This is a genomic window from Synergistes jonesii (assembly GCF_000712295.1).
GTDB lineage: Bacteria > Synergistota > Synergistia > Synergistales > Synergistaceae > Synergistes > Synergistes jonesii.
The window spans coordinates 1-56423 of the sequence record NZ_JMKI01000005.1 but is presented as its reverse complement, the minus strand read 5'-3'; the positions used below and the strand labels follow the sequence as shown (position 1 = coordinate 56423).

56 protein-coding genes, 1 tRNA gene, 1 rRNA gene, 1 pseudogene and 1 riboswitch (1 of these 60 running past the window's edge) are annotated in these 56423 nt (G+C 57.5%); of the genes and pseudogenes, 36 read left to right on the top strand and 23 right to left on the bottom strand.

All coding sequences use genetic code 11. From position 1 onward, the window contains the following. Positions 1-174: the start of a chromate transporter gene (locus EH55_RS01795; protein WP_051682548.1), read on the bottom strand. Its footprint begins 360 nt before the window's first position; 174 of the gene's 534 nt are visible here — the first part of the coding sequence; its start codon is at positions 172-174; its stop codon lies off the left edge, out of view. Positions 175-392: 218 nt separating this feature from the next. Here EH55_RS01795 and EH55_RS01790 point away from each other — a divergent pair, with 218 nt between their 5' ends. The 7 genes from EH55_RS01790 (at position 393) to EH55_RS01755 (ending at position 8549) form a co-directional block, all read left to right on the top strand. Then, positions 393-1127, top strand: a complete 735-nt coding sequence (locus EH55_RS01790; protein ID WP_037974328.1) for a hypothetical protein — start codon at positions 393-395, stop codon at positions 1125-1127. 707 nt (positions 1128-1834) lie between these two features. Further along, complete coding sequence (gene dnaA / locus EH55_RS01780) at positions 1835-3169, top strand: chromosomal replication initiator protein DnaA (protein WP_037974326.1); 1335 nt, start codon at positions 1835-1837, stop codon at positions 3167-3169. Between the two features lie 229 nt (positions 3170-3398). Beyond that, positions 3399-4553: a DNA polymerase III subunit beta gene (dnaN, locus tag EH55_RS01775; protein ID WP_037974325.1), complete on the top strand. Its 1155-nt coding sequence runs from the start codon at positions 3399-3401 to the stop codon at positions 4551-4553. 1 nt (position 4554) lies between these two features. Continuing rightward, complete coding sequence (gene recF, locus EH55_RS01770; protein WP_051682547.1) at positions 4555-5622, top strand: DNA replication/repair protein RecF; 1068 nt, start codon at positions 4555-4557, stop codon at positions 5620-5622. Between the two features lie 20 nt (positions 5623-5642). Next, positions 5643-7523, top strand: a complete 1881-nt coding sequence (mnmG, locus tag EH55_RS01765) for a tRNA uridine-5-carboxymethylaminomethyl(34) synthesis enzyme MnmG (RefSeq protein WP_037974324.1) — start codon at positions 5643-5645, stop codon at positions 7521-7523. After that, positions 7510-8043 carry a hypothetical protein gene (locus tag EH55_RS01760; protein WP_037974323.1) on the top strand — a complete coding sequence of 178 codons (534 nt, stop codon included), beginning with the start codon at positions 7510-7512 and terminating at the stop codon, positions 8041-8043. The genes mnmG and EH55_RS01760 overlap by 14 nt, the downstream gene beginning before the upstream one ends. Before the next feature lie 116 nt (positions 8044-8159). Further along, positions 8160-8549 (top strand): class II SORL domain-containing protein, encoded by a 390-nt coding sequence (locus EH55_RS01755; RefSeq protein ID WP_037974322.1) that lies wholly within the window; start codon positions 8160-8162, stop codon positions 8547-8549. Between the two features lie 706 nt (positions 8550-9255). Here EH55_RS01755 and EH55_RS01745 read toward each other — a convergent pair. Next, positions 9256-9717 carry a flavodoxin gene (locus EH55_RS01745; protein WP_051682546.1) on the bottom strand — a complete coding sequence of 154 codons (462 nt, stop codon included), beginning with the start codon at positions 9715-9717 and terminating at the stop codon, positions 9256-9258. 290 nt (positions 9718-10007) lie between these two features. On the opposite strand from EH55_RS01745, the gene EH55_RS01740 reads away from it, so the two are divergent. The 3 genes from EH55_RS01740 (at position 10008) to EH55_RS01730 (ending at position 12655) form a co-directional block, all read left to right on the top strand. Further along, the gene (locus EH55_RS01740; RefSeq protein ID WP_037974320.1) at positions 10008-10883 is read left to right on the top strand and encodes a sulfite exporter TauE/SafE family protein; all 876 of its coding nucleotides are present in this window, start codon (positions 10008-10010) and stop codon (positions 10881-10883) included. Positions 10884-10917: 34 nt separating this feature from the next. Beyond that, positions 10918-11910: an ornithine cyclodeaminase gene (locus EH55_RS01735; protein WP_037974319.1), complete on the top strand. Its 993-nt coding sequence runs from the start codon at positions 10918-10920 to the stop codon at positions 11908-11910. Between the two features lie 97 nt (positions 11911-12007). After that, positions 12008-12655: a helix-turn-helix transcriptional regulator gene (locus EH55_RS01730; protein WP_037974318.1), complete on the top strand. Its 648-nt coding sequence runs from the start codon at positions 12008-12010 to the stop codon at positions 12653-12655. Positions 12656-12774: 119 nt separating this feature from the next. Here EH55_RS01730 and EH55_RS01725 read toward each other — a convergent pair whose 3' ends face one another. From EH55_RS01725 to EH55_RS01715, 3 genes are all read right to left on the bottom strand, one after another. Beyond that, entirely contained in the window at positions 12775-13122 is a 348-nt protein-coding gene (locus EH55_RS01725; RefSeq protein ID WP_051682545.1) for a cupin domain-containing protein, read from the bottom strand. A gap of 213 nt (positions 13123-13335) precedes the next feature. Continuing rightward, positions 13336-13902 carry a manganese efflux pump MntP gene (locus tag EH55_RS01720; protein ID WP_037974317.1) on the bottom strand — a complete coding sequence of 189 codons (567 nt, stop codon included), beginning with the start codon at positions 13900-13902 and terminating at the stop codon, positions 13336-13338. Continuing rightward, positions 13899-15005, bottom strand: a complete 1107-nt coding sequence (locus tag EH55_RS01715) for an AI-2E family transporter (RefSeq protein ID WP_037974316.1) — start codon at positions 15003-15005, stop codon at positions 13899-13901. The genes EH55_RS01720 and EH55_RS01715 overlap by 4 nt, the downstream gene beginning before the upstream one ends. 79 nt (positions 15006-15084) lie before the next feature. Here EH55_RS01715 and ftsZ point away from each other — a divergent pair, with 79 nt between their 5' ends. From ftsZ to EH55_RS01700, 3 genes are all read left to right on the top strand, one after another. Next, positions 15085-16470 (top strand): cell division protein FtsZ, encoded by a 1386-nt coding sequence (gene ftsZ, locus EH55_RS01710; RefSeq protein ID WP_037974315.1) that lies wholly within the window; start codon positions 15085-15087, stop codon positions 16468-16470. A 214-nt stretch (positions 16471-16684) separates the two neighbouring features. Further along, positions 16685-17185: a putative metallopeptidase gene (locus EH55_RS01705; protein ID WP_037974314.1), complete on the top strand. Its 501-nt coding sequence runs from the start codon at positions 16685-16687 to the stop codon at positions 17183-17185. A 202-nt stretch (positions 17186-17387) separates the two neighbouring features. Then, on the top strand, positions 17388-17981 hold the full coding sequence (locus EH55_RS01700) for a hypothetical protein (protein WP_037974313.1): 594 nt from the start codon (positions 17388-17390) through the stop codon (positions 17979-17981). 388 nt (positions 17982-18369) lie between these two features. Here the strand turns inward: EH55_RS01700 and EH55_RS01695 are convergent, their stop codons facing one another. Genes EH55_RS01695 through EH55_RS01685 form a run of 3 tightly spaced genes read right to left on the bottom strand, consistent with a single transcriptional unit; the run spans position 18370 to position 19920 of the window. Then, entirely contained in the window at positions 18370-18753 is a 384-nt protein-coding gene (locus EH55_RS01695; protein WP_037974312.1) for a hypothetical protein, read from the bottom strand. Between the two features lie 25 nt (positions 18754-18778). Continuing rightward, positions 18779-19435: an IMPACT family protein gene (locus tag EH55_RS01690; protein WP_051682544.1), complete on the bottom strand. Its 657-nt coding sequence runs from the start codon at positions 19433-19435 to the stop codon at positions 18779-18781. Beyond that, entirely contained in the window at positions 19417-19920 is a 504-nt protein-coding gene (locus EH55_RS01685) for an HIT family protein (protein ID WP_037974311.1), read from the bottom strand. Before EH55_RS01685 ends, EH55_RS01690 begins: the two co-directional genes overlap by 19 nt. Before the next feature lie 133 nt (positions 19921-20053). Between EH55_RS01685 and EH55_RS01680 the strand changes: the two genes are divergently transcribed. Next, a complete protein-coding gene (locus EH55_RS01680) occupies positions 20054-20749 on the top strand; it encodes a lipid-binding SYLF domain-containing protein (protein WP_037974310.1) in 696 nt (231 codons plus the stop codon). A 70-nt stretch (positions 20750-20819) separates the two neighbouring features. Here EH55_RS01680 and EH55_RS01675 read toward each other — a convergent pair whose 3' ends face one another. The 7 genes from EH55_RS01675 to EH55_RS01645 form a co-directional block, all read right to left on the bottom strand. Continuing rightward, positions 20820-21578 carry a phosphate ABC transporter ATP-binding protein gene (locus EH55_RS01675; RefSeq protein ID WP_051682543.1) on the bottom strand — a complete coding sequence of 253 codons (759 nt, stop codon included), beginning with the start codon at positions 21576-21578 and terminating at the stop codon, positions 20820-20822. Then, positions 21578-22459 (bottom strand): ABC transporter permease subunit, encoded by an 882-nt coding sequence (locus EH55_RS01670; RefSeq protein ID WP_037974309.1) that lies wholly within the window; start codon positions 22457-22459, stop codon positions 21578-21580. The genes EH55_RS01675 and EH55_RS01670 overlap by 1 nt, the downstream gene beginning before the upstream one ends. Then, a complete protein-coding gene (locus EH55_RS01665; protein WP_037974308.1) occupies positions 22449-23294 on the bottom strand; it encodes a PstC family ABC transporter permease in 846 nt (281 codons plus the stop codon). Before EH55_RS01665 ends, EH55_RS01670 begins: the two co-directional genes overlap by 11 nt. Positions 23295-23347: 53 nt before the next feature. Then, positions 23348-24175: a phosphate ABC transporter substrate-binding protein gene (locus EH55_RS01660; protein ID WP_037974307.1), complete on the bottom strand. Its 828-nt coding sequence runs from the start codon at positions 24173-24175 to the stop codon at positions 23348-23350. A 384-nt stretch (positions 24176-24559) separates the two neighbouring features. Next, a complete protein-coding gene (gene mscL / locus EH55_RS01655) occupies positions 24560-25000 on the bottom strand; it encodes a large conductance mechanosensitive channel protein MscL (RefSeq protein WP_037974306.1) in 441 nt (146 codons plus the stop codon). Between the two features lie 206 nt (positions 25001-25206). Continuing rightward, on the bottom strand, positions 25207-25500 hold the full coding sequence (locus tag EH55_RS01650; protein WP_037974305.1) for a hypothetical protein: 294 nt from the start codon (positions 25498-25500) through the stop codon (positions 25207-25209). A 51-nt stretch (positions 25501-25551) separates the two neighbouring features. After that, the gene (locus EH55_RS01645) at positions 25552-26313 is read right to left on the bottom strand and encodes a GNAT family N-acetyltransferase (RefSeq protein ID WP_037974304.1); all 762 of its coding nucleotides are present in this window, start codon (positions 26311-26313) and stop codon (positions 25552-25554) included. A gap of 99 nt (positions 26314-26412) precedes the next feature. Here EH55_RS01645 and EH55_RS13245 point away from each other — a divergent pair, with 99 nt between their 5' ends. From EH55_RS13245 to EH55_RS01590, 11 genes and pseudogenes are all read left to right on the top strand, one after another. Beyond that, positions 26413-26844: a translation initiation factor gene (locus tag EH55_RS13245; protein WP_051682542.1), complete on the top strand. Its 432-nt coding sequence runs from the start codon at positions 26413-26415 to the stop codon at positions 26842-26844. 396 nt (positions 26845-27240) lie between these two features. Further along, the gene (locus EH55_RS01635; RefSeq protein ID WP_037974303.1) at positions 27241-28095 is read left to right on the top strand and encodes a pyrroline-5-carboxylate reductase family protein; all 855 of its coding nucleotides are present in this window, start codon (positions 27241-27243) and stop codon (positions 28093-28095) included. Positions 28096-28290: 195 nt separating this feature from the next. Beyond that, the gene (locus tag EH55_RS01630; RefSeq protein WP_051682541.1) at positions 28291-29172 is read left to right on the top strand and encodes a DMT family transporter; all 882 of its coding nucleotides are present in this window, start codon (positions 28291-28293) and stop codon (positions 29170-29172) included. 48 nt (positions 29173-29220) lie between these two features. Then, a riboswitch (cobalamin riboswitch) is annotated at positions 29221-29331 on the top strand. Between the two features lie 77 nt (positions 29332-29408). After that, positions 29409-30311 (top strand): ABC transporter substrate-binding protein, encoded by a 903-nt coding sequence (locus EH55_RS01625; RefSeq protein ID WP_051682540.1) that lies wholly within the window; start codon positions 29409-29411, stop codon positions 30309-30311. Continuing rightward, positions 30308-31090, top strand: coding sequence for an ABC transporter ATP-binding protein (locus EH55_RS01620; protein ID WP_070110029.1), 783 nt, complete (start codon positions 30308-30310; stop codon positions 31088-31090). Before EH55_RS01625 ends, EH55_RS01620 begins: the two co-directional genes overlap by 4 nt. Further along, positions 31090-32061, top strand: a complete 972-nt coding sequence (locus EH55_RS01615; RefSeq protein WP_037974302.1) for a FecCD family ABC transporter permease — start codon at positions 31090-31092, stop codon at positions 32059-32061. The genes EH55_RS01620 and EH55_RS01615 overlap by 1 nt, the downstream gene beginning before the upstream one ends. Next, positions 32061-32855: a cobamide remodeling phosphodiesterase CbiR gene (cbiR, locus tag EH55_RS01610; protein WP_037974301.1), complete on the top strand. Its 795-nt coding sequence runs from the start codon at positions 32061-32063 to the stop codon at positions 32853-32855. Before EH55_RS01615 ends, cbiR begins: the two co-directional genes overlap by 1 nt. Beyond that, positions 32848-33477 carry a MotA/TolQ/ExbB proton channel family protein gene (locus EH55_RS01605; protein WP_037974300.1) on the top strand — a complete coding sequence of 210 codons (630 nt, stop codon included), beginning with the start codon at positions 32848-32850 and terminating at the stop codon, positions 33475-33477. The genes cbiR and EH55_RS01605 overlap by 8 nt, the downstream gene beginning before the upstream one ends. Next, entirely contained in the window at positions 33461-33847 is a 387-nt protein-coding gene (locus tag EH55_RS01600; protein ID WP_037974299.1) for an ExbD/TolR family protein, read from the top strand. Before EH55_RS01605 ends, EH55_RS01600 begins: the two co-directional genes overlap by 17 nt. After that, a complete protein-coding gene (locus tag EH55_RS13240) occupies positions 33844-34569 on the top strand; it encodes an energy transducer TonB (protein WP_051682538.1) in 726 nt (241 codons plus the stop codon). The genes EH55_RS01600 and EH55_RS13240 overlap by 4 nt, the downstream gene beginning before the upstream one ends. A 124-nt stretch (positions 34570-34693) precedes the next feature. Next, positions 34694-34905, top strand: a pseudogene (locus EH55_RS01590) (transposase); the annotation flags it as partial. 264 nt (positions 34906-35169) lie between these two features. On the opposite strand, the gene EH55_RS13235 reads toward EH55_RS01590, so the two are convergent. The 5 genes from EH55_RS13235 to EH55_RS01565 form a co-directional block, all read right to left on the bottom strand. After that, positions 35170-36393, bottom strand: coding sequence for a ribonuclease H-like domain-containing protein (locus EH55_RS13235; RefSeq protein ID WP_051682536.1), 1224 nt, complete (start codon positions 36391-36393; stop codon positions 35170-35172). Continuing rightward, a complete protein-coding gene (locus EH55_RS01580; protein WP_051682535.1) occupies positions 36365-37531 on the bottom strand; it encodes a metallophosphoesterase in 1167 nt (388 codons plus the stop codon). Before EH55_RS01580 ends, EH55_RS13235 begins: the two co-directional genes overlap by 29 nt. A 1-nt stretch (position 37532) precedes the next feature. Continuing rightward, entirely contained in the window at positions 37533-39125 is a 1593-nt protein-coding gene (gene cls / locus EH55_RS01575; RefSeq protein ID WP_051682534.1) for a cardiolipin synthase, read from the bottom strand. An 18-nt stretch (positions 39126-39143) separates the two neighbouring features. Next, positions 39144-42026 carry a two-component regulator propeller domain-containing protein gene (locus tag EH55_RS01570; protein ID WP_160170715.1) on the bottom strand — a complete coding sequence of 961 codons (2883 nt, stop codon included), beginning with the start codon at positions 42024-42026 and terminating at the stop codon, positions 39144-39146. A 305-nt stretch (positions 42027-42331) separates the two neighbouring features. Continuing rightward, positions 42332-42820, bottom strand: a complete 489-nt coding sequence (locus EH55_RS01565; protein WP_037974297.1) for a methylated-DNA--[protein]-cysteine S-methyltransferase — start codon at positions 42818-42820, stop codon at positions 42332-42334. Positions 42821-43239: 419 nt separating this feature from the next. On the opposite strand from EH55_RS01565, the gene tuf reads away from it, so the two are divergent. The 7 genes from tuf (at position 43240) to rplA (ending at position 46937) form a co-directional block, all read left to right on the top strand. Beyond that, entirely contained in the window at positions 43240-44430 is a 1191-nt protein-coding gene (gene tuf, locus EH55_RS01560) for an elongation factor Tu (RefSeq protein WP_037974296.1), read from the top strand. A gap of 62 nt (positions 44431-44492) precedes the next feature. Further along, positions 44493-44642: a 50S ribosomal protein L33 gene (gene rpmG, locus EH55_RS01555; protein WP_037974295.1), complete on the top strand. Its 150-nt coding sequence runs from the start codon at positions 44493-44495 to the stop codon at positions 44640-44642. A 21-nt stretch (positions 44643-44663) separates the two neighbouring features. Further along, positions 44664-44741: transfer RNA gene (locus EH55_RS01550), tRNA-Trp, on the top strand. Positions 44742-44816: 75 nt separating this feature from the next. Further along, positions 44817-44999, top strand: coding sequence for a preprotein translocase subunit SecE (gene secE / locus EH55_RS01545; RefSeq protein WP_037974294.1), 183 nt, complete (start codon positions 44817-44819; stop codon positions 44997-44999). A gap of 75 nt (positions 45000-45074) precedes the next feature. After that, positions 45075-45626: a transcription termination/antitermination protein NusG gene (gene nusG, locus EH55_RS01540; protein WP_037974293.1), complete on the top strand. Its 552-nt coding sequence runs from the start codon at positions 45075-45077 to the stop codon at positions 45624-45626. A 95-nt stretch (positions 45627-45721) separates the two neighbouring features. After that, positions 45722-46147: a 50S ribosomal protein L11 gene (gene rplK / locus EH55_RS01535; protein WP_037974292.1), complete on the top strand. Its 426-nt coding sequence runs from the start codon at positions 45722-45724 to the stop codon at positions 46145-46147. A gap of 79 nt (positions 46148-46226) precedes the next feature. Next, a complete protein-coding gene (rplA, locus tag EH55_RS01530) occupies positions 46227-46937 on the top strand; it encodes a 50S ribosomal protein L1 (protein WP_037974291.1) in 711 nt (236 codons plus the stop codon). A gap of 142 nt (positions 46938-47079) precedes the next feature. Here rplA and EH55_RS01525 read toward each other — a convergent pair whose 3' ends face one another. Further along, on the bottom strand, positions 47080-47940 hold the full coding sequence (locus EH55_RS01525) for a bifunctional 5,10-methylenetetrahydrofolate dehydrogenase/5,10-methenyltetrahydrofolate cyclohydrolase (protein ID WP_037974290.1): 861 nt from the start codon (positions 47938-47940) through the stop codon (positions 47080-47082). A 117-nt stretch (positions 47941-48057) separates the two neighbouring features. On the opposite strand from EH55_RS01525, the gene EH55_RS01520 reads away from it, so the two are divergent. From EH55_RS01520 to EH55_RS01510, 3 genes are all read left to right on the top strand, one after another. Continuing rightward, entirely contained in the window at positions 48058-49326 is a 1269-nt protein-coding gene (locus EH55_RS01520; RefSeq protein WP_037974289.1) for a 4Fe-4S dicluster domain-containing protein, read from the top strand. A 139-nt stretch (positions 49327-49465) separates the two neighbouring features. Beyond that, on the top strand, positions 49466-49891 hold the full coding sequence (locus tag EH55_RS01515; protein WP_037974288.1) for a hypothetical protein: 426 nt from the start codon (positions 49466-49468) through the stop codon (positions 49889-49891). Between the two features lie 658 nt (positions 49892-50549). Beyond that, complete coding sequence (locus tag EH55_RS01510; protein WP_037974287.1) at positions 50550-52112, top strand: S-layer homology domain-containing protein; 1563 nt, start codon at positions 50550-50552, stop codon at positions 52110-52112. 76 nt (positions 52113-52188) lie between these two features. On the opposite strand, the gene EH55_RS01505 is transcribed toward EH55_RS01510, so the two are convergent. Continuing rightward, entirely contained in the window at positions 52189-54228 is a 2040-nt protein-coding gene (locus tag EH55_RS01505) for a M13-type metalloendopeptidase (RefSeq protein ID WP_037974286.1), read from the bottom strand. 210 nt (positions 54229-54438) lie between these two features. After that, positions 54439-55128 (bottom strand): DUF554 domain-containing protein, encoded by a 690-nt coding sequence (locus tag EH55_RS01500; RefSeq protein WP_037974368.1) that lies wholly within the window; start codon positions 55126-55128, stop codon positions 54439-54441. Positions 55129-55559: 431 nt separating this feature from the next. Between EH55_RS01500 and EH55_RS01495 the strand changes: the two genes are divergently transcribed. Next, positions 55560-56423: ribosomal RNA gene (locus EH55_RS01495) — 16S ribosomal RNA — on the top strand; the annotation flags it as partial.

Sequence of the window (56423 nt, the reverse complement as noted above, 5' to 3'; positions counted from 1 at the left end):
GGCTATAGGCCCGGGCACCGAGGCGGCAAGGCTCACCATATCCGCGAAGGCCTCGCCGTCGATGTCGCGGCGCTTTTCCTGCTCAAGCTGCACGATGCCGAGTATCACTATGCCGCCGCCGAAAGTAACGGAGCTTATTTTGAAAAAGAAGAGAAAAAGTTCCAGCAGACTCATATTTCAATACCCCGGTTTTTATTGCCTTCGTTCGCTTCCTGTTTAATAAAACGCACAGGCAGACAAATTTTCTTCAACCCCTACCAGATATATCAGTAGTATATCACAACACGCACAAAAAGGGCTGACCGCTCGCACCATATTTTTTATGTTAATATTCTATATCCAAGAACATTAAAGTTGTTCGGCGATATGTACAAAAAAGGGGGGATTTATTTATGAGAGCGTTTAAATTTTTCGCGTCGGCCGTCTGCGCTCTTATATTAGCCGCGACGTGCTGCACCGCGCTTAACGCGGGGACGGCAGAAAACAGCGCCGCGTCTGCGATCGGAAGGCTGCTGATAAACGAGCTGGCGCCGGAAAAAATAGAAGTGGCGGTGTCGGAAGGCGTCGAAAAGGCCTGGGTCAGATGCCGCGGCTCGAAGCTCTCCGGCCTCAGGGTAGAGCTTATGGAGCTCTCGGCGTCTCTTGCGGCGAATCCGGCGTTAAAAGAAAGCGCCGCGTCTTTAGCCGAGGTCATCTCTGAATCGAAGGGGCGGATGGTTCTCAAAGAAGAGGACGTGAACGAATATTTCGCCAAGGGGCGAAACGCCGGTGCCTTCTCCGACATGCGCTTCAGATTTCTGCATAAAGGCTTCACGGCTTCCGGAAAATTCGAAAGCGACCTGCTATTCACAAAGATAGAACTTGAGCTCGAAGCAAAGGGGAAGCTCGCCCTGCGCTCCGACGGCGTTTATCTGGAAGAGACGGATATCTCGCTTGAGGGCGTGAGGCAGCCTCGGAGGGTCACAGAGTTTATAATCGGTCGCATCAACCCTCTGCTCTCCTTTTCAAAGATTTCTTTTCCGGTCAGCTTTACATCCGTCGACATAGCGAAGGGGACGATCGCGCTGAACGGAAAGGTGGAAAAAATCGCCGCAGCAGGCGCTTATAAGTGGAGTGGCGCCGATTGATTCCTTTCCTTTTATAATGAGCGGAGGATAAAAATCAGCCTTAAAAATTTTTTGCCGGAATAAAAGCTCCGGCAAAAATTTTGCTCCCCATTAGTCAAGTTTAGTCTAAACAATATCGCTCTTAAGAATGTATAATCTATAATCGTTTGAAAGTGAAAAAACCTTATTTTCTGAATTAAGTCCCATTTACGCACAGAGGATATACACACTTTGTGGATTTCTCCTTCATATCCGCGCTTTTTCAGCATTGCGCCGTTTTTTCGCGCAGTCTGAAGAACGTATGATTACTATAAGCCGTTCTTTTATTTTTCTAAATGCTGTTATTTTATATATTGTCCACATTATTGACAGCTTTACACATATATACCTTTGAGAGCCTATTTTACGAATAAAAAGGTAAAAATCAGCCTTTGTCAAATTTACAGAATTTTCATGTTTATTCATTTTTCCCGCTGATGACGGAGTGAATAAAAAATGTAGAATCGCCGTGTATTTCGATGTGGATATGTGAATAACTTTTGTGGAAATTTTCCTTTTTTCCGCCTGGATGTCTTGACATTTTTCCGCTTTCATACCTCGTTGATATTTTCCACGCCATTTTGCCACAGCGTCGGGCCCGAAAAATTTATCTCTCGTTCTTTCCGCCGTTATGATAAAATCTTTAGTTGGAAGAATATAAATTTTACTCTTCTGTTGGAGTGAACCGTATGGATTTGGACATAATCTGGAAGGAATTCTATAAGTACTGCGTCGATAAAATCGGAAGCGAGGACAAAAGCATAGAAATATATCTTCAGACATGCATGCCCGTCTCCCTTGAAGAGGGGGTCCTCGCCCTTGACGTTCCAACTCCTTTTGGTGAAGACCAGATCAGAGCGCGCTATTTGGATAAAATGAAAAGGCTTTTCGCGGAGACCGGCTTCGGCAGCGACATAAAGCTCGTCGTTTCGTCGGAAAACCAGAACCTTCAGCCTCACAGAGAAAGGGTCGAAACGCCGCGCAGGGCCGACGAAGGCGCATCCAAAAACGGGCTGAACCCCAACTACGTGTTTTCTACGTTCGTCGTCGGGAAGTCGAACAGGCTGCCTCACGCGGCGAGCCTCGCTGTAGCGGAATCTCCGGGCAACACCTACAACCCCTTCTTCATATGGGGAAAGGTGGGACTCGGAAAGACTCATCTGATGCACGCGATCGGACACCACATCGCAGTCGCCAATCCAATCACTAAGATGCTCTACGTCAGCGCGGAAAAGTTCACGAACGACCTCATATCGGCGATCAGAAACGGCTCAAGCGACGGCTTCCGCACGCGCTACCGCGATCTCGACGTGCTGATGGTGGACGACGTTCAGTTCATAGCCGGAAAGGAGCAGACGCAGGAAGAATTTTTCAACACCTTCAACACTCTGCACAACGCTAAAAAGCAGATAATCATCAGCGCCGACAAGCCGCCTAAGGATATAGAGGGCATAGCCGACAGGCTCGTCTCGCGCTTCGAATGGGGCCTCGTGACAGACATTCAGCCGCCCGACCTGGAAACGCGCGTCGCGATCCTTCAGAAAAAGGCCGAGCTGAAAAACTATATGAACATCCCGGAAGACGTCATCATGTTCATCGCCCAGAACATCCCGAGCAACATAAGGGAGCTCGAGGGCTCGCTCAACAGGATAGTCGCGTGTTCGGACCTCAACCATGAGCCGATAAACATCGAAAATGCGAGCATATGGCTGAAGGACCTGATAAAAGAACATCCGACGGGAGCTGTGACTATCGGGCTGATACAGCAGCTGACCGCCGAGGCTTTCGGCTTCTCCGTAGAAGAGCTGCTGTCGAAAAAGAGGACCGCGGACTTGGCGCTCGCAAGACAGGCCGCGATGTATGTCGCGCGCATGAAGACGAACGAGCCTCTGATTCAGATAGCTTACGCGTTCAATAAAAAGGATCACACAGTCGTGATTTACGCATGCAATAAAATAGCGGAGCTTATAAAGACGGACTTGAGGATACGCTCGTTTGTGGATAATATTGTGAATAAGTTATGATTATCGGCGTAAAAGTGGTCTGTTTTTTTGTGGGCAGTTTTAGTTTACGGGTCTAAAGGGCTTTTTTTGTGTATAATGTGAATAACTTTGTGAAAAGTACCTGATCTTTTTCACATCAAAAAATAGCTTTGATTGAGCGATTTTCGATAGTTTTTACATTTTCACACGCTCTACTACGACGACTGCGGTTCTAAATATAAGAAAGTTGTAAAAACAGGAGGACTAACCTATGAAGCTTACGATCAACAAAAAGCAATTTCTCTCAAGCTGGGGCCTCGCGGAAAGAAGCACGTCCGCTTCCGGCTCAGTGAGCATCCTTTCGTCTATCCTCGTCAAGGCTTCGTTCGATTCGGTGGTTCTGCAGGCTACCGATATAAAAACGTCCGTGATATGCGGCGCTTCCGGCGTGACCGTGATAGAACCGGGAGACGCCGTATTCCCGGTCAAGATGGTGAGCGAACTCTTTAAAAAAGCCCCGGGGGAGGAGTTCACGATAGATGTGAGCGAAGGGAAGGTCACTCTGAAGTCCGGAAGGAGCAAATATAATTTTTCAAGCTATCCTGTCGGAGAATTTCCCAAGCTGCCTTCGTCGAAGGACGCTCAGACTTTCTGTGTGATTTCGGCCGCAGACCTTGCGAAGTCGCTGGAAGAGGGGACGCTTGCAGCCTCCGCCGGCGAAGAGTTCCCCCTTTACCTTTCCTCAGCCGATTTTCACATTTCGTCGGGAAAGCTGAACGTGGTGTCGACCGACACGAGAAGGCTGGCGATCTCTTCTTCGCCTGTCGCCGAAGGCGCGGATGCGGCCGCGGCGCTGCTGCCTATGAAGGGCGTCAAGGAGCTTCAGCGCGTCCTTTCGTCGCTCTCTCCCGAATCCGAAGTCCGCGTTCTCTTTGACGACGCTCAGTTCTATTTCAAATCCGACAGCGTGGAATTCGCAGTGCGCAGAGTCGAATCGAAGTTCCCGCCTTACGAGAAGGTCCTTCCCACGAGCAGCACTCTCAACGTAACGGCCGACAGGGGCGAGCTCATATCGGCCCTTGAACGCGTCGACGTCATAGTGCGCGACTACAACCGCATGGTCGTCATGGACGCCGGGCCGGATTCGCCGATGATATTGCAGGGACGCGCGCCGGACTTCGGAAACGCTAAGGAGGAGATAGAGGCGAAGGCCGAGGGCGAAAAGCTCAGGATAGCCGTAAATTCGAAATTCTTCCTCGAATCGCTGAAGGTCATAAGGGATCCCGAGGTCAAGATATCCTTCAACGGCGCGTCCGGACATATGACCGTGAGGCGCGGCGGCGGGGACGATTTCCTCTGCATGATCGCGCCGATAAACCTCACCGACGAAGAGCTTGCGATGTTCGACGCCGAAGCGAATTCGTAGAATGGGGTTCGTCAGGGTAAGGTTCAACAACTTTAAAAACATCGAGCCCCGGGAGATGCGCTGGTTCCCGGGGCTGAATTTGCTTACCGGAGGCAACGGCGCCGGCAAGACGAATATACTTGAGGGAATCAGCATAATCTCCGGCTGGGGGACTCTCGGCAGGGGCGAAAAAAATTCGTCGATACCGACGTGGGAGAGCGGTTCTTCCGAGGCGCAGCTCACCGGAGAGATAGATTCCGAGGAGATCATCAAAGTAAAGGTCGCAAAAAGATTTTTCATCAAGGTAGACGACAAAACTGTCACGGCCTCCGACCTCAGATGGAAGATACCGCTGCTTTCCTTCCTCTCGGACGACATGTCGATAATAGAGGGATCTTCCGCCAGCCGCAGAAGGCTCGTCGATATGCTCCTGGCCCTCATCGTGCCCTCTTACGCGTTCCGGCTTTCGGAATACAGGCGCGGCGTGCGGCAGAAGGCCCTCTTCCTCAAAAAAGGGCTGCCTTCGATGGTCGTGGATAGGGCGCTTCTTCCTCTCGCGGCTTGGCTGTGGAGGATGAGGGAGGAGGGCGTAGGGCTGCTTTCCCAGGAGTTGGAAAAACTTTCCGAGCTGACGCCCGCCAGGATAGAGCTCTCCCTTAAAAGAGGGGGGGCCGGCCTCTGCGCGGACTGCGAGGAAGATTACAGCAGATCGCTTTTTTGCTACAGGGAAAGGGAAGCGGCGCTGAAATTCCCGATCGTGGGACCGCACAGGGACGATGTAGCGATCACCGCGGACGGGCGCCAGGCTTCTTCCGCGCTGAGCCGCGGGCTGAGGCGCCGTACCGCGATAGCGCTGATGCTCGCCGCATCCGACGGAGTGAAGCGCAAGACCGGCAAAAGCCCGGTGCTGCTGCTTGACGAGGTGACGGCGGAGCTAGACGGCGAAGGACGGAAAATACTTTTCGACTCCCTGCTCTCGCGTGATTCTCAGCTTTTCGCGGCGACTGCCGAACCTTTTAGACTGGAAATTCCCTGCGTCGTCCACAAGGTCGAAGGCGGCAGGATCGTCGAGAGCCGCCAAAATAAGTAAAGTGAATTGAAGGTCTTAAAATGTATATCGGCGAGAAATACGATGTGATAGTTATAGGCGGAGGGCACGCCGGATGCGAAGCCGCCCTTTCCGCCGCGAGAATGGGCGCTAAAACGCTGATGATCTGCCTTTACCTCGACAGTATAGCCATGATGCCGTGCAACCCTTCGATAGGGGGTCCGGCCAAGGGGCACATCGTGCGGGAGATAGACGCTCTCGGCGGCGAGTGCGCGGCTGCGGCCGACGCGTCGACGAGGCATCTGCGCTGGCTGAACACGTCCAAGGGAGCGGCCGTGAGGACTTTAAGGGCTCAGTGCAGCCCGCGCCGCTACAGCGACCACTACAGGATGGCCCTGCTGACACAGAGAAACCTTGAACTGCACCAGGCTCAGGCGTCTGAGCTTTTGATCGAAGACGGCCGCGCGGCGGGCGTGAAGATAAAGACCGGACAGAGTTTTTACGCCGAGTGCGTCATAATCGCCACAGGCACATACCTCGATTCAAGGATTTACATCGGCACAACGGCACACAAATCCGGGCCGCTCGGCATGGTGGCGGCGACCGATTTCGCGAAGAGCCTGCGCGGCTGCGGCCTTGATATGGGCAGGCTCCGCACGGACACGACGCCGAGGCTGCATTATGACACGATAGACTGGGAAGCGCTCGACTGCCAGAGGAGCATCGACGAACCGCAGGCCTTTTCTCATTTCGGCGAAAAAAAAGTCTACGACGAGATGATATGCGGCCTGACGCGCACGAACGCCAGGACGCACGAAATAATCAGGAAATACTTCGGCAAGTCGCCGCTCTACACCGGTAAGCTCGGAACTATCGGGCCAAGATATTGCCCCTCCATCGACGACAAAATAATAAAGTTCCCCGAAAAGGAAACACACCCCATATTCCTCGAACCGATAACGCCGGAGGGCAAAGAGGTATACGTTCAGAACTTCTCGACCTCAATGTGCCTTGAAGCGCAGTTTGAAAGCGTGAGGACGATCAAAGGCTGTGAACGCGCACATATACTGCGTCCGGGATACGCGATAGAATATGACTTCGTGATGCCGACGCAGCTTAAACCGTGGCTTGAGGCCAAAGCGGTAAAAAATCTCTTCCTCGCGGGACAAGTAAACGGCACTTCCGGCTACGAGGAGGCGGCGGGGCAGGGACTGATCGCCGGGATAAACGCCGCGCTGCGCGCGCGCGGCGGCGAACCCTTCGTTCTGCGCCGAGACCAGGCCTATATCGGGGTATTGATAGACGACCTTGTCACTAAAGGGACGAACGAGCCCTACAGAATGCTCACGAGCCGCTGCGAATACAGGTTGACGCTGCGTCACGACAACGCGGCCGAGCGCCTCTGCCAAGCGGGGCACGACGTCGGATTGCTTCCCGACGAAAAATATGAAAAATACCTCGCGGCAAAGGAAGCCGAAGAGCGCGAAAGAATCCGCATATCGGAGTACAAGATTCCACCGTCGGAAGAAGTGAACGAAAAGCTTTCAGAGATACCTTCGTCGCCTCTCTGCGAGGGGATGAGCGCCGCCGATCTTCTGCGCCGTCCCGAGGTCGACTGGAAGTTCGTATATGATATGACGAACTCGGCGGCGGAGGAAGAAATATTCGAGAAGATATCCAACGAGCTCAAATACGAGGGCTACGTCAGCCGCCAGCAAAGACAGGTGGAAAAATTCCGCAGGATGGAGCTGCTGAAGATACCGCCCTACATCAAATACGGGGAGCTGACGGGGCTCTCGGATGAGGGACGCGGAAAGCTCGCAAAAATATCTCCGGCGACGCTCGGACAGGCGTCGAGAATCCCCGGCGTGCCACCGACGGATATACAGCTTTTGTGGGTAGCGATAGAAAGAGGCAGAAGGGGCGCAGATGCTGCGAAATGACGCATTCAAGCCGGCTGGCGACATCATAAGGGAGGGGCTGGATAAAACTTCCAGCTCCAAAGAGAGCGGCGGCTGGGCGCGCTTGGCGCTCGCGGTGAAGCTTTCGGAGCTGTGCGCTTGCTGGGAAGAGATCGCCGGAAATCCGCTGTCGAAAAAAAGCGCGCCGGCCTCCTGCGAGTGCAAAGATGGCGCGATAAGGGTAACGGTAAACGTTTCGGAGAGCTCCGTGCTTGCCGCTGCGAAGTTCAGGCGCGCGCGAGTGGAAAGAAATCTGCGGCTTTTCTTGAGGATTGACGACGTTAAGGTCGAATTCCGCGTCGGTCCGGCGTATTCCCCCTCGGCTGCGGCGCAGCCTCTTCCTCCGTATAAGAGGCGAGCTCCGGTGACGCTCGCGGACGCGGATGTGGAGGAAGAAAAGAGGAAATTTCAAGAATCCGGGATGTCGGAAGGGCTTGCTCGGGAAATGGCGAGGGTGAAGCTTTCCGTTGAAAAGCTCGCTAAAAGAAGGAACGGCGGATAAAAAACACTTATTTAAAATTATTTTATTATAAAAATATCTTCACAAAAAATACTTTTCATGATATTATATCCAGAGGGGAAATCAGAAATAAAAAACTACCAAGCGGAGGCAAAAAAATGAAAATAGCAGAAACGATAAGAGACGGAGATTTCAAAGCGGAGAAGCATGTGCCGACGATCGACGCGCCTGATAAGATAAAGGCCGGAGAGGAAGCGCTCGTGAAGGTTATGGTAGGCGAGGAGATAAAGCACCCGAACACACCGCTGCACCATATCAGCTGGATACAGCTCTTCTTTAAGCCCGACAACGGAACGGTGGCGGACGTCGCCAAGTTCTGCTACGCCGCCCACGGGGATACGATGAACCTCGACACGCCTGGCTGCATCCTGGCGGAGCCGGCAAGCTGCGTTAAGATTCACCCGGCGAAGTCGGGAACGCTTATCGCGATGAGCTACTGCAACCTGCACGGCCTTTGGGAGAACTCTAAGAGAATCGAAGTAGAATAGTAAAATTCCGAGTTTTTCTCCGAGGGCTTAAACAAAAGTTTTAGGTACAATATGAAAGAGGGCGGCCGTAAGCAAAAAAGCCGCCCTTTTCTTTTATAAAAAGATGTTAAAAGGCTCCCTTCACAAAGTATATTTTTTCGTCAAAACTGCGATTTTATTGCATTTTCTTAGGAGTGCCAGGGGTTATCCACATATTTCCGATGAAAAACGAGCTCTGTTTTGTCTCTTATAGCGTAAAATCGCCTGCCCTGCACACAGTTACTCACAAAATGTGGATAACTGTGTAGATAAGTTGGCGCAATTTTTGCGCCACTTTAAAAAAAACGCGTTTCACGAGCGTCGGGTATGCTTTTAAACTTTTAACTGGCAGTTCAAAAAGAGAATCAGTCGGAAGAATAGCGCAAGGCTACGCTGGTGCCGTTCCATTTCTCGTTTTTCACCTGAGCGCAGCCCCCCGGAGGAGCCGCTTGGGAAGCTGCGCCGGTGCGGCAGGAGCGAAGAGTTCAGATAACGAGGCGCCGCAATTCGCGCGGGGGTAAAATTTCCGTACAGGACTGACGGCAGTTATCCGCGCGCGTAAACTCAAACGGGATATAGATTTTATTTTTTAGCTGTGCGGCAAGCTTATGCAAAGGCCTGCCTCTCGCCGCCGGGGACCGACGCCGCCCGTTTTCAAGCGGGCGGCGCGCCGCTTTGTCGCGGCTCATTATTGCGCGAGCCAGCGCCTGAGTTCCTCTTCGTCCGCCTTGTTCGCGTCGAAGACAGCTCTGACCTCGGCTCCGCGGCAGGCTTTTTCAAGCACATCCCGGCTTTTGCCGGGGCCGCCTCCGCCGTGACGGCAGAAGGGGAGTATCTCTTTGCCGTCCAGATCATAGTTGCTGAAGAATGAGAGCAGCGCCGCGGGGCAGCTGAACCACCAGACTGGAAAGCCGGCGACGACCCTCTGATAGCCGCTGAGATCCGGCAGCTCCCCCGCAAGCGGCGGCAGTTCGCCGCGCGACTTCTCAAGCCTTGCCGCGGCAACGCAGAGCAGATAGCTTTTCGGGTACTTTTTCACGGTCTCGATGCGGCATATGTCCGCGCCGGCGAGCCGCGCTATCTCTTTTGCCGTCTTTTCCGTCGTTCCCGTCCTTGAAAAATAAACGACGATCGTCTTTTTATCCGCCATATGGCATCGGCCTCCTTTTTTATCGCGCCCGGAGCGGAAGGGCATCCAAAATCCCGGCTCTTCGATATCGGGCGCCGCTTCGTATGTGAATTTCTTATATAGTACCACACGCCGGCGCTATGATGCGCGCCTCGCGCTCTGTTGCGGCATAGCGCCATTTTTCGCTCTTTTTCAATAAAAGCGCGAGAGCATAAAATTAAATTAAAAACACACACAATTGTTATATTGACAAAACAATGTTATAAGCATATCATTTAGTTACTGAAATCACAATATTAGGAGGAAAAGCTATGGTTCAGGTAATTTTGGCGTTGATAGTCGTGGTGAACGGGCTGTTTGCGTACAGGTTTTTCTCAGATTACATGAAACACAGGAAAGAGACGTGGGCGGAGCCGGGAAACAGCGTCGGGCTCGCGATATGGGGCGCGGTCTGCTTCTTCCTTTCAACGTTCGGGATACCGGATTTCGCGCTATCCACGATATTTTACCGTCTGAAGAAGTGGTGCTCCGACGCTAACCTCCCAGGGACGCTCAACACCGAATGCGCGATACCTGTAGCCGTCATGGCGCTCTGCTATATATCCGCGATAGAAGTGGACCGCACGACGCTGCTGCTGCTGATCGTCTCGCAGATGGTCGGCTCTTATTTCGGCCCGCGCCTCGTCGTCAAGCTGCCGGTGCGCGGCATCAGGCTCTTCGTCGGCTTCGGGCTGGTGGCGGCGGCCTTCTTCATCATTGCCGGTAAATTCGGCGTCCTGCCGTCGGGCGGCAGCGCGACGGGGCTCACAGGCGGCAAGCTGGCGCTGGGCATGGCGCTGATGATGATCTACGGCGCGCTCAACAACGCCGGCGTCGGCTCCTACGCGCCGACGATGGCCACGATCTACGCGCTCGGACTCAACCCGGCCGTGACATTCCCTGTAATGATGGGAGCCTGCACCTTCTCGGTGCCGATCGGTGCGATGGAGTTCGTGCGCCTCGGCCGCTACAGCCGCAAGATAACGCTCTTCACGAGCATATTCGGGATCGCCGGTGTGCTCGTCGCCGTCTTCATAGTCAAAAGCCTCGACACGGCGATGCTGCTGTGGATAGTGGCGGCGGTAATACTCGTAGCGGCGGCGCAGCTTCTCTACACGACGCTCAAAACTTCGGCGGAGAAAGCCTGAGCTGCGGTACAATAAATACTGGGGGTGCTTAGTGATGCTTATACTGACAAGAAAAGACATTTTGCAGGTTTTCTCGATGAGGGACGCCATCGAGGCGGACAAGGAGGCGTTCGTGCTGCACACGCAGGGCAAGGCGGCCGTGCCGCTGCGCATCAACCTCGACAACGAGGCGAAGAGCGGCCAGATCATGTTCATGCCGGCCTACGTCGGCGGCCGGCTGAACGCTGGCGGCGTCAAGATGGTCTCCTGCTTCCTCGGCAACAGGGAGAAGGGGCTTCCGGTCATTCCGGCCACGATGGCGGTCATCGACGGCACGACGGGCCTCGTCAGCGCGATACTCGACGGCACGACGTTGACACAGCTGCGTACCGCGGCGATCGCCGGGGCCGCCGCGGATCTGCTCGCCAACGCGGACGCGGCGAGAGGGGCTCTCTTCGGCACAGGCGGACAGGCTCCGGCGCAGCTTGAGGCGCTGATGACGGCTCGCCGGCTCAAAGAGGTGCGCGTCTACGACGCACTGGAGGGGCGCGCGAAAGACTTCGCCGCGCAGATGAAGCCGCTCGCCGATAAATTCGGCACAGAGCTGGTGCCGGCCGAAACTCCAAAAGAGGCCGTGAGCGGCGCCGACGTAATAACGACGGTGACGACGGCCGCAGAGCCGGTCTTCGACGCCGCGGACGTCAAGCCTGGCTGCCACATCACAGGCGTGGGCTCCTACACGCCGGACAAGCGGGAGCTGCCTCTGGAACTGCTCAGGCGCGCTTCGCGCGTCTTCGTCGACAACCGCGAAGCAGTGCTGGCCGAGGCTGGCGACTTCATCATCCCGATGAAGCAGGGGCTCTTCTCGAAGGACGAAATAGCGGGCGAGCTCGGCGAGCTGATCCTCGGCCGCGTCGAAGGGCGCGTCGGCCACGACGACGTCACGGTGATGAAGACGGTCGGCTTCGCCACGCTGGACGTAGTGGCGGCCGCCGAGATAGTCGGGAAGGCCAGGGGGGCCGGAGTCGGGACCGAGATCGATCTCTGATACTGATAACGAAAACGGAGATTTTATATTATAATGGAGCGGGGCTCGCCCCTCTCCATTTATTTTTTATACTATATCACGCTTCTGGAGGCATATCATGGAGGAGAAATGTCATCCGCTGCTGCGTCCGCTAATAAATATCGTAGAGATGATCGGGGCCGCGCTCGGCCCTGATTACGAGGTGCTGTTGCACGACGTTTCGAGCGGCGAACCGCTGACGCTGGCGGCCGCTAACAGCCGCCTGTCGGGACGCGACAGGAACTCGCCGATGTCCGACTTCGGCCGTTTTCTTATGGAAAGCCTTGAAGCTGAAAAGGTCGATTATATCGCCAACTATCCCTCCGAGGCGGCCAACGGCCGGCAGATGCGCTCGAGTGTTTCGCTCATCCGCGACGAAGAGGGCAGACTCGTCGGTTTCCTCTGCGTCAACTACGACATGTCGCGCGCAAAAATGCTCAAGGACATATCGGATTTCCTGACGAAAACGCACCCCATCGCTCTGGGCGGCATGAGGGTCGAAAAATTTACGAAAGCTGCCGGCGAAGATGATCTGCTGGAAAAAGCGCGCAAAAAAATGGGGCGCCCGCTTGAATACCTGAGCAGCTCCGAGCGCCGCGAATGCATAAAATACCTTGACGAAATAGGCTTCTTTCAGCTCAAGGGCTCCGTCGAAACGCTTGCGAAGGCCGTCAATAAGAGCCGCTACACCCTCTACGCCGACCTGCGCGAGGTCCGCAAGGGCTGAGCGCGCCGCCGACGGTTCTATCGCGCAGTGGCAGCGCGTTATCTTGCTTGCGCGGACGACAGGCGCAGCGGCCGACGTTTTCCCTGTTGTCCGGAAGTATGGAAAAATTTTTTAAGTGCTTACTCGCGTTTCGCTATCGCGGCTCCTATGACGAGGGTCTCGCTCCCGTCGTTTTCTATGCCGTGCGAGCGTCCCCTGCGGCAGAGCATTATATCCCCCGCTGCGACCTCGGCGCTCTCGTTTTCTTCCGTGTAAAGCCCCTTGCCCGACATGATGAAGTATACCTCTTCGTTGTCGGCGTGTTTGTGGTAGCCGATCGAAGAGCCAGGCGCGAGCTCGAGGCGCGTCGTCATCGTGAACGCCCCGTTCGTGTCGGGAATGTTTACCGGGAACGAAAGAGCGCTCCCCTTGCCGCTCCCTCCGAGCTTCTCCCTCTTAACGCCCTCGTTCTGGTTTTTTAAGATCATGACCCTCTCTCCTTTGCCTGCGCAAGACGGCGCATATTGAATAAATTATATTGTCATTTCCGCAGCTGTCCATCTTTTTGCTGATAGAAGTGTGATTTTATTTTGATTAAGCTTGACTAAAAGGCTAAAAAAGAGACAAAAAAATAAGGGACGCCGACTGCGCAGAAATCGCGCAACGCGGGCCTTCTTACCCACAGGTTAAATGTTTTATTTTTATATTGCCGCCGTTGCGATTATTTTCGCGGCGATCGCAAGCAGCACTCCCCCGCCGACGTATTCGGCTTTTTTGCCGAATCTCGAGCCCAGCCTTTTGCCGGCGAGAGCGCCGAAGAAGGAGAGCGAAAAAGTTATAGCGCCGGCTAGGAGCGCGAGCAGCAGAGCCGAGCCGCCCGTGCTGCTTATCGAGAAGCCGACCGCGAGCGCGTCGAGCGACGTGGCGAAGGCGAGGATCGCGACGTTCTTCGGCGTCACGGACATATAGCTTTCCCTCTCTTCCCCGCCGCCCGCATCCCTTATCATGTTCACGGCGACCCATATTATCAGAGCGGCCGCGATCCACGGCGTCCATTTGTTGTCGAGGAGGGCGCTCAGATGCTCCGCCGCCTCGCCCCCGGCAAGGGGCATGAAGAACTGGAAGAAGCCGAACGCACAGCCTAAAATCAGCGCTTCACGCAGGGGGAGCCTTCTGCGGCAGAGCCCTATGCATATCGACACGGAAAAAGCGTCCATCGCAAGCGAGGCGGCCGTCGCGGCCAGCGTGCCGAGGTACGCGCCGGTCATTTTGGCGCCGAACCCCTTCCGATTCCGCGCCTGCGGTAGAGATCGCACGCCGTCGCGAAGAGCACGAGCACGAGCGGCCCCAGGAATATGCCGAGGAAGCCCCAGACCATGACGCCGCCGAAGAGCCCCATCGTTACGAGCAGAGTCGATATCTCGCAGCCGCCGCCCGAGGCGCTTATCAGGAAAGGGCGCAGCAGGTTGTCGATCGTCCCGACTATCGCAAACCCCCACGCGAACAAAATCGCCGCGCTCTTCAGGTCGCCGGTCGCCGCGAGGTATATCGAGCCCGGCACCCACACGGCCGCTGTGCCGACCGGGAACATGCCGAAGAAGAACATCAGCATTCCAAAAAGCGCCGGGCTGCTCAGCCCGACGAACCACCAGCCGACGCCGCCGATCAGAGCCTGAAGCGCCGCCGTGATGATCATGCCGTAGACGATCGAGTTCAGGATGCCGTATGTGCGCCTGAAGAAGTATTCGCGCTCGTCGTCGGAGAGCGGCGCCATGCTCTTTATAGACGTTACGATGCCGTTGCCGTCCCTTATAAAGAAAAAGGAAATCATCGCGGCGATGAGGATGTTGAGGATAAGGCTCGAACCTCCCTCTATGACGCTCGCCGAAAGAGAGCTTAGCAGCTTCGCCGACTTCTCCGCGACGAACGAGAGCGCCGCCTTTACCGCCTCGGAATTGTCGAGGAAAGATCTGATATAATCCGCGACCCAGGCCGGCAGCCAGGAAGGAAGCACGAGCTCTCCGGCGGCGGCGTGCCGCTGGACCACGGCGAAGGGCCTGGAAATTTCGGCTCCCATCCTGGCGGCCTCGAGTCCGAGCCCCGATAGCGCGTATACGACGGGAGCGATGCATATCAGCATGAATGCGGCGAGCGTCAGGCAGGAGGCGACGCCGGGAAAGCGCTTTCGCAGCAGCCTGCCGTTTATGAAGCGGTATATCGGCGCGGAAATAAAGGAGATCAGAGCGGCCCACAGGACCGGCGAAATTATCGGCGCGGCTACGTCCCACGCAAGAAGCGCGAAGAGCGCGAAAAAGAGTAAAAACGGAGCGTTCCCGCCTATAACTTTTTTTGATTCTGCACCGGCGTTCATATAAGAATTAACCCTCTCAATGCTATAATATCAATGGTGAACATTATACATCAACACGGGAAAGAATGAGGTGGGGCTCTTGGGTGCACCGGCTGAAAGAATAAATTTCCAGGTAGAACAAAAGGGCGGTTTTTCCGCTGACTTCGAAATGTCGAATAAAACTTACAAAGACGCGGCGCCTGACGCGCAGGCTGTGTTTCAAAAGGCTATAAAAGTCATAGCCATCGGCGGCGGCGGCGGAAACGCTCTCAACCATATCATTTCGCACGGCATCGAAGGCGTTGACATGCTCGCCGTCAACACCGACGCGCGCTCCCTCGACATGTCGCTCTGCGACGCGAAGATCATTCTGGGCGAAAACGTCACGAAGGGGCTCGGAGCCGGCGCGCTGCCGGAAGTCGGCGCGCGCGCCGCGGCCGAATCGATAGGTGAAATACGCGCCTACCTCAAGGGCGCCGACATGGTCTACTTGGCCGCCGGAATGGGCGGCGGCACCGGAACGGGCGCGATACCGATCATAGCCCGCGCCGCGAAGGAAATGGGAATCCTCACAGTCGCGGTCGTCACTAAGCCCTTCTCCTTCGAGGGAAGGCGCAGGAGCCGCTACGCCGAAGAGGGCATAGAGAAGCTTATGCCGGAAGTCGACGCGCTCATCGTCGTGCCGAACGACAGGCTTCTCGACATAGCGTCGAAGGATACGTCGATAATGGAATCCTTCTCTCTCGCCGACGAGATACTGCGCCAGGCGGTGCAGGGCGTCACCGACCTTGTGACTCGCCCCGGCTTCGTGAACGTCGACTTCGCAGACCTGAAGAACATCATGAAGGGCGCGGGGCGCAGCGTCATGGGCATCGGCGAAGCGAGCGGCGAAGACTGCATCGTCAAAGCCGTCGAAAAAGCGCTCGAAAGCCCGCTGATGGAATGTTCGATGCGCGGCGCGAAAGGCGTGCTTCTGAACATCACATTCAAAAACGAACTGCCGCTCTACGACATACAGAGGGCGGCCGACATCGTGGAGAGCGTCGTCTCCGAAGATTCAAACTTCGTATGGGGCTGCGGCTGCGATCCTCAGATAGAAAACGACGTGGAAGTGACAGTCGTCGCGGCGGGCTTCGAAGCGATGGAGGGCGCGAGGCGCGAGCCTGCGCGTCGAACGGCGCAGGGGACGCGTCCCGACCTGGGCGCGCAGAGGATAGAGACGAGGCATACCTTCGCCGAGGCCGCGTCCCGCGCGATGGGGAGCCCCGCGGCGAAAGACGAAGACAAGCCGGCGGAAGAGCCTGAAGAGATTCACCCCGACGCCGGCTTCTGCGCTCCGGCGTGGCTGCTTGAAGAGGACGAGGAATCGGAGCTGCAGCCCCCAGCGGCAAACGCGAAGCCGACGCAGTTCACGGCCCGCTCCGCCTACGACGCTTATGAGAATCCGACTTTTATACGCAGAGGCAATTCCGTAAAGAATCCTTAAATCTAAACTTAACCGTTCAAAGTAACGGAAGGCGCGTTCCGGCAGGAACGCGCCTTCCGTGTATCGATGAGATTTTATGCTATTAAGGTTAAATAAAGTCAAATAAGAATAACGCGTATTATTTCCCTAAAGCGACTGAAAATGGCTGACAGAGCCGCAAAATGATATAATGCTGGGGCTTGCTGAAGGCAGCGCTGAAACGGAGGAATGAATTATGTCCGTAAAGACAGAAGCGGAATTCGATTATGAGATATGCTCGGACAGGATAAAGCCGATAGCCGAAGCCCTGATCAAAAAATACGACGAACTGCACCACATCGACCCGGATAAAATATTGTTCGTAGTCAACCACAAAAGCGCCGGCAGCAAACGCCAGCTCACGCTCGCGAAGACCACGAAGATATCCCCCAAGTGGACCGAACTTCTTTACCAGCTCGGCGCCTGTTCGTACTTTTATATGATAGAGTTCTACGCCAAGACCACGGCGACGATGGACGAAAGCCAGATGGTCGCGCTCGTCTACCGCGAACTCCGCCGCATCGGCCCGGAGGGCGAGATATTGACCCCGGACGTTCACGACTGGTGGCAGATACTGATGGGACTCGGCCGCAAATGGTTCTACCCCGACAACAGCTGCCCTAACCTGCTCGACGAAAACGTCGACTGGAAAAAACTGATGGGCTCGTATTACGAGGAGGCTGACGGCGGAGAGTAGCAGCGCCCGTCACAAAATCGCCACAAAAACGGCACATAAAAGACAAATAAGACCCACTAAACCGCCACAGCCGTGCCCTAATATTGTCATCGACGAACAGGAATGTGCCGCGAAGGACCTCGCCGGAGAAAGACGACAGGCGCGGCGGAGAGAAGCCCGGGCGCGGACGCCTACGGGTTTCTGAAGATGAGGAGGCAGCGGCATGAAAGCATCGAAGAAAGCATTAAAAGCGGCGGTCATTCTCACGTTGACGGTTTTTGTCGCAGGGAGCGCCGCAGCTGAGCCGCAGCTCTCGGCGCCGCAGCGCCAGCCGGGCGAGCCCGAAGTAAGCCGTCCGTCGCAGCGACGCCCGGGAATGCAGAACTGGCCGACGGGCGCTCGCCCTGGGGCAGCCCCGTTCCGGCGCGGCGCCACGCGTGTTCTGCCGGGGGAGCCATCCGGCTCGGTGGCGACGCATCCCGGCGGGCCTATGAGGCCGAACGGCGGCGGATTTATGCGCCCCGGTGCGAACGGCGATATGCACAAAAGCAATGACCGTATGCCGGGAAAACCGATGAGCCCCCAGAACGGAATGAGGCGCCCCGGCGAGCGACCGGCGCCGCAGAGGCCGAGCAACCGCGGCGCCGGGTATCATAGACCGTATAACTACGGCTACTCATACGCATCGGCGCCTTACTACTACGGCGGATATAGGGACAGGGACAGGGACGAAGACGATACCGGCAAGATAGTCCTCGGCGTGATAGGCGGACTGATTTTGGGAAGTATCTTGTCGAATATGGCGAACAATACGTAGTGTTAGCCGAAAATTAGCCCGGCGGACAAGTACCGCCGGCTTACAAATAAAGGTTAAGCCACGCCGGCGCGTTGATATGCCGCTATTCTTCAGCGCGCCGGGTATTTATTTATCGTCTGTAAAATATAAAAAAGAAATTCCGCATAACTTTTTCCTTTATCGTACGCCCGTTGTTGCCACTTTGATTTTTGCTTTATCAAAGCTCGATCTGCAATATATAAAGGGATTCTCCTGTTTGTGTATCGAATATTATCAAAATATGACGGGGCGTTTCTGGAAAACAAAGCCCCGTCGTTGGCGGAAAAGTAGAAAAAGATAGTTGAAAACCGCTTTTCTCAGCGTCGTTATTTCAGGATTTTTCTCCCGCGCCGCGGGAGTGTTTTTCTTATCACGAAGTGAGCTTTATTCGTTCGTAAAGGGGCTCGATTTTGTCCGTCACCACAACGGAGAATATTTCCAGAATCGGCATTCTACGCCAGATTATCTCTCTGCCGCCCTTCAACTTTAGTTTTACGTCGCTGATTCCCAAGATGTCGTTTCTGTCGATGTCGACGGATATTGTCCCGCCGTTTCGAAGCGGCTCTTTGAGGTAGTTGTGCGACCACTTTTCCATGCCGGTCCGCGATATGGAGATAGACGTTATTTCGCTGCCGCTGCGGTTTATTATTTCAAGCGGCGCCCCCCCGCTTCCGCATTCGGCCGCCGGCAGCACGCGCGAAGCAATAAAAATGAGCGCGGCGGCCGAGAATAGTGTGAATAATTTTTTTGTCATCGTAAGTCCTCCCTGCGACGAAGTGTTACCATTTGTCGCGCACGAGCGGCGCATCGCCCCAAGCTACTTCCGTCAGGAAGCCGCGCCCGGCCATCTCGGAAAGCGGCGCTTCGATCTCCGCCCTCTTCGAGAGCGGGACTTCGAGGCGCGCCGTCACGTCCGCGCCGTATTCGACGTTCACGCGGCTTTCCGTGAAGCCCCATTTGTGCAGCGCGGTCGTCAGCGTCTTTGAATAATCGTAGCCGCAGCGCAGCAGCAAAGTGTTGTTGAATTCCTTCTCCGCGGCGCCTGCTGTTTCTATCGCGAGCTCCGCCGCCTTTTTGTAGGCGTCTATCAGGCCGCGCACGCCGAGCTTTATCCCACCGAAATAACGGGTCACGACTATGAGCGTGTTCGTCAGCTCGTGCCGCTTTATCGCGCCGAGAATAGGGCGTCCCGCGCTGCCGGCCGGCTCTCCTGCGTCGGAAGAGTGCTCGAGCGGCGCCGACGTGCCTATTCTGTAAGCCCAGCAGTGCTGATGCGATTTCGGGTACAGCAGCGGGAATTTTTTTATCATCTCGGCCGCCTCGTCCGCCGAGAGGCATATGCGCGCCGAGCCGATGAAGCGCGAGCGCTTTACGGTGAACTCGGCATCGCAGTCGCGTGCCGGCGCGCGGAAGGTGTTTAATCCGTTCTCTTCCATACCGCGGCGAGGCGTTTGTAGGTCGATTCGAGCGACTCGGATACGACCCTTGTCTCTCCTATTACCGGCATGAAGTTCGTGTCGCCGTTCCAGCGCGGGACGATATGGGTGTGCAGATGTTGGTCTATGCCGGCGCCTGCGACCCTGCCGATGTTCATGCCGATGTTGAAGCCGTGCGGCTGCATCAGGGCGGTAAGCGCCCTCACGGATTTCTGCACGAGCGCCGCCGTTTCCGCTAATTCCTCAGGCGTGAGCGATGCGAAGTCGGCCGTGTGGCGGTAGGGCACTACCATCATGTGTCCGGGGTTGTAGGGATAGGCGTTCATTATCACGAAGCAAAGCTTTCCGCGTTCGACGATAAGCCTTTTTTCATCCTCGTCCAGCTTCGGGAAGTTGCAGAAGATGCATCCCTCGGCCGCTTTGTCTTTGTTCTCCGAGTTCGAAAGTATATATTGCATGCGCCAAGGGGCGAAAATTTCATCCATAAAGAATCCATCCTTCCATTTGATGCGGACTGTTAGGGCTTGTCGCCCTCTCTCTCATATAATTATAGCTTTTCATACGCTACATGGTATAAAATAACGATGCGTCAAAATTTTGAATGCGGGAGGAATCCTAATGAAGCTGTGGAAAAGATCGCTGATTTTCGCGCTGTGCGCGGCCGTTGCGCTCTGCGCCGCGGGCCGCGCCTTTGCGGAAACGGCGCATATGAGGCGCATCAGGCTTTCGACAAATCTGATAAACAAAATGGCGGCTCAGTCCGACGCCGACGCTCTCGGCCAGGTGATCAAATCGGGGAAGGGCGTGGCGATATTCCCCGCCGTGACTAAAGCCGGACTCGGGATCGGCGGACAGACCGGAGAAGGCGTCGTCTTCCTGCGCCGTCCGAACGGCGGATGGAGCGGCCCGGCGTTCATGGGCATCTCCGGAGCGTCGATAGGCTTCCAGATAGGCGTGCAGTCGGTGGGGCTCGTCCTCGTCATCACCAACGAAGAAGGGCTTCACGCCTTTACCGGCGGAAACAGCTTCAAGCTCGGCGCCGACGTGGCTATCGCCGCCGGCCCGGTCGGACGCGACGCCTCCGCCGCGACGGACGGGCGCGCCAAGGCGTCGATATACAGCTATTCCATGTCGAAGGGGCTTTTTGCCGGGGTGTCCGTCGAGGGAAGCGTGATAAATCAAAACCGCGACGCCAACAAGGCTTACTGGGGACGCGACATCTCGGCGGGGAACGCACTGAAGAAGCCGGCGACGGACAAGCGCGTGGCGCAGCTTATCCAGGCGTTGAACAACCTTGTGAAGAAAGCTCATTAGCGGAAGATTTGACCTGAACGACGGTGAGCCCCGCCAACGCGGGGCTTTTTACTTATGTTCTGAAGCTCGGTCAGAGCAGCTCTTCGAGGAAAGTTTCCGTGTCTTTGCCGCGCGGCAGCTCTTCGCGTTCGAATTCCTTTACTATCCTGCCGCCGCTCATGACCTTGAAGTGCGCGCCGAGCTTCTTCGCCTGAGCGAGACTGTGGGAGACCATGATTATCGGCATGCGCTCTTCAAGCTTTTTCAAAAGCTCTTCTATTACCTCCGACGACTTTTTGTCAAGTGACGCTGTAGGCTCATCAAGAAGCAGCATATCGGGCTCAAGCGCGAGAATTCTCGCGAGGCACATTCTCTGCTGCTGCCCGCCTGAGAAGCTCAGGGCGCCGGCGTTCAGCCTGTCCTTGACTTCTTCCCAGAGGCCGACTCCGCGAAGATATTTTTCCATTCGCGCCTCCGCTTCGGCTCCCTTGATTCCAAGGACGAGCTCCATCGGCAGCAGCATGTTTTTCTTCAGAGAAAGCGGCAGCGGATTGGGGCTTTGAAAGACCATGCCGGCGCCGCGCCTTATCCGCGCCGCTTCCGGCGCGCCCTTTCCGTAGATTTCCCTTATTGCGCCGGCCGACGCGATGCGTACGGAGCCCTCGCCTTCGTACCCCGGGAAATTTTCGTTGAGCCTGTTGACGGCGCGCAGAAGCGTCGTCTTTCCCGAGCCGGAGCGCCCGAGCAGCACCGTGATGCCTCTTTTCGCGAAATTTGCCGTTATATCGTAGAGGACGGTCTCGCCGTTGAATCGCACCGTCAGATTTTTGATCTCCGCGCAGAATTCCATCACCGGTACCCCCTGAAGCGGCGCGTAACGGCCCTCTGGCAGAGGTGCGCCGTCCCCGTCAGAAGGGCGGAGAGCAGCAATAGCGTCAGAGCGGCGCCGAAGCCGCGCTGTAGCTCGCTTTCGTCGCCGTACTGCGCCGCGGTGTAGTATATGAAAAAGGGCAGGGCTTCGAACTTTGCGGCGAGGCCGGCCGGCAGCCCCGAATTCACTACGACGCCGGTCAGCATTATCACCGCCGTGTCCTCCGCCGCCCGTCCCATAGCCAATATCATGCCGCCGAGTATCCCGCGCGCCGAGGCCGGTATCAGCACCCTGCGAAGGCTCTGCCCCTCCGAGAATCCGAGCGACGCGCAGGTCAGGGAGAGCGTCGGGGGCAGGCTTTCGACGGCCGACCGCGTCGCGACTACGAGCGCCGGCATCACGAGCAGCGCGAGGCAGAACGCGGCGAGCAGTATGCAGGTCGTGGCGTTCTGCCAGCCGGCATGCCGCAGCGCAAGAATCAGCACGAAGCCGAAGAGCCCCATGACGATCGAGGGAATGCCGGCGAGCAGGTCGATGGCGAGCGAAAGATGCGCCTTCAGCCCGCCCTTCGCGATGCGCGCGAGATAGATTCCGCAACAGACGCCCGGAAGCGCCGCAAGCAGCGTTGTGAGCAGCACGAGGCAGAGCGTGCCGACGAGCGCCGGCCATATCCCCTCCCATACCGGGCGGATCCCTAATATCGCGTCGAGGGGCGGGGTCTCTCCGAAAAGCAGTCGAAGGTTCAGCACCGGAAGCCCCTGTATGATTATAAACAGGAAGATGGCGGTGCATGAAAAAGTAACGAAGGCCGCGCCGAAATAAGATAATGAACGGAACAAGAGGAGCCTTTTATTTACCATCTTTGCCGCCGCGGATAAATCTGAAAAGCAAATTAGCTCCGGCGCCGAGCAGGAGCAGGATGCCTCCGGCGACGAAGAGCGAATAATAAGCCGTGCCGCCAACGTCGGACGAGAGGACGAGCCCTATGTGGGCGGTCAGGGCCCGCACCGCGGAAAGCGGCGAAATAGGGTACTGCACGGCGTTCCCGGCGAGCATCACGGGAATCATCGTGTCGCCGGCCGCGCGCCCGAAACCGAGCAGCGCCGACGCGCGCAGCCATCTGCCGCACGCCGGAAGGACGACGAAGACGAGGTTCTGCGCGCGGGAAATGCCGAGCGAAGCCGCCGCCAGGCGGCAGCTCTTCTCCGTCTGCGCGACGGCGCTCTCCATCGAAAGGGCCATCGTCGGGGTTATCAGCAGCGAAAGCACGAGCGCCGCCGACAAGACGCAGAAGCCCGAGCCGCCGAGGCCGTCTCTGACGAGCGGCACGAGCAGGAAGACCGAGGCGAAACCGTAAACGACGGTAGGCACCGCCGTCATCACGCGGAGCAGCGACAGCAGGAGGGCCGACGCGAAGCTCCCGCCGAAGCCGTGGACGAAGCAGACGCAGCCGAGCGAAACGCACCACCCGAGCGCGAGCGCCGAGAGCGAGATCACAATTGTCGCTGCGATCATCGGCACGATGCCGAAGCTGCCGCCCTCCGGCGCCCATACCGACGTGAAAAGAGTCGGCCCGCCTTCAAGAAGGCCGTCGGCCGCGCATATTATGACAAAGGCGAAGACGGAGGCGAGCAGCGCTGAAACGTATAAAGCCGAAGCCGTGAGCCAAAGCGGGGTTTTTGAAGCGTTATCCATAGAGAGGGGAAGCCGTTCGGGCGCAGCGCCGCCGCGCCCGAACGGGAAGAGCCCTATTTCTTCCTCGGCAGCGGAATATAGCCGCAGTCTTTGATTATCTCCGCGCCCTCGGGCGTGTAGATGTAATCGATGAAGAGCTTTGCGACGCCCTTGGGCTCGCCCTTCGTGTTCATATAAAGGTCGCGGACTATGGTGTACGCGCCGCTGGCCGCATTCTCCTGCGTCGCGGTCATGCCGGCGAGCTTCGGCGCCTTGACGGAGCCGTCTATATGTCCGATGCCGACGTAGCCTATCGCGCGCGCGTCCTTAGCGACCGCGGTCTTCATCGCGCCGTTGGAATTGACGACGTTGACCGACGGGGCGATATCGCTTTTTTTGATGGCTTTCTCTGTGAAGACCTCGCGCGTTCCGCTTCCGTCCTCGCGGCCGTAGAGGTTGATCGCGCCATCTTCGCCGCCGACTTCCTTCCAATTGGTTATCTTGCCGGCGTAGATGTCGATAAGCTGTTCAAACGAAAGCTCGTCCACTTTGTTGGCGGGGTTGACGACGACGGCGACGCCGTCTATCGCGAAGGGGAAGGTCACGAGCCCGTACTTCGCGACTTCGTCTTCCTTCAGCGCGCGGCCGGTGTTGCCTATTTCGACGAGCCCCTCGCCGGCCTGCTTGACGCCGACGCCCGAGCCGCCGCCGGCGACCGTGATGCGGATGTCGGGATTCTTGCTCATGATGCGCTTGGCCGCTTCCTTCATTACCGGAATGTGAGCGGTGCCGCCGGCGATGTCGAGCTTGCCCCTCTGCCCGACGAACGAATCGAGCGGCGCGGCGAAAGCGGCGGCTGCGGATAATGCGCAGAGAAGCATGGAGACGACAAACCTTTTCATTTGTTAAAAACACTCCTTAATCAATTGTCTTTGCCGAAAAAACAGAGATATGGAAATAGGCGCGCAAACAACTCAGGCGCCTGTGCGCCGGGGGTCATCTTATGCTGGGAGTATTGTTGAGGCCAGCGTCGCCTGTCTTGAATCAGAGAATCAGAATCCGTGGCTGGATGAAAGGCCATAGGAGAATACGGCGGCCAGGCAATGCATCCCGTGCATTTTGTGAGAGCCGCGTCACGTCATTCTTCTCCACTGTCCTTTCGCAATTTTACAAAGTTAATATCACACCCGCCGCCGAAAATGTCAAGGAAAAGACTTTATGCAGAATAACAAAAAACGGCCCGAACAGGGCCGCCAAAATATGTTTTATGTTCGAGAGATGTCTAATTACAGCTCCGAAGTGCAGTGCGGGCAGCGCGTGGCCCTTTCGTCGACCTCGCCGAAGCAGTGCTGGCAGAGTCGCGGCTCCTTCGCGGGCGCCTCGGGCTTTTGGGGCGTCATTCTGTTTATCGCTTTGATAACGATGAAGATCGCCCAGGCCTGGATTATGAAGTTGATGATGTTGTTGATGAACGAACCGTAGGCGATGACGGGGATGTTGTTCGCCTGAGCCTCGGCGAGCGTGGCCGCCGGCGCGCCTCCGAGGTTGATGAAAAGATTGGAAAAATCCACGCCGCCGAGCATGTATCCGATAGGCGGCATTAAAATGTCGGAGACCAGAGAGGCGACTATTTTTCCGAAAGCCCCGCCTATGATGACGCCAACCGCCATATCCATCACGTTGCCGCGCATCGCAAAATCCTTAAATTCCTTGATCAAACCGCTCATTGCAGTACCCCCCGAGAGTGTGACATTATAATAATTCTTTCAAATATATTAGTACAATTTACCGGTGAAAACAATATGCGAAAGACTGGTTTACAGCTCCCGCCCAGAGTGCGCCCTGTAAAAAAACAGAGCGCGCTCGCCGGTCAATCGGGACGCGCTCTGTAAGGCTTTCTTATTTGTGCGGCCCGCCGATTGCCGCGCCTCTGTCATTCTTTCTTCCGCGGCCTGTGGTGCGCGCAGCCTCCCCCCTCCGTCATCATCTCGTGTATCGGGACGTAAATGGAAAGAAGCGCCTCCACGTTTTCACGGCAACCGCGCCCCGAAGGGTTCCGCAGCGCGCATTCGTTGTCGGCGCAGAGGGGCACCGCGGCCGCTATGTCTTCGAACGAGCGGGCCCCCTTCATGATCGCACCAAGCACCATATTCTTCGTCGCGCCCGTCTTAGTGCAGATCGGCGTCTTGGCATCCGCGTCGCGCCAGAGGCGTTCAAGGTCTATCATTTCGTATCATTCCCTTCTTTGCTCATATTGACATTATAGCCCATCATCGCGTCAAATATCTTCGGCGGCGGAGTATATCGGCAGCGCCTCGATCGCGGCGAAACCGTATTTCAGATAAAAAGGCAGCCCCGCCGGCGTTGCAAGCAACACGAGCGGCTTTTCCTTAGCGCGAAGCGAAAAGAGGAGCCCGTCCATCAGCTCGGCCGCGCGTCCGCGCCTTCTCTGTCGCGGCAGGGTGGCGAAATAGTAAAGTCCGAGAGCGCCGGACGTCTCGTGTATCAGCGCAGTTGAGACGAATTCGGCGTTTTTTTCGAGCGCGAACGCCGAGTTTGAAGCGTGCGCGGCGAGGTACGAGCCGAACGGTTCGTAATTTTTCTCCTCCTCCCCTTCCGCTCCTCCGAACGCGCGCCACACCGCCGCCGCCCAGCGTGCGAAATCCTTCTCTACGATGCGGACGACGTCCCTGTTAGGATATTCGCCGCGCATCTTTTCCAAGGGAAGGCACATAGACGTGTAGCTTTCGCGGCGCAGTATCCCCTTCTCCGCTAAGAAATCCGCAAGCGAACGCGGCGCGTGCGGCAGGAGCGGCGCGATGAAATCGGCTTGGCGTTCTTTAAAAAAAGAAATGGCTGACGCCGCGTCGCCTATCGACGCGTTCTCCGCGAAAACAGCGTAATTTTCGCCGGCGTAAGGCAGGCCGCTCGCCGCGGCGAGCGACGGAGGGGCGAAGCGAAGGGCCGCTCCGTGCGGCGCCTCTGAGAGCATCGCCGCAAAGGAGAAAAAATTTTCGTAAAACGCCCGCGATATATCCATAAAGGTCACTCCCAGCCCAGCGTGAAATCCGGGATAACATGCAATAATTATAGCGTGACTCGGGAAGGTAATGACGGCAAAGCGAAGAGGATGATGAAAATGCGCGAAAAAAAGAATAAAAAACGGACAGGCGGCGAAGACGTCACTTTTTCGCAGAACGGGCCGCTCTCCGTTTCTTTCGGCTCCCTGTTGAGCGCTGAGAGCAGGAGCAGTGAACCGGAAGAAGAAAAGCGCACCGCCGTAGAGGAAGAAGAACGCGCGCAGCCGGCTGGTGCGTCGAAAATCTCAAAGGTCGCGCTGCGCCGCGAGCGCGCGGGGCGCGGCGGGAAAACGGTCACGATAGTTACGCTTCCGAAAGATTACGGAGGCGACGCGGCTTCGCTCGCAAGAGAGCTGCGCAAAGCTCTCGGCTGCGGCTCGTCGATGGAGGAGGGGAATATAGTCCTTCAGGGAGATATTATTGAGCGCGTCGAAGCGTGGTTTGTCAAAAAGGGCGTGAAAAACGTCTCAAAAAGCGGATGTAAAGGGTGATTTTTAATTGACCAACGCTGACGAGCGGATTCTTACCGCAAGCCCGCGACAGGCTTTTCGCGGGGCGTTTTTTATTGTTGACATTTCGGCTTAAGCTGTGTAACATGTGCGGAAACCGTTTCGCCAATGGGGAGGGTTTTGAATGTCGAGACTTATGATTTGCAGTCATACTCTGACGGCGGTCCGCGCAGGAGAAGCCGGGCCCCGACCGTATACCGTCCAGTAATCGCAAGTGGGCCGCGTCGTCCGCCATACCCCATTTTTTTCAATAACTGAATAACGCTATTTGTCGTTACTGAGCCGCGCCTGTGCGCGTGCGGCACCGTCGGCTTTGCTTGCCATAGACTTGCTGTGCGCTGCTGCATGTGTTTTATTACCTGAAAGGATGATATGGTAATGAAGGAAACAGCTATGCTGTCAAATATCGATCCCGCCGCCGGGCTGCTAGACGGAAAAATTATCGGCGTGGCGGGCTTCGGCCATCTCGGAAGCTCCGTCGTTTCCGCCCTGCTGACACGAGGCTTTCCCCGCGAGCGTCTGATGATATCCTGCGGAGGCAGCGCAAAGACGCTGTCGAGGATCAGGGAAGCCGGGCTTGAAGGGCGCCTTGCGGAAACCCCCGAGCTTCTGCGGCGCGCCGACGTCGCCGTCCTTGCCGCGCGCCCCCAGCAGCTGACGCGCTTCCGCGGCATGAAGACGGGGCGCGATACGTCCATACTATCCTTTATGGCCGGGGTTTCGCTCGAAACGCTGCGCGGCCGCTTTTCCGCGCCGCTCTACCGCGTGATGTGCAGCGGTCCCGAGACGATAACGGAGGGGTGCGGGGTCGACGTTTCCTTCCCAGCCGAAGCCGTCTCCCGCGCGGTGCTGGAGGCGGCGGGGCTTAAGCTCTTCGAGCTCTCCTGCGAAAGCGAACTGGATTCTTTCACGGTGGGCATATGCATCCCTCCCATCCTGCTAAACACCGGGATCGAAGCGGAGGAAAAAAATAGCGCGATGCTGAAAATGGCGCGCCGTTACCCCGTTTACCGCGAGCTTTCGCCGTGGATAGACGGCATCGTCGCTTCTCAGGCCGGCAAGGAGAACGCCGCGTCGCTTGCCAACGTATCGACGAAGGGCGGAGTCACCGAAGCCATGGTAGAGGCGCTAAAAGGCGGTTCGTCCTTTTACGGCGCGATCGAGGCGGGGCTTGCGCGCAATATAGAGCTGCGCGACGAGATGAAGCGACAGGTGGGGTCCGCCGCGGCTTAGGTTAGAGAAAGGCTCTGATAAAGACGACGTATTTATTGAATCCATTCGCCCCCAATCCCCATCTTCGAGCCCATAATCGTTAAATCATTGCAGAGCAGACCTGCGCGAAAATTCGCCGCGGCGCCTTAGATGGGGCGCGGAAGCGAGTATAATAATCATAATCAAAATAGCTTTTTTCGGAAAGGGGCGGCGACGATGGAGGCGGAAAAGAAGGACGGCGCAGCGCTGAGCTACGCGATGGCGATGGCGGCTGTGACCGTCTGGAGCGTCACGTTCATCTCTACGAAATACCTTTTGAAATTTCTGCTGCCGGCGGAGATTTTGTTCTGCCGCGTCGTTATCGCCTACGCGATATTCGTCGCGATGGAGCCGCGTCTGCTTAAGCCGCGGGGCCTGCGCGCCGAGCTTCCTTTTATCGCGATGGGGCTTCTCGGCACGACGCTTTACTTCTTAGGCGAAATTTTCGCGCTGAAATACGGCGCCGCGTCGAACGTCTCGCTCATCGTCGCCGTCTCCCCTTTCCTCACGGGCGTCGCCGCGCACTTTCTCGTGCGCTCGGAGCGCATCTCGAAAAAATTTATTTTTGGAGGCTTCTTCTGCCTTGTCGGCGTCGCGCTCGTCATTCTGAACGGACATTTCATCCTGAAGCTGAACCCGGCCGGAGACCTCCTCGCGCTCGGCGCGGCGCTCTCCTTCGCGCTCTACTCGATCATCGTGCGCAATGCGAGCAGCGGCTGCAGCGCCGTCGAGCTTACGCGCAAGAGCTTTTTCTACGCCCTCGTCACGCTGTTGCCGCTCTTTTTCACGCCGCTGATGAATTGGCACCCGCGCGTCCTGCTGAACGTGAAGATTTTGCTGAACCTCGCCTTTCTCGGCGGCGTTGCGTCGGCTCTCTGCTTTCTCGCGTGGAACAAGGTGATCTGGGCGCTCGGCGCGGTCAAGGCCAACAACCTTATATATTTCATGCCGGCTTTGACGACGATTTTCGCGGCGGTAATTTTAAAGGAGCGCATCACGCCCTTCGCGGTGGCCGGCGGCGCGCTGATCCTGGCCGGCGTTTATATTTCGCAGAGATAGCGCGCGTAATCTTGCCGGCGCTTTTCCCATGTGGTATCATTTCGTCTAGTTGAATTGAATACTGCGCCTGCGCGCGGGGGAATGCGGTGAAATGCCGCAGCGGCCCCGCCACTGTGACCGGAAGGAAGTCAGGAGACCTGCGCGCGGGAAGGGATGTTATGCGCGGGCGTTTCTCATCCATCTATTGAAAAGGAGCCGCGGGGCTTCTTTTTTTTTGCGCTTAAGGGGATTTGCATTTGAAATTTTTGCCGCGTCTCTTTCTTCTGATTCTTATGATGTTCGTGTCTGCGCACGCAGCGTCTGCGCAGCCAAAGAGAATCGTCTCCCTCACGCCTGTCGGCACTGAGATATTGTTCGCGCTCGGCCAGGGAGAGAATATCGCCGGGGTGACGAACTTCTGCGATTATCCGCCGGAAGCGCTGAAAAAGCCGAAGATAGGCGGCTATTCCGAAGTGAATTTCGAAGCGCTGCTGCTGCAAGAGACCGACCTTCTGGTCCTCCAGGACATGCACAGGCAGTTCTGCAGCGACTTGGAGAGGCTGAAGATTCCCTATGTGATAGTCAAACAGGAAAGCATAGAGGATATCTACGAAGCCCTTTCGAAGCTCGGAAAGATGTGCGGCGCCGAAAGAAAAGCGTCCGAGATAACGGCGCGCATGAAGCGCGGGATAAAAGCAATAGAGGAAAAAGTGCGCGGCCTTCCCGCTCCGACGGTCCTGCTCTGCGTCTCGCGCGAACTTTCCGAGAAGAATATCTCTATCTTCTACGCGGCCGGCGCCAGGACTTTTTATAACGAGATCATCGAACGCGCGGGAGGTAAGAACGCGCTTCTGCGCGAAAAGAGCGGCGCGGCGTACCCGAAAATATCGCAGGAGGGGCTCATAGCGGTCGACCCGGAGATAATCATCGACCTCGTAGGAGAGCGCAGCTTTTATCATTCTATGGAGCGCATAGACCTTGACGAAGTCTTCAGCCAGCGCTACCTTGTCGGACAGTGGCTATCCGGCGCGGCGGTACGCGCGGTGAGGAACAGGCGCGTGACGGTCCTCGACGGCACGGTCTATCTGAGACCCGGGCCGCGCCTGCCGGTCATTTTAGAAGCGTTCGCCAAGGCGATACATCCGGAGGTGAAATGGTGATAGGGATTTTAGAGGTTCGGGATCTGTCGTATTCGGCGGGAGGAAAGGAGATTCTTTCGCATGTCTCCTTCAGCGTGAAGCGAGGCGGCTTCCTTACGGTGATCGGTCCGAACGGCGCGGGCAAGAGCACGCTGCTCAAATGCGCCGGCGGGCTGCTGCCGTACAACGGAGAGGTGCGGATCGACGGCAGGAGCGTCAGGGATATGAACGAACGCGAGCGCGCGAAGCGCGTCGCGTGGCTGCACCAGAACGGCGCAGGCAGGATGCCCTTCACTGTGCGCCGCTTCGCCGCGATGTCGCGCTATCCGTGGCGTCCAGTGCTTGCCGGCGAATCGGAGGCGGATCGGAAAATCGTCGCCGGAGCCCTTGCCCGCGCCGGCGTCGAAGAGCTGGCCGAACGCAGCCTTCTGACTCTTTCCGGAGGTGAGCGGCAGCGCGCGCTGCTCGCCGCGGCGCTCGCCCAGGGTACGGACATCTTGTTCCTCGACGAGCCGACGAGCTTTCTCGACTATCGCCAGCAGGTCGAGATGATGGCCCTCATCGAACGGATAAACGCCGAGGGGATGATGGTGTTGATGGTGACGCACGACATAAACCACGCGCTGCACGCCAGCGGGGAGATCCTCGCGATCAAGGAGGGGAAAGCTGTGTGGCACGGCGAGACCGACGAGCTGCTTTCCACATCGGCTCTTTCTGAGATATTCGAGACGGAGTTCAAATTTTTCAGCGTCGGCGGACAGAGACGTCCGTACGCCGCGCCGGCGGGGTTCGTATCGTGATGAATAAGAAAATCGTCCTTCTCTTTATAATTTCCGGGCTTATCATAATCGCCGCACCGTTCGTCGGCGCGCACATGCTCTCCCCCTCCGATATATTGGGCGAAGGCGGCAGCGCGAGGATATTATGGGACCTGCGCCTGCCGCGCGTGACTCTCGGCTGGATCTCCGGCGCTACTCTCGCGGTCTGCGGGCTGATATTCCAGGCGCTTTTCAGGAATCCGCTGGCCTCGCCGGACATGCTCGGCGTTTCGATGGGCGCCGCCTTCGGCGCGGTGCTCTACATCCGCCTCGGGATCGCGATATCCGTCTTCGGCGTGATTCAGGGCATTTCCCTTGCCGCCTTCGGCGGCGCGTTCCTTGCGATAATGGCGCTCTACGCGGCCGGGAACATAAGGCGCGGCGGGCTTTCGCTTTCGTCGCTGCTGCTCGCCGGCGTCGCGCTGAACTTCCTCTTCGGCAGCGTCAACATGATAATACAGTACAGCGGCGGCTACACCGACACCTTCCGCATGATGCGCTGGACGATGGGAGGGCTTCAGACCGTCGGCTTCGCGCCGGCGCTGGCGTCGCTGCCCGGGCTCCTGATAATACTGCTTGTCGGCTGGCTCACAGGGCCGCAGCTCGACCTGTTCATATGCGGCGAGGAGCTCGCGCAGAGCCGCGGCGTCTCGGTCGCCGCGCTGCGGCGGCTGCTCTTCCTGACGGTCTCCTTCGTCGTGGGGATAAGCGTCGCGCTCTGCGGACCGATCGGCTTCGTCGGCCTTATGTGCCCGCATATCTGCCGGCATATATCGGGCGGCGGCCATCGTGAGCTGACGGTCGTCTGCGCGCTCTTCGGCGGGGCCTTCCTCGTCGCCTGCGACGTAGCGTCGCGCACCTTCTGGGCCCCGGCCGAGCTGCCTGTCGGCATAATCACCTCCTGTCTCGGCTCGCTTTTCTTCCTCTACCTGCTTGTCAACGGAGAAAGATAGTGCCGAGGCTGCGCTTCCCCAATCTGAAGCTCGGCGGCACCTCCTGGGTCGTCCCCGGAAGCTTCGCCGACAACATGCGCGAGCTTTCGCGCGACGTCGACAGCATGCAGTTCGTGCTCTTCGACAACAGATTCGGATCGAACATCCCCTCGAAAGAGGAGATCCACGAGCTTTCGCGGCTGCAGGACGATCTCGGCATGGGCTGCACGGTGCATTTCCCCCACGACATCTGCCTCTCGCCGGATGAGGCGGAGCGCGTGAGGTGCGAGGACTCCTGCCTGCGCATAATGGAGCTTTTCGACGAGCTCGACCCCTTCGCGTACATACTGCACCTTGACGGGGAACAATACGGCAGATACCCGAGCGCCGATATGGAACGCTGGACGGAAATGAGCGGCAAGTCTCTCTCCCGCCTCGCGGCGAACGCGCGCGACGGCGGAAAAATCTGCGCCGAGACCCTTGACTACGATATCCGCCTCGCGTACCCTGTCGTGAAGGAAAACGGCCTGTCGATCTGCATAGACGTCGGCCATCTGGTGCGTTACAAGCATCCTGTGCTCGAACAGGCGGAGATGTATCTGCGCGACGCGCCGGTACTCCACATCCACGGCGTGACGCCGGAGGGCGCGGACCATCGGAGCATGGAATTTTTTGATGCGGCGCTCTTCGGCGAGCTGATGAAAAAGCTGACCTCGGATGAGCGCGAAAGGGTCATGACGATCGAGGTATTCGAGGACGATTACGGAAAATCGCTCGATGCGATAAAAAAATTACGGGGGAATAAAAATGCTTGAGTACATGGATCAGGGCGGAAGCATAATGTGGATCATAGCGGCGCTCTCCCTCGCCGCGCTCGCCGCGGCGGCCGAAAGGCTGATCTTCTTTCATAAGGCGTCCGTCGACGTAGAGAAGCTTGAGGGCGACTTCGGCAAAGCCATCTCCTGCGGCGACGCCGAAGGAGCGTGGCGCGTCGCTAAGGCGAACGACGGCTCCGCGAACCGCCTCTTCGTGGCGGCGCTCGCACACTGGGGGATCGGCGCCGAGGACATGAAGCTGCTGATGGAACAGCAGGTGCGCCGCGAGATCTACCGCTGGGAGAAAAACCTCTTCGTGCTCGAGATGATAGGCAAGATAGCGCCGCTGCTCGGGCTTCTGGGGACGGTTTTGGGCATGGTCGCGATGTTCCGCTCCCTTCACTTCGGGGGACAGGTGAACGCCGCGATGGTGACGGGAGGTATCTGGAAGGCGCTCTTTACCACCGTCGCCGGCCTCGCCGTGGCGATTCCGACGATAATGGTCTACGGCTTCCTGAACGCCAAAATCGACAGTGAAGAGGAGACGCTCAAAAGAAGCGCAGACTTCATAGTGCGGGAACACATAGCCTCGGGCGGCGGAAAAGATGGCGCGCAGAAATAGGCGTCCGGCGGAGATAGACATCACTCCGCTGATAGACGTCCTCTTTATGCTGATAATATTCTTCGTACTCACCGCCTCCTTCGCGCAGGGCCGGCTCGAAGTCCAGCTTCCCTCCGGCGAAGGAAGGTCCGGCGGCATGGAGGGCGCCGTGCTGCTGACCGTCGACAGGGGGGGAAAAATATACTGGAGGGACAGGCTCGTCACGAAAGAGGAACTTCGCGCCCTCGCTTCCGAATCGAAGGGGCGCGAGGTGCTCGTCGCGGGAGATAAGGACGTCCCATACGGCGCCGTCGCCGAGGTCCTGTCGATTTTGCGCGGACGCGGCGTTTCGAACGCCGGGCTCATGCTCTCGGGAGAAAGAGTGCGATGAGCGCCCTTTCCGACGAAAAAAAGAGATGGTGCGCGGCGCTTTTGATCTCGTTCGCGATACACGGAGCGCTGATTTTTGCGCTGAACGGCGCGCAGAAAAAAGAAGAAAAAAGGCCCGAACCGGTGATGAACGTCAGGCTCGTCTTCGCCCCCGAACCGCCGCTGCGGAAAAGCGGAGGCGCGCCTAAAGCCGAAACGAACGCTAAAGCCGCGCCGCAACCTAAAAAAGCCGAGATAAAAAAGCAGCCGCGGGCCGAAGCGCTGAAAAAAAGCGTCAAGGCCGCGCCCGTCAAAGAAATAAAGGAAATATCGGATAAGCCGGCCGAAAGCGTAGAAGAAAGCGCGCCGACGACCGAAGGATATTCCGGTGCGCAGGAGAGCGGCGCCGCCGAAAGCTCCGCAGCGGGGGCCGGCGGCGCGGGAAGCGGCGGCTTCGGTGGCGGCACGGGCTACGGCTCAGGCGGCGTAGCAGACGTCAGCGCGCTGACAGTGATTCATAAGGTCATTCCAGACTATCCCGCCTTCTCGCGCAAACGCCGCGAGGAAGGCACAGTGACGATAATAGCGTCGCTCGCAGACGGCGCCGTGACCGCCGCCGAGGTGGAGAAGGGCAGCGGCTTCGAGCGCCTCGACATGGCCGCGCTGCGCGCGGTAAAGGGCTGGCGCTTCGCGCACGACGGAAAGATCCGCGTAAGAATACCTTTTGCATTCAAAATAAAATAACCGCGGCGCGGCAGCGTATATTCTTTGCTTTGTGGCTTAACCCTGCTGGATTGTGCCTGCACGGGATATATGGCAATATGTGGAGCGCCAGGTGGAGGAACAAGAAATTTATACTTCTTATCATGACGCGGTGTTCCGGGCGTTGTGTACAGGTACGCGATGGAGAGACCTCCCACAGGATTATGGGAAATGGGGGACGGTACATCAGCGCTTTATCCGCTGGCGTCGAAGGGGTGTATGGGAGAACCTCCTTGAAAAACTGATCAACGAGCCGGATTACGAATGGCTCATGATCGAGCAAGCCATATCAAGGTCCATCCTCACGCTGCCGGGGCACCCCATATTTGCGATGTAGACCTTCCAAAGTTTGCTCTCAAGCGCCTACCCAGTTAATTTTTTCGGCCAATTTTATGAGCTCGTGATTCATATTTATCGTATTTTCCAGTCTGCTTTGAAACAATCTATCCTGCGGTTCTTCTGTAGTCTTCGGCTTCATTATTCCGATTTTCTCCTGAATTTATGGACCCTTTCAGCAGAGATAATCGAGCGCATAAGGCGGTTTACAACTCCAAAACTGCGGGGTAACAGTGGAGGCTGCCTTTATTCGCCGTCCGTTTCCGGCCGGGCGCGCAGCTTTCTTTTGAGCCTCTCTATCCTGTGCAGTAAATTTCTTCTCTCCTCTTCCCAGCGCGCGTCCCTGAATATCCTGTGGCTGTCGAGCCAGCGCAGCGCCTCCGTCGCGTGCGCGAGAGCCGCTGCGCAGTCGCGGAATTTGTGCTCCTCTATCTTGGCCAGCGCTTCGAGCGATGCTACCGGGCGGCGCTCGCCCGCGAGGGATTCTTCATAATATTCGTGAGCAGCGCGGAAGTTTCCCGCCGCTTTTTCGGCTTCGGCCAGGCGCCGCAGCGCGCAGCCGCCCTCCTTTTTGAAGCTCAGCGCGGCGCGCCAAAAAGCGCGCGCGTTTTCATAAAAGCCCTTCGCCTGCCAAAGGTCGCCCGCGAGCACCATATCTTCGGCGCAGGCGCATTTTCCCTGCGCGAGCTCCGCGATGTGCAGCTGCAGCGCGGCGAGCGAGACTATGTCGAGCGTGTTGTGATAGAAGACGCCGCGCAGCGGGCGCGCGTCCCGGCTGCGGAGGAACTGCGCGTACATCCACGGTATCTCGCGCCCCGGCACGTCCTCGCCGCTGCGCGCGAGCCCCAGGATATTTTTTTCTATCGACGAAAGCGAACAGGATTCGAGCCTGTTTTTATAAAAGTGCCGCGCGAGCGCCAGCAGGTCCATATGCGGCGCGCCGTCCCACGACGGCACGGCGCGCGCGAGCGTGTAGCGCGTGCGCAGCAGCGGAAGGTCGAAGGCTCGCCCGTTGTAGGTGACGAGCCCGCAGCTCTCCGGCAGCTCCGCTTCGAGCGCGGAAAGCCAATTTTTTTCCCACGCCGGCCCGGCGAGGAAGAGCTGAACGACGTGCAGCGAATCTTCGCGGCAGACGCCGACGCCTACGAGGAAGGCGTAGGTCCCCGTACCTCCGGAGAGCCCCGTCGTCTCCGTGTCGAGAAAGACCGGCGTGCCGTCGCCGCCCCAGCAGCGCAGTATCTTCCCGCTCGCGCAGGGCGACGTCAGCTGCCTTCTTCCGTAATATCTGCCGTATTCGAAGACGCGCTCCATCCTGTAGACGCCGCGCGCGACCCATTCGCCCTCCGGCAGTCCGCCGACGCCGAGCTCCTTCGGCAGATCGTCCTCCCGCTTTACTCCGTCCCCTCCCTTAGGCAGCAGGCCTTCCAGCCGGCTGAATTTTTCAGCGCCGTTCCTCAGCGGGCGAGCCATTTTTTCTCACCAGATCTATGACGACGATCTCCGGCGGCGCGAAGAAGCGCAGCGGAGGCCCGACGTAGCCGACGCCGTTGCTGACGTAAAGCATGCTGCCGTTTTTCAGCTTTTTCACGCCGCGCGAATGCCCGCGCAGGAAGAGCCGCGACGACGGGTACGGCAGCAGCTGCCCGCCGTGGGTGTGCCCCGAGAGCTGCAGGTCGAACATGCCCTGCGTCCCTATCTCGACGACGGGCCTGTGGCGCAGCAGCAGGATGAATTTATCGGGGTTTCGGCTCTTCGTGTTCACTATCAGAGTTTCGGAGCGCGAGAGATTCCATTTTTCCTTGAGCAGGTGATCCCTGTCGCTGACGCCCTCGACGACGATCCCTCCGGCATATTCCGCCTCGGCGTCGAGCAGCCTCATGCCCGCGCGCCGCATGAACGCCCTCGCCTCCTCCTCGTCGTCGTAGAAGTCGTGGTTCCCCATGACGGCGAAAAAACCGTATTTCAATTTCAGCCTGCGGAACATCGCTATCTCCCGGCGACGTCCCTCGAGCGGGCCGTCCGCGACGTCGCCGGTGGCGACGACCATGTCGGGCTCCTCCTCGCGGACGCGGCGCAGCACGCGCGCGAGCAGCTTCACTCCGCTGTAGGGGCCGAGATGCAGGTCTGTGAGCTGTACGATGCGCAGGCGCGGGAGCTCCGGCGGCAGCTTTTCCGTTTCGATCGTTATGCGCGTCGTTTCGATGATCTGGGCCTCCCTCATGCCGGCGGCTATGGCGGCTAACGCTAAGAGGAAGGCCGCCGCGACCTCTGCCCCCGCGGGAAGCCTGACGGAGAAAATTTTCCCCGCCGCTTCAAACGATATCAGCGCGGAAAAGGAGAAGATCGCGAAAAGCAGCCAGACGCTGCCGGCCCTGTCCATCCAGCGGCGCAGCAGCGTGCCGCGAATCGTTTCGGTGCGCCGCGCGACGTACGAGAGCCCCGTCATCGAAAAGCACAGGAGAAGCCATATCGCGCCGGCGTCGCGCTGCGGGCGCGCCTCGTTCAGCTTGCCGAATATATAGACGTAGATGAGCGTCACCGCCGTTACGCAGGCGGCCCAGAAGGCCGGATGTTCCGAAAAGCGCCGCTCGAATACCCTGTCTTCCATCTCAGATCTGAGCCGAATAGAGGCGCCCGAAGGATTCAAGCAGCTTCTGATAGAAGGGGCGCTTTTCCCACTCATCGGCGCGAAGCTCGCGGCAATCCTCCATGTCCTTCTCGAACTGAAGCTCGAATTTCCGCGCCGTTTCCGCGTCGTAGATGAAGAGCTGCGTCTCAAAATTTATCTCGAGGCTCCGTACGTCCATGTTGCAGGTGCCGACGGAGGAAGTGCGCCCGTCCGCGACGACGGATTTCGTGTGGATGAAGCCCTTCTGATAGGTGAAGACGCGCGCGCCGGCGCGCAGCAGGGGGGCTATGTTGCTCCTACTTCCCCAGAACACGAGGAAGTGGTCCCTCTTCGAAGGAATCATCACGCGCACGTCCACGCCGGAGAGCGCGGCCGTCGTAAGCGCATTCATTAAAGCCGGCCCCGGCACGAGGTAGGGCGACGTCACCCAGACCCTGCTCTGCGCGCGCGAGATCATCCCGTAGTAGCCGTTAGCTATCGCACGCCATACGCTGTCCACGCCGCTTTCGACGACCTGCATCGGCAAGGTCGGCAGAGCGGAATAATCGTCTGTCGCCGGCAGGCCACCCCTCGTCTCGCCGGAGTCCTCACATACCCTTCCACGATCGTTCTTCGCCCTCGTGCACCAGTCGTCGATGAATATCTTATGCAGCGCCGGCACCGCTTCGCCCTCTACGCGCACAAAGGTGTCGCGCCAGAAGCCGAGAGGCCCTCTGCCCTCGTACTCCACGCCGACGTTCAGCCCGCCGGTGAAGGCGGCCTTCCTGTCGATCACGATGATTTTTCTGTGGTTGCGGAAGTTCATCTGGCGGTGAAAAAGCGGCAGGCAGACCGGCATGAAAGAGCGGCACTCGACGCCGGCCGCTTCGAGCTCTTTGACGAATTTCGCCTTGAGCCCCCAGCTTCCGACCGCGTCGTAAAGCAGGCGCACCTTAACGCCGCGCCGCGCGGCGGCGGCAAGGGCGTCTCCGAAGCGGCGGCCGAGCTCGTCGTCGCGGAATATGAAAAATTCCGCATGTATGAACTTTTCCGCGCCGGCGATCGCCGCTTCCATCGCGGGGAAGGTCTCTTCGCCGTTTATCAGGATGTCGATTTTGTTTTTCAGAAGCAGGTCGGCGCCGCAGCAGGCGTGCAGCAGGCGTCCGATGAGGATTTGATTTTCGATTCCTTTTCTGAAAGGCGAACGGTCGAACTCGTAATTTTTCTTAGCCGCGCGGAATAGCCGCCTGTTGCGCAGCCCCTGGAAGTCCGGTCCGAGCAAGAGATAGAGAAAGACGCCGAAGACGGGGACGAAGATCAGCACTAAAAGCCACAGCATCGTCCTGTCCGGATTCTGTCCTTCAAGGAATATGATGAAGGCGATGGCCACGGCGTATAAAATGACCATGTGCCACATATAGTTCCTGACGAAGGCCGTAACGCTCTCCACCGCCTGGACGAAGCTCTGCGTAACGCCGAAGCCTTCCTCGGTCAGTGTGAAAAATTCGGAAAAGGCGCCGTTGAGCGTCGGCAGCAGGCCGAGCAGAAAAGCCGCGGCCGCCGCCCACAGGAGCCATCTGCCTATTTTGTTCATGCGCCGAGCACCATCCCGCTATACGGCGCCGGGCGAGGGCTCGCCGGAATAGGAGTCACTGAAGAGCGTCAGCTCTCCGCTCTTCAGCAGTCTCGCCGCGACGGCCGCTATCGCCGGGTCGAACTGGGAGCCGGCGTTGCTTTCTATCTCGGATATAATGTGTGGAAGGTCTTGAGCGTCCCTGTAGGCGTGCTTCGTAGCCATCGCGTCGAGCGCGTCCGCCACGCATATGATGCGCGCCACGTAAGGAATCTCCTCTCCCTTTAGCCCGCGCCCGTAGCCTTTGCCGTCGTAGCGTTCGTGATGAAAGGCCGCGCCGCTTTTGATTTCGTCTATTAGAGTGACGTCGCGCAAAATAATCCCGCCCCTTTCGGCATGCGACTTCATCACATTATACTCTTCGGGCGTAAGTTTGCCCGGCTTGTTCAAAATGCTGTCCGGGATTCCCATCTTGCCTACGTCGTGAAGCAGCGCCGCATAATAAAGCTTGTCGAGGGCTTCCTCCGAGAGGCCGAGCGCCCTGCCGAGCGCGGCCGCATACTCCGCGACGCGCGAAGAGTGTCCGCGCGCATATCTGTCTTTCGCGTCTACCGCGCCCGCTATGGCGGTGAAGGCCTGGGCCGTGGCGCCGTGCAGTTCGTCGTAGCGCCTCCTGAGCGCGCGCCAGCGCCCGCGGGAGAAGCGCTGCATGAGCAGGAAGAAGAGGAAGAGCCCCAGGAGAAGGAGGTAGAGGATGGCGAGCGGCTCCTCGGATAGGGTCTTCTGTTTGCTGATCGCCACCTTGACGGGCTTGTCGCATTCGAGGCCGTCGGCGTTCTTCGCGGTGAAGACGAAGGTGTATTTGCCGCCGGGGAGGTTCGTGTAGCTGACGTTGCGCAGCTCTTGCCTTCCCGCCGTGCTGGAATTTTCGTCGAAGCCCTTGAGCATGTACTCTCCGACGTCGTAATCCGGGTTCGCGTAGCTGAGCACGGCCAGGTCTATCGTCAGCCTCTTCGCGGAGCTCGGGAGCCTGAGCGTTTTCGGATTTTCATAGGCCTTGCCGTCTACCGTTATCTTGTTGACCGCGACCTTCGGAGGCGCGTTGCTTATCCTGACCGCGTCGGGATTTATCGAATAAAGCCCTTCGGTGCAGCAGAGGTAAAATCTTCCGCGAGAGTCGAAGTTGTTCCACGAATTCGGCGTTACAGAGCCGGAGAGCCCGTCGCGCCGGACGAAGGATTTCCACTTCGTCGCGCCGCCGCTGAGCAGCTCGGCGCGGTCTGTGATGTGGATGCCGCTGTCGGAAATAAGCATTATCTTGCCGTGGGTGCAGTACTTTATATCGTACACGCCGCTCGATATCGGCACGGGCGTGTTGATGCTGTGCACCCAGCCCTCTTTCGTGAGGAAGTAGATTCTGTTGCCGGTGCTGACCCACACGCCCCCGTTTTCGTCGTCGTAGAGCATTCGCAGTATGACGTTCGAATCGAGGCCGTTCCCCTTCGTTATGTTCCTCTTTATAACGTCGTTCTCGATGACGAAGATGCCTCCGCCGTCCGTGCCGAGGTAGATATTGTTCCTCGCGTCCTCGCATATCGACAGCACCATCCGATTTGCGAGCCCCTCTTTCGCCCCGTAGCTGCGCACGACATTCCCTCCGCGAATGATAGCGGCGCCGCCGTTCGTGCCGGCCGCGATGTCTCCGTTCTTCAGCTCCACGGTGAGTCGCACGTTCTCGCTCGGCATGCCGGCGTACTTGCCGAGGCGGACGGTGCCGCCGCTTTTCTTAAGGCATACGAGCCCGAGCTCCGAATTCGTGCTTATCCAGATATTGCCGTTGGAATCGCGCATGATGTTTCTGACGCGCTTTCCGCGGAGGGCGGCCGTCAAAAGGTTTTCTTCAAGCTTATAATTCGGGTCGGCTATGAAGAGGCCGTCGTCGGTGCCGATGTAGAGTTTTTCATCGACGGGAAGCACCGCGTTGACCACGCTGCGCGGCATGAGCAGCGCGAAACCTACGTCCATAAAAATTTTCTTCGAAAGATAGAGCAACCCGTGCCGCGACGACCCCAGCCAGAACTGTCCTTCGTAATCCTGGAAAATATTTTCCACCGAGTCGCTCAACAGAGCGCCGCTGACGCGGTTGAATCTCATATTTTTATCGAAGAACGCGATGCCGCTGTCGGAACAGACCCACAGCCGGCCTTCGGCGTCTTCGTAGAGGCTGTTGACGTTTTCGAACTTCGGGGTCGCGATGAATTTTGCATCGGTGAGATCGTCCTCATCCCTTATCGATAGGATGTTGCCGCTGGAGAGTCCTGCCAGCATCCTTCCCGGGGAGCGGTAGAAAAGGCAGCGCGCCTTATAGCCGCCCAGCTCGTTCGGCGTGATGACCTTTTTCAGCCTGCCGCCTCGAAGTATCAGTATGTCGCCGCCGCGCGTCGCCGCCCATACGCAGCCCCCGGCGCCGCAGGCTATGTCGAGAATCGATTCGGAGTCGTGCCCGCCGAGGGCGACGCGTTCGAGGCCGCCGTTTACGACCACGGCTATGCCGCCGGAGGTCCCGACGTAGATATCGCCCTTTTGGTCCTGTGCGATCGCGCGCACCGAGTTGAAAGCGCCGTGAGCGGAGTCCGTCATTCTACGGAATCTGCTCCCTTCCATGACGAAGAGCCCATTGTCGTTCGTACCGATCCACAGCCTGCCCGATCTGTCTATGAAGAGCCTCCTCGCGCTCTGTGCAGTATAGCCGTTCGTGCCGTCGCTGAAGCGTGTGAAACTCGTGCCGTCGTATCGCAGCAGTCCGCTGTACGAAGCTATCCAGATATAGCCGTCCTCCGTCTGGCATATGTCGACCGCGTTGTTCGCGCCCATACCGCTCTCTAAATTCAGCAGAGTCTGCCTGTATCTGGAAAGGAACAAATGATTTGGGAACGCCGCCGATGGAATAAGCAGCAGCGGGAGCAATATAAGAAAGCAACACAGGCAAAACTTCCGCATCGCATACCTCTTCTTTAAACAGGATGATTACATCCATATTATATAATATCGGAATTTATATTTAGCGTATTTGCGGCATTTTATACGCGGCGGTTTGACGAAAAATAAATTAAGTCGCGAAGGCCGGGCGCTCTTCGCTACGAAGCTTTATCGCGGCGCGGAAACGCTTTGAATATCCCGCGCGTTTCAGAGTTGGCGCCTTTTACGGCCGCCGCGTTGAAAGCGCTTTAAGGCCTACCCCAGCGATACTTCGCTTCGAGCCCGAGAAGAAATTCCTTTACTTCGAGCCCGCCGCCGAAGCCGACGAGACTTCCGTCCGCTCCTACGACTCTGTGGCAGGGAATTATGATCGCGATAGGATTCCTGTTGTTCGCCATCCCCACGGCGCGAAAAGCCTTCGGCGACCCCACAGCGAGCGCTATGTCGCGGTAAGCCGCCGTCTCGCCGTAAGGGATCCTGAGCAGCGCGCTCCAGCAGCGCAGCTGAAACGGCGTCCCTCGCGGCGCGAGCGGCAGATCGAAGGCCCTGCGCTCTCCGCGGAAATATTCTTCAAGCTCTCTGCGCGCTTCGGCGAGCAGCTCCGTCTCCTTAATAGCGAACTCTCCGCGCGCCCGCGCGGAGCTTTTTTCAAAGTGCAGGTCGGTCAGGCTGCCATCCTCTTCCCCGAGCGTCAGCCTGCCGACGCCGTCAAAATAGTATTCGGCATAATGCTTCACGCCTATCACCTCTTTCGATTTTCATCGCTCCTATACTACAGCAAAATATATGTTTTTGCGAAGAGCGCATCGAAGTAAAAATCAAGCCGCAAAAAACGGGGCGCGGGCGTCTTCCGCCGGAGTTTTCCGCGCGCCTAAGGTCCGCGCGGACGGGGCTTTTTTATGGCGCGGGCGTAAGGCGAGATTTCGCGATCTCGCGGGGCGTCGTCGCGCCATGCTCGCATAGCCCCGCGAAAATTTTTGTCACGAATCGTCGCGAAATATTGCAATTCAAAAAATTGTACGATATAATCCTTTTACATATCTGTAAAGAGATCCGGCTCTTTTCCCGGGTCTTTTTTGATGTGCCGAAAGAAAAGAATACGAGCCCCGGAGGGGCATAAGTACCGTAGAACCAAATACTAAGGAGGATTTTTAGTATGGCAAAAGAGAAATACGTACGCAGCAAGCCGCATCTGAACATAGGTACGATAGGTCACATAGACCACGGCAAGACGACGCTGACGGCGGCCATCACGAAGACGCTGGCGCGTCATGGAGGGGCGGACTTCACGCCGTTCGAAATGATAGACAAGGCGCCGGAAGAGAGAGAGCGCGGCATAACGATCAACATCTCCCACGTCGAATACGAGACGGAGAAGCGCCACTACGCACACATCGACTGCCCCGGTCACGCGGACTACATCAAAAACATGATAACGGGAGCGGCTCAGATGGACGGAGCGATCCTGCTGGTAGCGGCGACGGACGGTCCGATGGCGCAGACGCGCGAGCACGTACTTTTGGCGCGTCAGGTCAACGTTCCGGCGCTGGTAGTATTCATGAACAAATGCGACATGGTAGACGACCCGGAACTTCTCGACCTTGTTGAGATGGAGATAAGGGACCTATTGAACAAATACGAATTCCCTGGAGACGACATCCCGATAATCCGCGGCAGCGCGCTGAAAGCGTTGGAATCGGAAGAAGACAACGAGTGGACGGAAAAGATAATGGAACTGATGAAGGCGTGCGACGACTACATACCGGCGCCGGAGCGCGAAGTCAACTTCCCCTTCCTGATGCCGATAGAAGACGTCTTCACGATCACTGGTCGCGGCACAGTGGTGACGGGCAGAGTAGAAAAAGGAATAATCAAGCCCGGAGACGAAGTAGAGATAGTAGGAATAAAAGACACGCGCAAGACAGTTGCGACGAGCCTTGAGATGTTCCGTAAAATCCTCGACGACGCGGAAGCGGGAGACAACGTAGGCATCCTTTTGCGCGGCATAGGCAAAGAAGACGTCGAGCGCGGCCAGGTACTTGCGAAGCCGGGAAGCATCCATCCGCACACGCACTTCAAAGGAGAAGTATACGTGCTCAAGAAAGAAGAGGGCGGACGCCATACGCCGTTCTTCAGCGGCTACAAGCCGCAGTTCTACTTCCGCACGACAGACATCACGGGAGAGATCAAACTTGCGGAAGGCGTAGAGATGGTAATGCCTGGAGACAACAGCACATTCGAAGTGACGCTGATAGCGCCGATAGCGATGCAGGAAGGCCTTCGCTTCGCGGTCCGAGAAGGCGGCCGCACGGTGGGAGCCGGCGTCGTCACTCAGATCATCGAATAACCGGCTGATATGCGGGCGGCAGGACCGCCGCCCTTGACTTGATTTGTTTGGAGTGAGTAACAATGGCTGATATCGTCGGTCTTCAGTGCACCGAGTGCAAGCGCCGCAATTATGTGACGCTCGTCAACAAAAAAAAGGCGACAAAAAAGCTGGAAAAGAAAAAATACTGCAAATTCTGTGATAAGCGAACCTTGCACAAAGAATGCAAATAGTGTAAAATACCCCTTGCTTGCAGGTCTGTAGCTCGAACTGGTTAGAGCACCGCACTCCAAATGCGGGGGTTGAGGGTTCGAATCCTTCCAGGCCTGCCATTTTTTTCTTCAAAAACGGCCTGGAGGCAGCAGAGTTATTTTATACAAAAGTCGATGAATGAGGAGGTCGGGGTTATGGATAAAGTCCTCGACTACATCCGAGAGTCAAGAGCCGAACTCAGGAAAGTCACGTGGCCCACAAAGCAGCAGCTGTGGTACTCGACCGTAATAGTCATAGTGGTCACGGCGATTTCGGCGGCTTATCTCGGACTGGTAGATTTGATACTGACCGGAGTCTTTTCGAGGATTATCGGGTAGCGCGCGGATGACTGGCAGCAGGCTGTATCTCGACGGTAACCTGGAGGTGGAGAGGGCTTATCGTCCTCTTTTAGCATGAGCGATTTATTTGGAAACACACAAGAACGCCGCTGGTATATAGTACAGACGTATTCGGGGTACGAAAAAAAGGTCAAGGCGAACCTCGACCAACGTATCGCGACTATGCGTATGGAGGATAAAATCTTCCGCGTTCTCGTGCCCGAAGAAGACACCGAGAAAAAGAAAGACGGAAAAACCAAGCATGTCAAGAAAAAGCTCTTTCCATGCTATGTCCTTGTCGAGATGATACTTGAAGAAGATTCCTGGTATGCAGTCCGCCACACGCCGGGAGTGACCGGCTTCGTCGGCTCCGGAAACCATCCGATCCCCCTTTCTCCGAAGGAAGTCGAAGACATCATGCGGAAGCTCTGCAAAGAAGCGAAGCCGAAGGTGGAAGTGGATTTCAACGTCGGAGAGATAGTGCAGATGAAATCCGGCCCCTTCGAAGGGCAGAGCGGCCCCGTCGTAGCGATAGACGCCGATAAGGCAAGGATAAAGGTCAGGGTCACTTTCTTCGGCAGAGAAACGGACGTGGAGGCGGACTACAGCGACCTGGAAAGGGTTTAGCGCGCCATATCGCCTCGCGTCCCGCGTACCATGAAAAGTAAGCAGCGCCCTTTGCCTTGCGGCGGGGGGCTTGACCTAAGGAGGAAACATTAGAAATGGCTAAGAAGGTAGTTGGGGAGCTTAAACTTCAGCTCCCCGCAGGAAAGGCCACGCCGGCGCCGCCAGTAGGACCGGCGCTCGGCCAGCGCGGAATCAACATTATGGAGTTCGTCAAGGCGTTCAACGCCAAGACGGCAGATCAGGTCGGCATGATAATCCCGGTCATCATCACCGTTTACGCCGACCGCAGCTTCACCTTCGTACTGAAGACGCCGCCGGCGAGCGTACTTATCAAAAAGGCTTCGGGCAAAGATAAGGGCTCGGCGGTCCCGAACAAGGAGAAGGTCGGCAAGCTGACGAAAAAACAGGTGCAGGACATCGCAGCTCTCAAGATGCCCGACCTCAACGCCAACGACATCGAAACGGCAATGAAGATGATCGAAGGCACGGCGCGCTCGATGGGAATCGAAATAGTCCGCTGATTTCGATTAGTCCCCGCCGACCGGCGGGAGTGGGAGGAGCCCGCAGGGCATCCGCCATTACCACAAGGAGGAAAAATAAATGTCAAAAAAAAGCAAGCGTTATAAGGCGTTACTCGAAAAAGTAGATCTCACGAAGCAATATACGCTCTCAGAGGCTATCGCCCTCGCGAAGGAATGCGCGACGGCTAAATTCGACGAAAGCCTCGAGCTCCATGTTCGTCTGGGCGTTGATCCCCGTCATGCAGACCAGCAGGTTCGCAGCACAATAGTCCTTCCCTTCGGCACCGGCCACACGAAGAAGGTAGCGGTCCTTGCACTCGGCGAGAAGCAGAAGGAAGCTCAGGATGCTGGCGCGGACATCGTCGGCGGCGAAGATTTGGTAGCTGAGATCCAGAACGGCAGACTTGATTTTGATGCGGTAATCGCCACACCGGATATCATGAAGGCGGCAGGACGTCTCGGCAAAGTCCTCGGGCCGCGCGGCCTCATGCCGAGCGCCAAGACGAATACCGTCACATTCGATGTTGCCGGCGCCGTCAAAGAAATCAAAGCCGGCCGCGTAGAGTTTCGCGTCGACAAAACCGCTATCACGCACAACGCGGTCGGAAAAGCCTCATTCCCCGTCGAGAACCTCCTCGGCAACGTCAAGGCCCTTCTCCGCGCGATACTCAAAGCTCGCCCGGCAGCGGTAAAGGGCACATACGTCAAGAGCATAACGATCGCGGCGACGATGGGCGTCGGCATAATGGTCGACCCTGTCTCGGCGCAGAAAGACGCCGCGGCCGAATAGAATTTCGCCGCGCACGCTTTAAAATTTACGGGGCCGCCGCGCCAAGCCGATATCGGCGCCTCTAAAAAGCTCCAGATAAAGCAAGGCCCGGGCTCGCAAAAGCCCGGGCCTTCGTGTAAAATTATGCAGATAGGATTTTTAATCACGTTTCTTTTAAGGCGCTCCTCTTGCAGGCCTCGATTACGTGTTTCGCGAGCACCGCGGTAGTAACGCGCCCTATGCCGCCCGGCACCGGCGCTATCGCGCTTACTATGCCTTCGGCCTTTTCCCTGTCGACGTCGCCGCAGAGCTTTCCCTCTTCGTCGACGTTGATGCCGACGTCGATTATCGTCTGCCTCGGAGAAAAGAAGCCCTCCGTTATCAGCTTCGCGTGCCCGGTCGCGACGACGAGTATCTCCGCCTCGCGGCAGAGCGCGGCGAGCTCCTTCGTCTTAGTGTGGCATATCGTCACCGTCGCGTTCTCGCGCAGGAGCATCATCGCGGCCGGCTTGCCGACGACGAAGCTTCGTCCCACGACTACAGCGCGCCTACCGGCTATTTCAATATTATAATGCTTCAGCATGTCGATGCACGCTTCGGCGGTGCAGGGCGAGAAGCCGACGCGCTTGTCGGAATAGACGCCGGCCATCGAATACTCCGTTATGCCGTCGACGTCCTTCTCCGGCGCAAGAGCGCGGCAGAGCGCCCGGTCGTCGATGTGCGGCGGCAGGGGGCGCAGTATCAGCGCGCCGTGGATATTTTTATCGACGCTTATAGCGCGTACCGCGGACAATATCTCCTCTTCGCGGACGTCGGCGGCGAAAAGATATTTTTTTACCTCGACGCCGGCGGCGGCGCAGCATTTTTCGGCGCTTCTTTCGTAAGTGACGTCGTCGGCGTTCTCTCCCACGCGCACTATTGCGAGGACCGGCACAAGGCCGCGGGAGCGCAGCCCTTCGCTCTCGCTCTTGAGATGCGTATTCAGCGAATCTATCACGGGTTTTCCCTTTAAAATCCTCGTCATGACCTCACATCTTTTCGTCAGGATAAAAGTCGACGCTTCGCTATTGTATCACACTGGCGGCCGCGCAGGACAGATTGTATAATTGCATGAGGATACATCCGCAGCGGAGGAAATTTTATGGCACACAATCACATGCACGGCTCTCCGTATTCGCGCCTCGTCGAGAGACTCAACCGTTTCCCGCAGGGAGCGCCGGAGTCGAAGCTGCTCTACGATATACTGAAAAATCTGATGACGGAAAAGGAGGCGGGGCTGATGGCCCAGCTTCCGATAAAGCCCTTCGGCGTCCGCAGCGCCGCGGAGATATGGGGGACAGGCGAGGCCGAGGCGCAGAAAAATCTCGACGAGCTCGCGTCGCGCGCGCTGCTCGTCGACATAGAGCAGGAGGGCGGGCAGCTCTACGCCGTGCCGCCGCCTATGGCCGGCTTCTTCGAATTCTCGCTGATGCGCGTCCGCCGCGACATAGACCAGAAGACGCTCTCCGAGCTCTTCTACCAGTACATAACGGTCGAGGAGGACTTCATGCGCGACCTCGTGTGCGGCGGCGATATACAGATGGGGAGGATATTCCCGCAGGAGCCGCAGATTCCCGACGAATACGCGCTGCACGTCCTCGACTACGAGCGCGCGACGAACGTCATAGAGACGGCTTCGCACATCGGCGTGAGCATGTGTTACTGCCGCCACAAAGCGCAGCACATGGGCGCAGCCTGCGACGCCCCGATGGACATCTGCATGACTTTCAACAGCACGGCGGCGACCCTGATAAAGTACGGGCATGCGCGCAGCGTGGAGGCCTCCGAATGCCGCGAACTGCTCGCCCAGGCCTACGAGCACGACCTCGTGCAGTTCGGCGAAAACGTGCGCCGCCGCGTTAACTTCATCTGCAACTGCTGCTCCTGCTGCTGCGAGGCGCTGCTCGCGATAAAGCGCTTCGGCGTTGCGCAGACGATCTGCTCTAACTTCATCTCCGAGATAGATAGCGCAACCTGCATCGGCTGCGGCAAGTGCCAAAAGATATGTCCGGTAAGCGCGATAGAGATGACGGAAGAGAACGGCAAAAAGAAAGCGCGCGTCGTGCCCGAGCGCTGCATCGGCTGCGGCGTCTGCGTGAGGCGCTGCCCGAAGAAGGCCCTGCGTCTGCTGCCGCGCCCGAAGCGGATGATCACGCCGCTCGACACGACTCACAGGGTCGTCGCGATGGCGACTGAGCGCGGCAAGTTGCAGGAGCTTATCTTCGACAACAGGGTCCTCTACAGCCACAGGCTGCTCGGAGGCGTCTTGGGCGCGATACTGAAGCTGCCGGGCGTGCAGCGCTCCTTCGCGCAGGCTCAGCTCAAGTCGCGCTATCTTGAGAGGCTGATCTCAAAGGCGGCCGGAGATTAAAATTCAAAACGGGATACTTCGGTGAAGCCCGGCGGATTTCAAATAAGCGGCCCGCCGAGGCGCCGCGTTATTTTTAGCCGGCTTTCTTATCGATCCCCTTGAGAGAAAAGAAGAAAGTCAGGTTCGATGGCAAGGTGGGATGCGAAACAAAAAACAGCTTCTTTACATCGCCGCCGCCGTCGAAAAGAAAGCGCTCCGCGTCTATGCGGACTTGTCGTTTACACTCTCCTCTATTTATGATCGAGGCAATTACTGTCCCACTCCAGAGAAAAACTCAACTGCTCCAGTTTCCCGTATGCGCCTAAAAGCCGCCTCCCTCCAAATCCTCCCTTCACGCGCAGATAAATCCGCCGCGCATGGGCACGAGCCGCCGAGCCGCTCCACGGTCGTGCAGAACAAAAAGCGCAGCGTCTTTGGGCGGCAGTTACTCATCTCTACAGGCCGCAGCCGCTTGGTCGAGGTGCGCGACGACAGCGGCAGCGCCGACACGTTCCGCCAGAACGCATGGCCGCTCTTACAGGATACAGGAGATGGTCGGAGTCCTTACAGCCCTTCTTCTTTCTGACTCCTATGGAGCTATTGATGACCCGGGGGAATCAGTATCGGGATGAAGGCCGACGAAGGGGACGGCGTCCCGCATCTTTTTCGTCTCGACCCTGATTTTGGGTAGTCGGTATGAGATGATCTGCTCTCAACTCTCAGGTGATGACTTGTGTTCTGCTGACTAAAGCTTAGCGCTGTTTTTACAAATGGTACCTGCTCGGCGCTCTTTTTTTACCTGGGGTTTTAGATGCGCTTTTTGCAGTTTAAAGTTTAAAGCTTTATGAAAAACGATTGACAATTAAGTTAGGCAATGCTAACATATCCCTACAGTGTGCGGGAGAGTAAAAAATTTATAGGGTTCGGTGTGCCGGCATGCATTTATGTATTATGTATGCGCGATGTGTTGCATTATTTTTGCGCGATGCGGCGTCACGCGCCAGTGGGAAGCAATGATGATTTCAGCAGCACGTGTATATATGCTTGGACTTCCGCCCGACCGCGGCAGAGAGGAGGAAGCGAAACGAATCGACGCGGCCCGGGAGGATTTTAAGGCGAGAGGACGCTTGGAGAAGCGGCGGGAAGCGCCGAGGCAACTTCGGTCACTTGGCGGGTCAGCGCCGAATGCGAAGCGGGTCCTTTCGCGGGATAGATAAACAAAAAGCAGAAGGAGTTGGATATCTATGAAGAAATTTCTTGCAGTTATAGCGGCGCTTGCGCTCGCTGCGGCCGCAGCTCCCGCGATGGCGGCGTCGAATCCGTTCATGGACGTGCCGCAGGGGCACTGGGCCTATGACGCGGTGGGGCTTCTTGCGTCGCGCGGCATAGTATCGGGCTATCCAGACGGCTCGTTCAAGGGCGCACAGCCCGCCACCCGCTACGAAATGGCGTCGATAGTGGCGCGCGCGCTCGTCGCGGTGGACGCCGACAAGGCGAGCAAGCAGGACCTCGAGCTTCTCAAGAAGCTCGTCATGGAGTTCAAGGACGAGCTTGACGCTCTCGGCGTCAAAGTCGATCAGCTCGACAAGAGGGTCGCGGTGCTGGAAGACGGCGTCGGCGGATGGAAGATCCGCGGCACCTTCCTCTTCGAGGCGAAATTCTCGGGCGACACCGACAGCGGCAACTATCTCTTCACCGAGAACGGCAGGAAGAACGACTTTGAGAAGGAGCAGTTCCGCCTCTATCTGACCAAGCAGATCAACGAAGACACCTACTTCTACGCCGAATACCGTACCGGTGCTGACGGCTCGGGCGCTCCCGCCGGCCGCGGCGGTCGCGGCGACCTTCAAAACATGAGCTGGGCGCAGCTGTTCGTCGATACGAAGCTGCCCTACGACATCGGACTCCGCGTCGGCCGCTTCACCGTCGACTTTGAAGACGAGAATGGGCTCTACACTGACAACGACGCCATATTCGGCGACTTCCGCATCGACGGTTTCCAGCTCAGCAAACAGTGGAACGCCTTTAGGGCCACTGCGATCGTCGGTCGCAACGACAACTATGGCCTATACGACGCCACCGCTGATGCGTGGGGCCTCGACTTAGACAGCGCCTTCATGGCCTATATCCTCGACCTGAACTGGACCCCGAACGAGAAGTTCTTCCTCGGCGGCACCGGCTACTGGTTTGACGACGACTCGACCGGGATCGACACCCTCGACCTTGCCACGGCCACATACGCCGCTTACATGGGCTACAAGTTCACCCCCGCCGTCGAGCTTAAAGGAATCTACTACTGGCAGAATTACGGCGACGACGTCGTAACGCCGCAGGGGCTTCCCGCCTTCGCGGTCGAAGACAGCCCGAACGCCTGGAAGGCCATCCTGAGCATCGACCAGGACCTCCTCAAGTTCACCAGCCTGTGGATCGAATATTCGCAGCAGGACAACACCTTCTTCGGATACACCGACCGCTACGCCATCGGAGGCGGCGCCTACGACTTCGTAGGCTTGAACATGGGCGTGGCGGATCCTTTCGGCACGTCGAAGTACTGGTTCGTCAAGGCCGAGCAGCAGTGGAACGACAAGTGGAGCTCCTTCGCGCGCTTCGCTACGGTCGACTACGATACCGTCAACCTTGACGACGCGACCGAGTGGGGCGTCGGCATCGGCTATCAGTACACGCCGGCCATCTACTTCGAACTCGCCTATGACCAGGTCGACCACGGCGACAGCATCACCGGCAACCAGGGCGGCGAAGTCGGGAAAGACCACGTCGTCCGCTTCAGCACCTCCGTCAACTTCTAAACTTCTAACTGAACGCTCGATAACACAAAAGCAGGGGCCCGGAGGGCTCCTGCTTTTTGTAAAAAGATTCTCTTCATTACCAGAGCGTTATCCTCTTTTCCGGTGCGAGGTACATGCCGTCGCCTGGCTCCACTCCGAAAGCGTCGTAGAATTCTTGGAGCTGCTGTACGTTCGCGTTGGTGCGCAGGAAGGGCAGAGGATGTACGTCCTCCTTTATCCTGTACTCCTCGGATTCTTTTGTCGCGCGGCTGCGCCATACCTTCGCGTAGGCTTCGAAGAATTTCGCGAAGTCGAAGCCTGCGCTTTCGCGCGCTATCGCAGCCATGCAGCTGAGGCCGCCCAAGTCGGCTATCGCTTCGCTGAGCACGAGCTCGCCGTCGGTCTTTACGCCGGGCGCCGCGTCGAGCGTGCTGAAGTAGTCGCTTATCGCCTTAGCGCGCGCGTCGAATTCTTTTTTGTCTTTTTTCGTCCACCAGTTCGACAGGTTACCGTTTTCATCGTACTGCGAGCCGTTCGTGTCGAAGGCGTGGGTTATTTCGTGCCCTATCACCATGCCGATGCCGCCGAGCAGCCCCTCGGCTCCTCCGCCGCGCGGATAGAAGACGCCGCCCAGTATGCCGGCCGGAATGTTGATTGAGTTGTCCGCCGGCGAGTAGTAGGCGTTGACCGTCTGCGGCACGGCTATCCATTTGCTCTTGTCGACCTTGGAGTTCACGAGCTTGGCGTCGCGCTTTCTTTCAAATTTACCTATCGCAGCGGCCGCTTCGACGAGGTTGCCGCCGGCGGCGTTATCTTTGAAATCGAGCTCCGAGAAGTCCTCCCACTTTTCGGGGTACGCCGCGCGCACGGTCAACGCGTCGAGCTTGGCTATGGCTTTTTCGCGCGTCTTTTTCGTCAGCCACTCTTCTTTCGAGAGCATTTCCCTGTAATAGTCGGTGACTTTAGAGATGAGCTCCTCGACCCGCGCCTTGACCGTTGGGTCGGCGTATTTTTCGGCGTAGACCCTTCCAAGCGGTTCGTCAAGATACGCCGATACCATTTCATAGGCGTACTGGTCGTTGGGTATCTCGCCGCTGCTGCCCATCACGGAGTTGACGCGCTCGACGGCCCAGCCGCGCGCCTCGCGGTCGAGCAGATTGGCCGTGGAGAGCAGCGTCTTGACGACGAGCAGGCTTTTGATGTCTTCAAGATTTTCCGGCGCGTAGACCTCGTTGATATTTTTCAGCCATTCCGGTTCGCGCAGCACGAATTCGCGGCTTTCGCCGTAGCCCTCGGAGTCGACGATCGCGGCCAGCGGAAATCTCTTAGAGGCCGCGGCGAGCTCTTTCTTCGTGCGCACGTTGTAGCACGACCTACGCGCCGCCGGCATGCGCAGCGCCTTCAGCCCCATGGACTTGGCTGCGAGCTTCCTCTCGATGCGGAAGAGCCCGTCGTTCATCGCACGGGCGCGCTCCCTGCCGTATCCGGCCTTTTGCAGCAGCTTCATTATATAGGCGTCGTTCGCGGCCTTGCGGCGCTTTGCGGAGGCGCTGAGCTCGGCGGCCCTGTATTCGTCAGCGTCGGCGAGCAGCAGGCCGGAGGGCCATATCGCGACCGTCTCGTTCGTCGCGTCGCGGCTGTCGGCCGTCGTGCCGACGCCCATGAGCAGCGAGCCGAAATGCGGATCTTTCGCGTCCGTCAGGTAGGCCGTTAGATCCTCGATGCTTTTGATCGCCTCGATGCGTCTGATATAAGGCATCACCGGCTCTACGCCCAGGCGGTCTCTATCGTTCCAGTCCAGCAGCATGCGGTGGAATTTTTGCGTCAGCTCCGCCTCGTGCCCTTTAAGGGAGCCGTCCGTCAGCAGCCCCTTTATCTGCTCCTCGACCTCGTCGTCCCTTTCGGAAAAGGAGTTGACTCGCGATTCGCCGCTCTTGAACTTAGCTGTCGAAAGCCATTCATAATTCACCGCGCGGTGAAAGTCGTCGCGCGGCGAGGGCTTGTCGGAAGCCTCGCCCGCCGCCGTTATGTCGGAATTTACCCACGACGCTTCGGCAAAGCCGCCCTCCGCAAGGCAGAAGAGCGCCGCAACGAGCAGCGCCGCGCCTTTTAACGCGCCAGTCAAAGATAACGTCATTTGCATACCTCCATCTACGATGCCTCCGGCGTCCACTCCGCGGCACGGAAGCGCGTCGGAACGCGGATATTGTAGCATAACGGAGCAGGTCCTGAGAGAGCCGCTCTCTTTTAGCCGCCGCGTAGGCGGCGCAAAGTTAAATTAAGTCATATGAGTCGCGTCCAGCCGGGCGGCTCCCGTTATATTTTTAAAAAATCTGCTCCACAGTCTCTACGGGAAGAGCTTTACGAGAAGGACCGCCAGTACGAAGCCGGGCAGCATATTCATGACGCGTATCTTCATCAGCCCGAGGAGATTTAAGCCGATGGCCATCAACATAAGCCCGCCCGCCGCGCTCATCTCGGTCACCGCCGCTTCTGACATGAAAGGCTGGAGCCATCCCGCCGCAATCGTCAGCGCCCCCTGATAGATGAATACCGGAATGCTCGACAGTATCACGCCGAAGCCGAGCGACGCGGCCATCGCAACAGACATCATGCCGTCGATGAGTCCCTTCGTGATCAGCAGCGACGGGTAACCGCCCAGCCCCTCTTCGAAGGAGCCGAGCACGGCCATCGACCCCGTGCAGTAGACGAGGCTTGCCGTTATGAATCCCGATAAGAAGCCGCCGCCCGAGGCGAATTTTTTCTCAAGCCTCCGGCTCGCCGATTCAAAGGCCGCTTCCAGCCCCAGCAGCTCGCCGATCAGCGAACCTCCGGCGATGCTTGCTACCGCTACGATAGGATTCTGTGTCTTTATCGCCATGCCTACGCCGAGCGTTATTACGAAAAGGGCCATACCCTGCGTTGGCAGTTCGGCGGCTTTGGCAGGCAGATTTTTGCGGAGCAGCAGCCCAGCGGTGGAGCCCGCTGCGATCAGCAGCGCATTCGCAAGAGTGCCGAAGAGTGGTATAAAGCTCATAAATTCCAAAAAAAACCCCCGCCTTCATCCTGCATATTATACAGTAAACGGCAGCGCTCGATTAGCGGCCGAGTCATGGCGGCGCTTTTTAAATTGTATTTTAAGAATTTTTAATGTGAAAAAATTGAGATTTACGGCGAAAGGTCATCGAAAGGCAGTCTTCACTAATCCGTGTGTCCTGAAAAAAAGGCCTTGACGTAAAGGCGGAAGGGTAATATACTTCCACCTGTTGCGCCTCGGCCGGGACGCCTTTTAGCGAAACCCGGCGGCGCGACAGGCACCATGACAAAGGGATAAGGAAAGCAAAGTAGAAGCGTCCTTAGAGCAGAAAGCCGAGAGGCGGTAGCGCTAAGGTAGCGGGCCTGAGAGAAAAGGAGCCCTGTGCCCGGTCAAGCCGGGAGAGGGAGACCAGTCGAGCAGCGCGTCAGCATCAAACGGAGAGTTTGATCCTGGCTCAGGACGAACGCTGGCGGCGCGCCTAACACATGCAAGTCGAACGGGGATCATGTAGAAGCTTGCTTAGACATGATTTTAGTGGCGGACGGGTGAGTAACGCGTGAGGACTTGTCAGTTACAGGGGGACAACGGATGGAAACGTCAGCTAATACCCCATAAGCCGAGAGGTAAAAGGAGCGATCCGGTAACAGAGAGACTCGCGTTCCATCAGCTAGTTGGAGGGGTAAAGGCCCTCCAAGGCGAAGACGGATAGCCGGACTGAGAGGTTGACCGGCCACATTGGAACTGAGAGACGGTCCAGACTCCTACGGGAGGCAGCAGTGGGGAATATTGGGCAATGGGGGAAACCCTGACCCAGCGACGCCGCGTGGGTGAAGAAATCCTTCGGGATGTAAAGCCCTGTTTTGCGGGAAGAAGCGAGTGACGGTACCGCAAGAGAAAGCCACGGCAAACTACGTGCCAGCAGCCGCGGTAATACGTAGGTGGCAAGCGTTGTCCGGAATTACTGGGCGTGAAGCGCACGCAGGCTGATAATCAAGTCGGCTGTAAAAGGCAGAGGCTCAACCTTTGCATCACAGTTGAAACTGATAATCTAGAGTATGTGAGAGGGAAGCGGAATTCCCGGTGTAGCGGTGAAATGCGTAGATATCGGGAGGAACACCGGTGGCGAAGGCGGCTTCCTGGCACAAGACTGACGCTCATGTGCGAAAGCCAGGGCAGCGAACGGGATTAGATACCCCGGTAGTCCTGGCCGTAAACGATGGACACTGGGTGTGGGGTAAGCAGTACTCCGTGCCGCAGCTACGCGATAAGTGTCCCGCCTGGGGACTACGGTCGCA

Coding starts and splice junctions, on each gene's coding strand:
- rplA (WP_037974291.1), top strand. CDS start 46,227: ATGTCAAAAAAAAGCAAGCGTTATAAGGCGTTACTCGAAAAAGTAGAT.
- EH55_RS01685 (WP_037974311.1), bottom strand. CDS start 19,920: ATGGATGAAATTTTCGCCCCTTGGCGCATGCAATATATACTTTCGAAC.
- EH55_RS01680 (WP_037974310.1), top strand. CDS start 20,054: ATGAAGCTGTGGAAAAGATCGCTGATTTTCGCGCTGTGCGCGGCCGTT.
- EH55_RS01735 (WP_037974319.1), top strand. CDS start 10,918: ATGCTTATACTGACAAGAAAAGACATTTTGCAGGTTTTCTCGATGAGG.
- EH55_RS01740 (WP_037974320.1), top strand. CDS start 10,008: ATGGTTCAGGTAATTTTGGCGTTGATAGTCGTGGTGAACGGGCTGTTT.
- EH55_RS01635 (WP_037974303.1), top strand. CDS start 27,241: ATGAAGGAAACAGCTATGCTGTCAAATATCGATCCCGCCGCCGGGCTG.
- rplK (WP_037974292.1), top strand. CDS start 45,722: ATGGCTAAGAAGGTAGTTGGGGAGCTTAAACTTCAGCTCCCCGCAGGA.
- EH55_RS01525 (WP_037974290.1), bottom strand. CDS start 47,940: ATGACGAGGATTTTAAAGGGAAAACCCGTGATAGATTCGCTGAATACG.
- EH55_RS01580 (WP_051682535.1), bottom strand. CDS start 37,531: ATGGAAGACAGGGTATTCGAGCGGCGCTTTTCGGAACATCCGGCCTTC.
- EH55_RS01615 (WP_037974302.1), top strand. CDS start 31,090: ATGAATAAGAAAATCGTCCTTCTCTTTATAATTTCCGGGCTTATCATA.
- dnaA (WP_037974326.1), top strand. CDS start 1,835: ATGGATTTGGACATAATCTGGAAGGAATTCTATAAGTACTGCGTCGAT.
- recF (WP_051682547.1), top strand. CDS start 4,555: ATGGGGTTCGTCAGGGTAAGGTTCAACAACTTTAAAAACATCGAGCCC.
- mnmG (WP_037974324.1), top strand. CDS start 5,643: ATGTATATCGGCGAGAAATACGATGTGATAGTTATAGGCGGAGGGCAC.
- EH55_RS01700 (WP_037974313.1), top strand. CDS start 17,388: ATGAAAGCATCGAAGAAAGCATTAAAAGCGGCGGTCATTCTCACGTTG.
- tuf (WP_037974296.1), top strand. CDS start 43,240: ATGGCAAAAGAGAAATACGTACGCAGCAAGCCGCATCTGAACATAGGT.
- EH55_RS01670 (WP_037974309.1), bottom strand. CDS start 22,459: ATGGTAAATAAAAGGCTCCTCTTGTTCCGTTCATTATCTTATTTCGGC.
- EH55_RS01695 (WP_037974312.1), bottom strand. CDS start 18,753: ATGACAAAAAAATTATTCACACTATTCTCGGCCGCCGCGCTCATTTTT.
- EH55_RS13245 (WP_051682542.1), top strand. CDS start 26,413: ATGCGCGAAAAAAAGAATAAAAAACGGACAGGCGGCGAAGACGTCACT.
- EH55_RS01675 (WP_051682543.1), bottom strand. CDS start 21,578: ATGGAATTCTGCGCGGAGATCAAAAATCTGACGGTGCGATTCAACGGC.
- dnaN (WP_037974325.1), top strand. CDS start 3,399: ATGAAGCTTACGATCAACAAAAAGCAATTTCTCTCAAGCTGGGGCCTC.
- EH55_RS01650 (WP_037974305.1), bottom strand. CDS start 25,500: ATGATAGACCTTGAACGCCTCTGGCGCGACGCGGATGCCAAGACGCCG.
- EH55_RS01515 (WP_037974288.1), top strand. CDS start 49,466: ATGCGAAACAAAAAACAGCTTCTTTACATCGCCGCCGCCGTCGAAAAG.
- EH55_RS01730 (WP_037974318.1), top strand. CDS start 12,008: ATGGAGGAGAAATGTCATCCGCTGCTGCGTCCGCTAATAAATATCGTA.
- EH55_RS01665 (WP_037974308.1), bottom strand. CDS start 23,294: ATGGATAACGCTTCAAAAACCCCGCTTTGGCTCACGGCTTCGGCTTTA.
- EH55_RS01520 (WP_037974289.1), top strand. CDS start 48,058: ATGGCACACAATCACATGCACGGCTCTCCGTATTCGCGCCTCGTCGAG.
- EH55_RS01645 (WP_037974304.1), bottom strand. CDS start 26,313: ATGGATATATCGCGGGCGTTTTACGAAAATTTTTTCTCCTTTGCGGCG.
- EH55_RS01745 (WP_051682546.1), bottom strand. CDS start 9,717: ATGGCGGATAAAAAGACGATCGTCGTTTATTTTTCAAGGACGGGAACG.
- EH55_RS01715 (WP_037974316.1), bottom strand. CDS start 15,005: ATGAACGCCGGTGCAGAATCAAAAAAAGTTATAGGCGGGAACGCTCCG.
- EH55_RS01690 (WP_051682544.1), bottom strand. CDS start 19,435: ATGGAAGAGAACGGATTAAACACCTTCCGCGCGCCGGCACGCGACTGC.
- EH55_RS01755 (WP_037974322.1), top strand. CDS start 8,160: ATGAAAATAGCAGAAACGATAAGAGACGGAGATTTCAAAGCGGAGAAG.
- nusG (WP_037974293.1), top strand. CDS start 45,075: ATGAGCGATTTATTTGGAAACACACAAGAACGCCGCTGGTATATAGTA.
- rpmG (WP_037974295.1), top strand. CDS start 44,493: ATGGCTGATATCGTCGGTCTTCAGTGCACCGAGTGCAAGCGCCGCAAT.
- EH55_RS01600 (WP_037974299.1), top strand. CDS start 33,461: ATGGCGCGCAGAAATAGGCGTCCGGCGGAGATAGACATCACTCCGCTG.
- EH55_RS01790 (WP_037974328.1), top strand. CDS start 393: ATGAGAGCGTTTAAATTTTTCGCGTCGGCCGTCTGCGCTCTTATATTA.
- EH55_RS01630 (WP_051682541.1), top strand. CDS start 28,291: ATGGAGGCGGAAAAGAAGGACGGCGCAGCGCTGAGCTACGCGATGGCG.
- mscL (WP_037974306.1), bottom strand. CDS start 25,000: ATGAGCGGTTTGATCAAGGAATTTAAGGATTTTGCGATGCGCGGCAAC.
- EH55_RS01760 (WP_037974323.1), top strand. CDS start 7,510: ATGCTGCGAAATGACGCATTCAAGCCGGCTGGCGACATCATAAGGGAG.
- EH55_RS01605 (WP_037974300.1), top strand. CDS start 32,848: ATGCTTGAGTACATGGATCAGGGCGGAAGCATAATGTGGATCATAGCG.
- EH55_RS01505 (WP_037974286.1), bottom strand. CDS start 54,228: ATGACGTTATCTTTGACTGGCGCGTTAAAAGGCGCGGCGCTGCTCGTT.
- EH55_RS13240 (WP_051682538.1), top strand. CDS start 33,844: ATGAGCGCCCTTTCCGACGAAAAAAAGAGATGGTGCGCGGCGCTTTTG.
- EH55_RS01725 (WP_051682545.1), bottom strand. CDS start 13,122: ATGATCTTAAAAAACCAGAACGAGGGCGTTAAGAGGGAGAAGCTCGGA.
- EH55_RS01500 (WP_037974368.1), bottom strand. CDS start 55,128: ATGAGCTTTATACCACTCTTCGGCACTCTTGCGAATGCGCTGCTGATC.
- EH55_RS01705 (WP_037974314.1), top strand. CDS start 16,685: ATGTCCGTAAAGACAGAAGCGGAATTCGATTATGAGATATGCTCGGAC.
- cls (WP_051682534.1), bottom strand. CDS start 39,125: ATGAACAAAATAGGCAGATGGCTCCTGTGGGCGGCGGCCGCGGCTTTT.
- secE (WP_037974294.1), top strand. CDS start 44,817: ATGGATAAAGTCCTCGACTACATCCGAGAGTCAAGAGCCGAACTCAGG.
- EH55_RS13235 (WP_051682536.1), bottom strand. CDS start 36,393: ATGGCTCGCCCGCTGAGGAACGGCGCTGAAAAATTCAGCCGGCTGGAA.
- EH55_RS01510 (WP_037974287.1), top strand. CDS start 50,550: ATGAAGAAATTTCTTGCAGTTATAGCGGCGCTTGCGCTCGCTGCGGCC.
- EH55_RS01720 (WP_037974317.1), bottom strand. CDS start 13,902: ATGACCGGCGCGTACCTCGGCACGCTGGCCGCGACGGCCGCCTCGCTT.
- EH55_RS01660 (WP_037974307.1), bottom strand. CDS start 24,175: ATGAAAAGGTTTGTCGTCTCCATGCTTCTCTGCGCATTATCCGCAGCC.